This is a genomic window from Mesorhizobium sp. LNHC232B00, from assembly GCF_000502435.1.
GTDB classification, from domain to species: Bacteria; Pseudomonadota; Alphaproteobacteria; order Rhizobiales; family Rhizobiaceae; genus Mesorhizobium; species Mesorhizobium opportunistum.
Window position 1 is genome coordinate 1 of the sequence record NZ_AYWP01000025.1, and the last position, 57,671, is coordinate 57,671.

Sequence of the window (57,671 nt, forward strand, 5' to 3'; positions counted from 1 at the left end):
TGGTGCGGGCGTCTTCGAACAAGCCTGAGCTCGTCGTGGTCGTCGAAAGCCCGGTGTCGGCGCAGCGTCGCCGACAGATGTTCGAGGCCATCGACGCCGTTCTGCGCCGCAGCCCCGAAGTCGGCGCCTACAACCAGACTTTCTGAGAGGCGGGGTCTTGCCATTCGGTCTGAAGGCAGACTGGACTGGGTCAACGACGAGAAGCCTATCCGAGAGGTGATCGTTTCGGTCTCGAGATCAATCGTGCCGCATCCGGCCCCATTACGCTCCCGTTTTTGCCCGAACTGGATAATCCGGTCGGCCGCCAAGAATTCCGTTACATGACGGAACGGTTCCCTCTGGCAGGGCGGCACTGCGCGCGAGACCGGTCGGCATCGGCCGCGCAAACTGGGATCTTCCGTGCACAAAACCGCTGTCCCTGTACATCATAGGTTAATGACACATAGTTCGACGCGCCGAACAACGTCGGATCAGCGGGCATGGAACGAGCTCCGCTGCTTGGGAGCGACCATCGCAATCTCGCGCACCAATGCAGGTGGTGCGCTGTGCAGACCTGGCCAGATGATCGGATGTCCATCCCACCCTTCAATCAGCTATTGTGTGGGCTGGCCTCAAGCTCCCCAACGTGCAGACCGCATATGGCGGCGTCTGACATTCTCTCCAAGGCGTTCATGATTAGCGGAACCTAATTTCTCACCATAGCTTGTCCCTGATGGACAACCATTCAGAGAAACTGGTGCCTAGCCCTCCACCGAAGTGGCAGAACCGGAGGGGGATAATGATCTCGGCTGCAGTCCTTGTGCTCGCGGTCTGTAGCCTAGGCGCCTGGTGGATCTTTGGATGAGCACACGCGGCATCAGTTTTCTGCACAAATGGATCACTAATGAGGTCCCCGAGACAGCGCCTCCCGATGCAGTGTTTATCGCTGAATTCACACACAAGCTCTTCGCCGACGCGAAAGCAGTCGGCATCAAGAGGATAGAAATCGACGAAGATGTTGAAAGCCTTTACCGGGTATTCGTCGAAGCCATTGCACAATTGGGCGGCGGGGCGCCAGAGTAGGCGCCCGGCGAGGTATCGGGCGTCCCGATAGGCCCAGCGTCCTTCGCGGGCCGCGGACCCCGGCGCCTGTACGAACTGTCGAGAGGTGCCGTGCTTTTGCGTCGCAAGCCATGCCATTCGGCGCTATTCGGTCCAACAGCGAACGTCAATTGCCCATGAGTTGATGTGATGGTCGAGCTCCGCTTGAAGCAGATCGCGCACTCGAACAGCGCTGGTGGTTGGCAACGCAGCGCTTCGATCTATCCGTCTGGGAAACGTTCCACAATGTGAATCCTTCGTGCTGTTGCCGCAATACTACAGCGCTGACGGCTCGCGTTGACTAAGTTGGTCCCGTGCAGGGTTCCTGGGTAGGGCGGACCATCCGGGAAGGGGCGCACACTCGAGGGAAGATAGCCCGTCGACTTCAGTGTCGGCGGGTTTTTCTTTTGCAACATCGACCAGGACGCCGGTCGGGTGGAGGGTCGCTCGTTCGCCGGGGAGCGTCGGGCCGGTTTGGTCTGTACTTGTGTGGGTCGTCGGAGTGCCTGGCTACCTCCGGCATTCACCAATCCGGCATTCGCAACTGGCGAGACAATATTCGAGACATGCAAGGATATTCTGCTGGCGATAGTAGGGTCGATCGCTTTCGGACAGACAGGATCGAGGCCGTTTATGTCGGTTTCGGCTCGAGCTCGCCATCCATTCTCCCGCGGCTCGCACACCCATAAGGATAATTGCGCGATCGCTAATATGCTTTTAATTTAAGCAGCGCGGGGAACATCCCAACCATTCCCGCCGTGGCCGGTGTGGATCACCCCTAGCGCCCAACTGCACCGGCCATTCCCCTACCGCTGGGCAGCACCCTTATCGGCAAGCCGATCCAGCAGCTAGCCAGAGGGGCAAAGTCGCACGAGATTGGACTGAATTGCGATCACTGTCGGATTCAGAAAGCTGGCGCAGATCCAGCCTGATCGGCCGCTCGGCCTCCCGGACGGAAGGCTCAGAGCTTGCTTCATTGCCTGCTGCATCGCCGATCACACTATCGTGCAGGCCGCATTAGCCAAGTCCGTTCGCCTCCTGCAATCTGGGTGTTCTAGCCGACATCGGCGCGAAGAGCACTTGCGCCTTCGTAAAACGTTCTCCTGTCAGAGATGCGGTGAAGGCTCCACGATCATGAAGAGAACGGACGGATCAAGTTCGAATGACGATGCTCCACCGGGCGCACCAGCATCCTTGCCCTATGATCGGACCACCGTCGAACGTTTCCAGAAGAGTTTTCCCCGGCCCGCTGGAGCCGTCGGATGCGGTGGCGAGCCCGTCCATCGCAACGTTCTTGGATCCCAGTACGCTGACTTTCCAGACGACCCTGACTATGTCTGGGGTCGGTGGCGTCCCGCCGCCCTCGGTGAGCTCATCAAGACCTGGCCTTCGCGAACCAAGACGGAGATTGGTGACGCGCTTTGGTGGCAGCCAACTCTTGATGACCTCGGGGTCGCACGAAGGGCGGCGCGTGGGTTGGAAAGACGGCGCCGTCGAGGATGACCCTATTTGCCACCGTTCAGGGTCTTCTCGATCTGCCCCACCGACGCAATGACATCATCAAAGCTGGGCGCGGCGCCGAAAATCATCGCGGTCGTGTTGGCGTAGTCGCGCGCAAGCGCATCGACCATCTTGGTCGCGGGCTCGATCGCAAAGGTTCCGGCACTGCCGAGGCAAGAAAGTGTGCTTTCTCAAGCGGCTGGGCATTGGGTCTGCGGCGCAGTATGCCTTGGAAGAACATGGCGTCCGCTGATGGCCGCCGAATCCAGGCTCGTCAACGCAGTCTTGGCCCATAACGCCAGTCTCGCTGTAGTCGCAGCCCCTTGAATGATCCGAGGCGGCCCGGCGCCTGTGGGTTTTGGGATGTGAACAGGAACCGGGCCTAACCGTCGGGCTGTTTGTGAGCACGGCGCCGTCGGCTCGATCATTTATGCGCCAATGCTAATATACCTCAAAGCTATCCGAATGAAGTATGAGAACAGCAATAGGGCGCAAGCAAAGGCGGATAAAGCTGTCACTTCGGTTGTCCATCACCGCCGTCATTCGCAATGAACGGCGCCAATTAGGTCTCGGAAAACTGCAGACCAGAAACGGAAATCAGCCGACCGACCGTCATAATGAGCTTCCAAAGCACAGTGGCCACCGCGGTCTGGCTCCGGGCCATACAGTTCGATAGCGGCCTTACTGCAGCGTTAGGATCGAGAAATCTGAGATCGTCAGCGCAGCGCCCTTGTCTGTCTGAAACATCAAACAATCCTTCCCATGGGCGCCTTCGACACCACACCCTCGACGCTATCGCGCAACCTGAAGCTGGCGGAGGCGTCGGCTAGCCATTCCGTGGAGGCGGTGATGGCCATGACGCACAGCCGTAGTCGGCCCGTCACTGCTTCCACGTGGCGGGCCACGGTCTGATGAATTTTATGGGGAACATTTCGGCAAAATTCAAATTGAAGGGTCTTCTGGTAGGAGGCCAAACTGTCCCAGCGAAGCGTCGACAAAGACCGATTGGAGCGCGCCGACCGCGAGGCAAAACTTGCTAACGCCGCCGAGAAGGAGGCACGAGATACAAAAACTGCGCGACTTCGTAAACAACGCCTTGCTGCCGAAGCTAAGGGTTCCAAAGCTTTGAAGAAACGTCGATCCAGGGGGCTAGACTAGATCGTTGGCGGTAAGGCACATCGCCAGGTCAGTTAAGGTCGGCCTTGGGTGAACCCCGGGTTAGGGTGGTTGCCGGCCCGTCTTTAGTTCGTATCTGGATTCCATGGGGCTTTACGTTGCGCTCTCGGTCCAGCTCGTCAGCTTTGGCCGCTGCTCCTCGGGGATATCGGTGTCTGGCTTCAGAAAACGGCGGATGTAGTGGCGCAGGGTCTCTGCCCAAGCAGGAGAAAGACCAGCGTCGAGTTCTACTCATGGCCGCCAAAAAGCCCGTCACCTCGCGGAAACGAGCTTTCTGACTGGACGAAGGCAGGAGAGTGTCACACCGGCTTGCGGCTGCTTCGCACTTCCGTCCCGGCTGTTCTATTTAGCGTCGGGCGATCAGCAGGCAAAGTTGGCGCAAGTCGCGATCGTAGGTCCCTTGACTGCCCAGCACGTCCGCACAGCGTTTCTTCATTCGCGCCAGTTGCGCATCCGACAGGTCGGCTACGACGCTGACCAGTCTACGATTGCTGGGATTGGTGAGATCGCTCGGCGCCTCAGCCCGGATTGCGGTTGCCTATGCACAAAGTGGGATGCCAGATTCGGTTTTGGACAGGTTTGAAGCCATCGACCTCTGCCAAATGGCTTCTCAACCGGCGTGGGATTCCGCCGTCGACTAAAGCAGCCCAGTTTCCGGTCAGCCGTAAATCTGCTTCGGAACCGTCTCGCCCCTATCCAAAGCAGGCAGCGGGAAAGGTTTGACCTGTCCTCCAGTCTTGTCCAGATACTGCATCAACGCCGTCACCAGGTGGTAGAAGATGCTCGCAGGGACCTCCGTCGCCAGTGACCTTCCGCGCTCGTCAATGCGGTCGACCCACAAGCCAAGCGGTGCCGGATCAATATGCCATCGGAAGAGGCGGGCGACACGAGCTTCGATCTCGGGTTTCAGATCCGGTCCGCCAATGCCGTCCAGGGCGACGGCCGCCTTGATGGCCTCGCATTGCGGCCAACTGCGGGAGAGCCGGTCGAGGGGCAATCCCTGCCGCGATACCGCTGCATAGGCCAGACCCGTGGCCCGATTCAATCCGCTGGCGACCGCCGACGAGTAGAGTTTCCTTGCGTAGGCCGCCAAGTCTTTCTGCCCGCTCGCGCGGGCGAAATCGACGAGGAGGGAGGCCCATTCGAAATGGTGCCCCGGTTCGGTCCACTGTCCCTTGTCACCCGGCAATGGCAGCCAATCGACGTCGAAATGTTCCCCAAGCGTCCAGCTTTCCTGGTCGAAGAAATGGCACCGGAAGAGATCGATGACGCGTGCCGCTCGACGCAGATATGCACGGTCGCCGGTGACGTCGTGCCAGGCAAGGAAGGATTCTAGCATATGCATGTGCGGGTTCGAGAACCGCACCCCCTTCCAGCCCGGGGTCTCGAAGAAACCGTTCAGGCTGTCGTCTTCAAGATGGGCGTCGATGAATTGGAATGTCTCCTGGGCAAGCCGCAGGGCTTCCTGATGGCCGCATCGATGAGCATGGGCAAGCGCCAGGAGCACGCAGGAATGGTCGTACACGTCCTCGACCCGGTCAGCCACGCTGCCGTCCGCATTCAGCGTGCGCACCCAACCCCCGCGGTCGGTCCGGCCGTATTTCGCGATGAAGTCGATACCATGGTCGATCAGCTTGTCGGCAGGTCCGTCCCAGCCGCGTTCCTTGGCCACCGCGAAAGCGTAGATCTGGCGAGCCATCGTGCGCATGCGCTTGGGTTTGCCCAGTGGCCTTGCATCGAAACCAAGAGCCTCGTGGAAGCCACCGTGCACATCGTCGACACCTGCGGTGGACCACAGCGGCAGCGTCTCCTCGAAGAGCCAGTGCTCGACGCGCTTGCGCCATGAGCCGGAAACAATGACCTGGTCTTCCGACGCCGTGAACTTGGTCTCGAGGCGTCCGCTCTTCTCCAACTGTTCGACGACTTTCTTCACGTTCTGGCTGTGGCTGACTGGAGCGACGAATACCGCGTCCGGCGTCGCCACCACCGCCACATCCTTCATCCCGATGACGGTCAGCAGCCTGCCCAGGCTTCTGAGGTAGGAACTGCCGCAATCCATGGCGACGACGTCGCCCATGACGACGTTGCCGTCGCGGTCCGTCGGGCTGGCTTCGAGCAGCGATTGCCACGATCCGAGGTCGTTCCAGCGGAAGGAGGCCGTAACCATCGCGATGCCGCGGGCGCGCTCCATGATTGCGTAGTCGATCGATGTCGAAGGGACAGCCGAGTAGAAGCCCTGGGGCAGGTAGATGCCTGAGACGTCAGTCCGGGCGGTCTTGTAGGCCCGTTCCACGCTTTCCCAGATGTCGGGTCGCAGGTCGAGGAATGCTTGCCGCATCGTGTTGGCCTGAAACAGAAAGATGCCGGCATTCCAGTAGAATCTTCCCGAAGACACATATTGGCCGGCTGTCTCAGCATCGGGTTTTTCGACAAAACGCGAAACGGCGGCAACCCCGCCACGGTTCACCGAAACCTCGATGTAACCGTACCCGGTTTCGGGATGTGTCGGCTTGATGCCGAACACTACAATGCTTCCTGACTCGGCGGCAGGCGTGCCCGCCTCGACGGTTTCCCAGAATTGCGCTTCGGTTGATATCTGATGATCGGACGGGACCATCAGCACAAGCGCGTCGTCGCCATGCTCGCAGATCGTCTGCAAGGTGGCGATGGCGACCGCGGCGGCGGTATTGCGAGCTACGGGCTCGAAAATCGGCTTGCCGCCCTGGAGGCCGAGCGGACCGATGTCAGAGATAACGCGATCGGCGTGTCGTTCGGCAGCGATCAGGTAGATCGGCGTTTCAGCATATGGCCGCGCCTTGAGGCGTCGGACGGTCTTGGCAAGCATGGAGCCGTCGCCCGAAAGGTCGTGGAATTGCTTGGGATTGTCTTCGCGTGAGAGCGGCCATAGCCGAGAGCCGACGCCCCCGCTCATGATAAAACTTACGATCCGGCCAGGCATGGTCCAGTTCCTCTCAGAATGTCTGATTGTAGACCCCGACTTCTGGATTGCGGCGCGGCACAGCATCGAGAGCCTCGAACATCTCGCGACCTCGGTCCGACGAGATGGGGTTTTTCACCACGACGACAATTTCCGGTTTGTCCGACGAGGCCCCGGCCAGGCCCCACGTGCCGTCCTGGGCAACCACACGCACTCCATTCACTGTGACGAGATTGGGCAGCACCTGCGGTGCCGTTGCCGCAGGCAGCCACCACCCTCAGCTTTCGGCCGACGGTCTTTCCGGCAGTCAGGTCTTCGATATATCTCTCGCGAAATCCGGGCCCGAATTCATAGTTCCGCCCGCCGATGAGATCGAGATCGCCGTCCAGCACAAGCGCCTTCAAAGCTGTCATCTCCTCCGACCGAACGTCAGGGGCCTTTGCGCCCCCATCTTCACTGCGGTCCAGCCGTTCTCGTTGTGGGAGGCCGTCACCATGGCCACCGACGGAAAGTCGAGTGCGATCCGGGCGAAGTAGGCTGTGGGAGGAAGGGCCAAACCGATGTCCTTGACGCGCGCGCTGGCCGTTATCAGGCCGGAGACCAGTGCCGTCGCAATGGCCATGGAATAACTGCGGAAGCCGTGTCCGGTGACGATGTCCGGGCCGACACCCATTCGGCGGATCAAGGTGCCGAGCCGACGCCGATCGCCTGCACGCCCATCAGGTTGAGTTCGGGTTCTTTGTCCGAGCCTGGATGCCCGAACCACCAGCGCGCGTCGTATTCCCGCAAGCCAGTGGCTTGGATGAGAGCACTGATTTCGAAGATGAAATGTGTTTGGAGTGGCTTGGCCGACTATGTTCACGGTCGCGGTTTCCGCTCTGCAATTGCGCGGAACAGTCGTAGCACGCCGCGGAGGTGGGCCCCTTGGCGAATTGGGGGTAGCCCTAACGTCCTGCTTCGGACCACTCATCCAATAGGAACACGCCCTGCGCTCTCGAGTTGACAACGGGAGGACGAAGGTTCGTCGGCTGGAAGCCGGCTTTTACCGCTCTCGTAGCGCTTCCTGCTTATATTTCGCCAGCGGCGAAAGAAAATAGCCGATGATACTGCGCGTACCAGTCTTGATCTCGACCGTCACCGCCATGCCGGGACCGAGCTTGACGAGTTTGTCATCAACCTGCATGTCCGTACGGTCAAGTGAAACGCGTGCGGCATATTCCAGTTCCTGACCTCTCGGCTCACTTTCGCTCTGCGATACGCCCGACGCGGGGTCATTCGATGCGCTCGGTTGCCTGTTGCGGGTTATGGCGTCCGATGACACGCTGAGCACTTCTCCATGAAGTAGCCCGTAGCGGGTGAAATTGAATGTATCGACCTTGATTTCAGTCTTCTGTCCCGGATGGACAAAACCGATATCTCGGTTGGAGAGCATGGCCTCGATCTCGAGATGACTCCCACTCGGAACCACCACGGCCAGTGCCTGAGCAGGCGTCACCACGCCCCCCACCGTATGAACGGCGAGTTGTTGCACGACGCCATCGACCGGCGCGGTCAATTGTTGGAGCTTTGTGAGCCGCTCCGCCTTGATCACCTCCTGCTCAGCGCTCGCAGCCCTCTGCTGGGCTTTGGCGAGTGCGTCATAGGTCGCGCGCCGATACTCCGCAGCGGTCCTTTCCCTCGTTTCCTTTAGCAGTGCGATGGCCGCATCGGCTTCGCGCAGGCGGCCCTGCTCAAGTTTGAGATCCTGCTGAAGGCCGACCAGCTCCTGATACTCGGAGAGATAGACGACCTTCGAAGAAAGTGCCTCGTCGAGGAGCTTCTTGCGAATGTCGACTCGCTCCTCAAGAACCGGTATCGTCGCCTGGAGCTTCGCTCCGCTTGCCAAGGTGGTCGATCGTTCCGCTTCCTTCTGATTTCGCTGGCGATCGATCTCGGCGAGTTTGGCGTCCTGTTCGGCAAGCTGACTGATCAGAAACTGACGATGCATCTCGATCTCCGCGGCGCTCGCCCTGTGCGGTGGCTGGAAAGCAGCAAGCGGGTCCTCCGCGAGCGCCGCGCGCAGCCGCGCGACGTCGAGTTCGGCCGAAAGGAGTTCGCTTTTCTGGCGCTCCTGGTCGGCTTCGGTCATGGTCGGATCAAGCTCGATCAGAACCTCGCCAGCCTTCACGCTCTGCCCATCGCGTACGTTGATAGCGCGCACAACGCCCGCTTCGAACGGCTGGAGCACCTTGGTGCGCCCGTCTGGCACGATCTTGCCCGTCGCGGTTGCCACGACATCGACGGTGCCCAGCGACGCCCACACCAGCGCGAAGCAGAAGACCGCGACGATACTCGCCGCGATCGCGCGCCCGATCGGCGACGGCGGCGTTTCGGTGATTTCGAGCGCCGCCGGCAGGAACGCAATTTCGTGCTCGCGGCGCCGAAGCTGGGCTCTGGGAAACTCGACGACATTTCGATTAGCGGACTTCATGGATGCCGGCTTGTAGATAGTGGAGGTTTGCGTAACGCCCGTTCGAGCGGATTAGGTCATCATGGGTACCGTCCTCGACGATACGGCCATGCTCGATCGTTATGATCCGGTTCGCGTGGCGCACGGTCGAGAGCCGATGAGCGATGACGAAGACGGTTCGGCCGGCAGAAATTCGTTTCATGTTCTGCTGAATGGCGCGCTCGCTTTCATAGTCCAGAGCGCTGGTCGCTTCATCGAGGATGAGGATGCGCGGATCGGTAATGAGTGCGCGAGCGATTGCGACGCGTTGGCGCTGCCCACCGGAAAGACTGCTGCCGCGTTCGCCCACGATGGTGTCATAGCCCTCAGGCAGCTCCAGGATGAAATCGTGAGCGCCGGCGAGCGATGCCGCCGCAATGACGCGCTCCATGGGCATAGCCGGATCGGCGAGGGCGATGTTCTCGCGAATGGAGCGATTGAAGAGCACGTTATCCTGCAAGACAACGCCAATCTGGCGTCGAAGCCAGGTTAGATCGACCATTGCTAGGTCGACGCCATCGACCAGCACCCGCCCACTCTCCGGCACATAGAGCCGCTGTATCAGCTTGGCGACGGTGCTCTTGCCTGAGCCCGAGGAGCCCACGATGCCGATGACCTGACCGGGCTCGACGCTGAACGACACGTCGTGCAGTACCTCGGGGCCATCGATGCGGTAGCGGAAAGTCGCATGCTCGAACGTCACCCGCCCGCGGATCGTCGGCAGTGCGGCTCGGCCAGGATTGAAGCTTGGCTCGGGAATGGTGTTGAGTATGTCGCCGAGACGGTCGATCGACAGGCGGGCTTGATGGAAATCCTGCCAGATCTGCGCAAGCCGAAGCACCGGCGTGCTGACGCGCGCAGCCAGCATGTTGAATGCGACGAGCCCGCCGACGCTCAGCTCGCCGCCGATCACGAGCCTGGCACCGAAATAGAGGGTTGCGGCGACGACCAGCTTGTTGATCATCTGCACCGCTTGGCTCGCCGTATTGTTCAGGCTGAGCACGCGGAAGCTTGCGGTGACATAGGCTGCGAGCTGCTCCTCCCAGCGGCGCTGCATCTGCGGCTCGACCGCCATGGCCTTCAGCGTCTCGACGCCCGTGACCGTCTCGACCAGGAAAGCTTGGTTCTCCGAGCCGCGATCGAACTTCTCATCAAGGCGCCGGCGAAACAGCGGTGCAGCTCCCGCGGAAATGCAGATGTAGAATGGGAACGACGCCAGAACGATCAGAGTCAAGAACGTCGAGTAATAGAACATCACCGCAAGGAAAACGAAGGTGAAGACGAGATCGATGACAAGCGTGAGCGCCGAGCTCGTCAGGAACTGGCGGATATTCTCGAGCTCGCGGACGCGTGCGACAGAATCCCCGACGCGGCGTGTCTGGAAATATGCGATCGGCAACGCCATCAAGTGACGAAACAGCCGGGCGCCGAGCTCGACGTCGATGCGGTTCGTCGTATGCGCGAACAGATAGACACGCAGCGTGCCGAGAATAGCTTCGAAAACGGTCAGCGCGACGAGACCAGTGACCAGAACGTCGAGCGTGCTCATGCTTCGATGCACAAGCACCTTGTCGATGACCACTTGGAAGAACAGCGGTGTGATGACGGCAAATATCTGAAGGAAGAACGATGCGATCAGCACCTCGCCGAGAAGATAGCGATACTTGTGGACCGCGCCGAGAAACCAGCTGATATCGAATCGGCGAGAGAGATCCGTCAGGGCCGCGCGCCGTGTCATCAGGATGATGTCGCCGTCCCAGATGGCCTCGAGTTCCTCCTGCGTCAATGCATAGGGTTGCGGTGACGATGGGCGCTGAACGATGAGTTTGTCGTCGAGGATTTTGCCAAGGATCAGGAATCCACCGTCCCGTAGCACGGCGATCCCCGGCAGCGGAGTAACCGCGAGCCGATCCCAGTTCGTCCTCTGTACCTTAGCCTTGAGCCCGAAATCCTTTGCACAGCGCAGGATTTCGGTGACACCTGCCCGCGCCGCGCCCATCCGGTGGCGAATTTGGCCCGGATCGGCCGCGATACCATGGCAATGTAGCAATATCGCCAGGGCAAGTAGGCCTGAGTCGTCATTCTCAGAATCGTTGCTTGCCGCCTGAGGCGGCGGATCGCGTCGATCGGCGACCCGCGCACGCATCAATGTATCGCGAGCGCGCATCAAGGCATTGCCTGCACCTTGCGCTAGGTCACGCCCGCGGGCACCGATTTTGACGAATGCATGAACGATCCGATTTGCAACAGTCGGTCCAACCAAGATCAAACGGCCATCCCAGATTGCTTCGAATTCAGCGCGCGCGATCTGCTTCGGACGGGACCAGGTTGGATCAAGCACAATCGCTGCCTTGTCGTTGACCTTTCCAAGGAGCAGAAACCCGCCATTCCGCAGCGACGCGATGCCGGGGAGCCGGACATTCCCAAGTCGCGTCCAGTTTGTCTTGCGCGAGCCGACCTTCAGCCCGAGCCCACGGGCGCAGCGAATCATCGCACGGACGCCGATCGCATCGCCGCCACCGCAGCGATCGCGGATCTGATCGGGCTTAGCGTCTACGCCATGAAGGCGCAGGAACAGAGCCAGGGCTCGAACTTCAAGGTCTGCGGCGTTGGCATTCTCGTTTTGCATCGCCATTCTGGCTTAACCCTTCGCGGATACACGTCCGCGTTCCATGTTCCTTCTCAGCTTTCGCGAACGCGACGGTGTCGCACCAGGCGCTGAAGCCCTGGAGGCGATCAATGGTGCGGTCTGGTCAGGTACAAGTCCTGATTCCAGTTGGCTCCATTCGACAAGGACGCCACGATCTGACCGTGATCGGCCCGCCCGGAGTGACCGGCCAGGCACTGGTTCAGCAGCGCAAAACTGTGGCTTGCCAGGGACGCTGTGGCCGTGCCGGTCGCATGCCGATGATCCGCCGTGGTGGCCGCAGGCCGAGGATCCGTTATGGTCATGGTCTGCGGCGAGGCTGTCGCGACGGCGCCGGTGGCCGGGTCCTTCGCTGTTGCCGTCAACTTGAGTGTCGCCACCGGCTGGTCCCAGCCCCCGTAGTTCGATTGCAGCGTCAATCCGCTGTCGACCTGCGCGGCTGTCAAGGTGATGTTGCCGCCCCTGAACGTCTTGCCATCGAGTTTGTCGGTGATCGTCTCGTACCTCGGCAAGCCCGTTATGTTCACGGTCACGACATCGTTGGGGTCGGTCGTTGTCACCTCGACCCCCAGGTCGACCGTACCGCCTCCCCCGTTCACCTTGAGCGTGGAATCCGCGATGGTGAGTACCGGCGCGATCGATGACGGGGTAGTAGGGGTAATCGGGTTAGTTGGGGCAGTTGGGGCAGTTGGGATGGTTGGGGCTGTCGATGACGTCGCGACCTGGAGACCGGAGAAGGTCTTCACCGCGCCCGCAAGATTCGCAGCGACACCGCTTGCGTCCTTAATGCTCGCACCGTTCGGCAGATTGACGCCGGCGATGCCGAGCGCCGAGATATCGGTGTCCGTCGACGCGACCGTTGTGCGGAAGTTGAGCGCGCTCGTTCCGGAGCCGCCCACATAGGTGGCGGTCGCGCCATTGTTGAGCGATAGTGTCGGCGTGCCCGACACCGCCACGGCCTCGTTGAAGCCGAGTGTCAGCGTGACCGTGTCTCCGACGTGCTCGGTGCCGGTTCCTGGCGAGGCTGTGGCCTGCGTTACCGCCGGCAAGACCGGATCGATCTGGAGGCCGGAGAACGTCTTCATCGCGCCCGAGAGGTTCGCCGCAACACCGGATGCATCCTTGATGCTGGCGCCGCTCGGAAGATTGACCCCGGTAACAGCGAGTGCCGAGGTATCCTTGTCGGTCGAAGCGACCGTGGTGCGGAAGGTGAGCGCGCTGGTGCCCGACCCGCTGACATAGCTGGCCGTTCCGCCATCATTGAGCGACAGTGCTGGCGTGCCCGTGACGGTTACGGCTTTGTTGAAGGCGACCGTCATCGTGATGGCATCGCCGGCATGCTCGATTCCCGTTCCCGGTGAAGCGGTGACCTGCGTCACCGCTGGCTGGATCGTTGGCGCAGGCGGGGTCTGGGTCGATGAGGATGCCGAGGGAGTGACGTTGGCGCCCGTGACGGTCTCGCCGCTGCCCGCCTTCTGATAGAGCTGAACCTCATCGACGAGCATCTGCATCGACGAAGGGGTCGAGCCACCCAGAGACGTATGCCATCCGCTCGCGTTCGAATTGGCGACTCCCATATTCATCATCAATTGCATCGGTTCATCCGGGATCGCGACCTGTGCGCTGGTCACTTGCGCCATCTGTTTGCCGTCCAGATACCAGGTGATCGATTCACCGGGGATCCAGTTGATGCCGTAAGTATGTAAGCCGGCCGTGAGGTCGATGCCGCTGTCGATGGTGTTGCCGACCCACCCTGATGGCCCATGCAGGTGCCAGGAGAAATTCTGGTCTGCCGGCCCCGAACCGGTAAATCCACCCTCTTGAATATCGAGCTCGAAATTGTCGCCGCTGCTGCCCGCGCCGGCGCCGGGCATCAGCCAGAGCCCTGGCCATGCGCCATCGCCGCTCGGCGCCTTCATGCTGATCTGAAGGTAGCCCCCGTTGAACTCGAAGTCGCCGTAGCTGCTGACGGCGCCGGACACGATCGGGAATGTTTGGGTCACTCCCCCCTGATTGACGCCGCTGATGGGCTGCTTGATCGCCGTGAGATCCAAGGTCCCGTTGCTCACGGAGACTTGGCTCGGCATATCGTAGTCGGCGTTGTATGGGCCGCCCGGCGTACTTCCTCCTGACCCATTGGTATTCCAGGGGTAGCCGTTGGCGGCATTGCTGGTGATGTAGGTATGCCAATCGCTGTCGAGAGCCGTACCGGAGAAGTTTTCCTCGTAGACGAGGTCGCTAGAGGTAAAGCCTGCGGGTGCGGAAAGAGTCATTCAGGGATCCTCATTGGCGTTGAAAACAGGGAATTCCACTGCCGGCATCGAAGGCGCGCGACATGTCGCATGCCCGCAACTGGGCACCGCGAACGGATTTCAAGGTTGGCGGAGATTTGGAAGTCCTCGCCCCGGGCATGATTGTCGAGCGAGCCTAACGTCGCACTTGCCATCGGTGGCGAGTGTTGTCGACGGGCTCTTCGGACCGAGCCGCGGCCGAATTTAGGTTGAGCGCATCTCTCCCGGCGGACGATCCGCCGAGCTTGCTGTCTAGTATAGGCACGGTAGTTCCTTAGTTATTGCGTTTTCTTGTTTTTCATTTCACCCGCGCCCCTAAGTAAAACACAGGCATTTCCGCTCATTTACTTATTCGCCCGCACCGTCTTGTCCCTACTGAATTGATCATTCGAGGACGATGTACGAAACCCAGCCGGACCCTACCACGGTTTGCGGCGAGAATGAGGCTTGGTTAACGCTTATCAACACTTTCCTAATATAAATTATTAACACATTCTAATATGGAAAGTGATCGAATAGACGTCCCGAAACTCCCTTCCGGACGTCCCAAAACCCCGGCCGTCGGCTGAAATGTCGTGCGGCTTGGACGCCCGCTGGTTCGAGCGGGTCGTTCGTGTATGCGGCCGAGGTGACTTCCGCTATTGCGTGGCAGACGGGCGTCGAGTCTACTGGGATGCCGGCTAATGTGGCGTTGCGCGTCAATGGCCTTGGTTGAGGTCGCCTTGCGCCGTTGACGACGTTCCTGCGGCGCCGGCGCCATGGCGGCGATGTCGGCATCATTCACGTTCAATGATCGAAGGTATAAGGCTGGCTCCGTTATCGAGCGCAGCGATCATATTTTCAAGATCTGAATAGCGCAAAGATGGGCAACCGTGTCCAATGGCCAAATGCGATCGCTTAAGCGGCTTGTTCAAATGGCAGGAACGTGGCGCAACGGCACGAGGGTGCTTCGTCGCCGCGGGACGGCCCCGCGGTTTGTCAATTTTGAGCCGCGCGACCAGTCGCCAAAGCTCCACCTCGTGGCCGTCGGCAAACCGCCTGGCGTGCTCTTTCGCCGTACTGTCGTCGATACAGGCAAGGCTGACCCCGCCCATGCACTGGCCGCGTTCGTCCAGAACGTAGAACAGATAGTGCGGCATCGCTTGTTCTCGATCAGGATGGCCAGCCCGTTTCGGCGCTGGTTCGATTTGGATTGAGCTCGCCAGCAGCGCTGCGCCGTTGCGCCCGACCGCTCCACTCTTGTGTGGTTGCAAAACAAAGTGTCTGCATAACGACATGCCCGAACATGGAATGTATATCTTCCGACAGTTGCATGTCATTCACATTGACCCAAACCACGTGTTGGGCGATCTGCATGAGCGTTCCCCCGCCATATCCACAAAGACCTAGCGTAACTGCGCCATGATCGTTGGCGTATCGAACGGCGCGCAACACATTTTCCGAGTTTCCGCTTCCCGATATCGCAATGACCAAGTCGCCCTCGTTCAGGATGTTCTTCAGCTGCTCGACGAACACATCCTGGAAAGAAACATCGTTGGCATACGCGAATGTAAGTCCCACATTGTCGACCAGCGTGCGGCCACGAAACGGGCGCTTGGTGGAGAGATAGATGCTCTTGTTCCAGTCCGTAATGAAATGGAGCGCAGTGAGTGAACTGCCACCATTTCCAAGTGTGATTATCTGCTTGCCGTCCTCCTGTGCTTGCGCGACCAAGGCCACTGCGTTGTCAAAGCTTTGGTAGTCCAATGAAGCCAGGACGACCTCAAGTCTCTTGAAATAAGCTTGAGCACTCCCGTCAAGATGATCCATTGGGCGGGCTCCGATGTCTGTTGGTTGAGTACTACCGCCAAAATGTTTCATTGGATGGACTCCGATGTCGGTTGATAATGAACGATGCGGCTCCCTGCGAAATCGAACTTCACGGGGAAGTGCTTTAGCTCACCGAGGGCCGCTTTGATTGCTTCGTGACGATCGAGAGGCGCGAAGAACATGAGAAAACCTCCCGCACCTGCTCCGAGTAACTTGCCGCCCCTTGCACCCGCCCGCATCGCAGTTTGGTACCAGTGGTCGATAGCATCGTTCGTGATGTCTTCGGAGAGGCCCTTTTTTAAGAGCCAGTTCTCGTGAAGGATTTCGCCGAAGGCGTTGAGGTTACATCGATGAAGCTCATCACGAAGCTGATACGTGAGCTCGACCATCCGGCTGAGCGCTTTCCGCTTGTCCGGTGCTCTTGTGATGCCTTCCGACTGTCGGACGAGAATGTCTGAAGCACTGCGCGTAATGCCGGTGTAGAAGATGAGAACTTGCTTCTCAATTGAAGCGATGAAATCACGTGGACATATAAGCGGAGATACCGAAACACTGTCATCAGAGTGGAACTCGATAAGGTTTAACCCTCCGAAGGCAGCAGCGTATTGATCTTGCCTTCCAATGGGTGCGCCACAAAGCTCGATCTCAATGCGACAACTGTCAGCGCCGAGCTTTGCCTTCGAGACATACTGCCCCCGAAACGCGCTCAGCGCGTGCAGAAGGCCAACAGTAAAGGCGCTCGAGGACCCAAGTCCTGTTCCCTTCGATGGAATATCGGCAATGGTTGTTATCTCGACGCCTCCGCAGATCCCGAGATATCCCATCGTCGCCTTGACAATCGGATGCTGGATATCCTCAACACTATCCACTTCTTCCGTTTTGGAGTAAGCGATTCGAGTGCCGTTATCGAACTTGCGGTTCACATTGACGTAGACGTACTTGTCGATGGCAACGCTCAGGACGGCGCCGCCCTCCTGCCGGTAGAAGGCAGGAAGATCGCTGCCTCCTCCGACAAAGCTCACTCGAAGCGGCGTCTGACTGATAATCATCCGACTGCCTCAATCAGCTCGATCGCCCGCAATTGAATGCAATGTTCAGCACGCGCCCGAGATGCCAGCACGATCGGTGCCTCATCCTCCTGGCGCGAACTGTAGATACTGGCGGCAGCCTCCCGGTCCACACCTCGCCGCGAGTATTCGCGCGTTACTCGGAACCTCCTCAGTTCCTCATCGATATCAACGAAGAATGTGTGTGCACGCCCGTGCAGAACCATATCGGATAGCGAAAGAGCGACGGCTCCTTCCACGACTAGGACGGTTTCTGGAGAAATGGTGATCTTTTCCGCTCTTGGATGTGATACGCGGCCCAGCTTCTCGTAATAGGGCAGATCGTGCGTCTCTGGAGAACGAACTCCCACCAGGCGGCTTAGAACCTTCCTGATCTCGTTCATATCGTAGCGACCCATCACCGTTGGTTCGCGATCGGCGACGGACCGTATCCAGCGATCAATAGCAATTACTTGCGCATCAAAGCCGCGGCCGCGAAGAACCTCCGCGATTGCGCTGGAAAGAACACTCTTTCCGCTGCGGGAGAGCCCTCCCACGAAACAAACATCCCCCGGCTTCACATGCGCGGTGAGATCCGATGCTGTGTCTATCAAGATCGGATGAACAGTGAGAATGAGCTTGGCAGCCTCGGACAAGTCCGTGACGGTGTAGTCGGGCATGACAGGATACTTGCTGTCCAAGCCGCCGGCGCCCGTCTCGACCAAGATCGATCTGATGCCAGACCGTTTTGCGAGAGCGACGTCCGAGGAAGAATCGCCGATGATCCAGGACTGACTGCGATCGACATTGAATGCCTCGACCGCCTCATCGACCAACCCGGTAGCAGGCTTGCGGCAATTGCAGCGAACCTTCAGTGCTTCTACCTCACCGATAAAGCCGCGATCTGGATGGTGCGGGCAGAAATAGATGGCGTCAACAAAAGCTCCGCAGCGGCCAAGCTCAGTCTCCATCTTGTTATGGATCGTCCGCAGGTCTTGTAAGGAGCAATCGCCTCTCGCCACAACGGGTTGGTTAGTGACGACGATAGTCCGGTATTCCGCCCGGTTGAAACAGGCGATCGCGTCGGCGGCCCCCCCAATCAGTTCGAAGCGTTCGGGACGATCGATATGTCCATAGTCAACATTGATGCACCCATCCCTGTCCAAAAATACTGCTTTCTGTGAAGAGGCGAGTGAAGCTCGAGCAATGCGGCCCGATGCAAAGTCGGCGCAAACCTTGTCAAATCTCGCAGGGGTTCCCGCGTCCTTTATATACTCAGGGCTGCTATAGCTTCTAATTTCCGCGCCGGCGCGAAGCATTTCAGGAAAGAGGTCCTTGCCAAAGTCAAGCGGCGTTGCCGTGGCACGCCACGCCAACAAAGCTTGTCTTCGAACGTAATAGAGGGCCGCGCTGACTTTGTTGGAATAAAAGATACCAGGGTCATGCGGATACGGATGGAATGCGGTAACGATGCCATCTTCGGACGTTTCTATCAGATCGGAATCATGCGGGTGATCATTGGGATGGGTGAAAATTGTCGCCGCTGCTGCTTTGTGTTTTTCATGGAAGCACTTAAAGCGGGTGAGATCGACGTCGAGCATCGTGTCGCCATAGATCGTAAGGAAGTCGTCGTCGAGCAGATCCAAAACGGATAGTACTGCTCCAGCAGTCCCGCGAGGCGCCCCGTCATCCACACAAAGAATCTCAATCCCCCAATTCTCACGCTGCTTGCAAAATTCCACAATTTGCTCGGCCGCGTGGTTGACCAGGATCAAGACCTTCTCAATCCCGTGTTGCTTGGCGAGGACGATTTGATGCTCAAGAAGTGGCTTGCCACCAATGTTGGCTAGCGACTTAGGCAAATCGCCTATCCGGCTCCTGAGCCGCGTCCCCCGACCACCTGCAAGTACAACGGCCTGCATCACGGGTGTCCTTCCTGATGCACGATTTCCACGACCGCTTTTCGAACAGCGTCGGCCGAACCAAGCTGGGGCCGCCAGCCGAGCGCACGAAGTTTTGCTGTATCGTAGGAAAATCGGGGAACGTCCCCCGTCCAACCGCGATCTTCAACGCCGTATTCGATCCCGGCGCCCGGTGCGACAGTCTCTACAGTCGTTTCTGCTATGAAGCTAACGGTTACCCCTTTGTCCTCGGGACCGATATTGTAGCAACCAAGCCGCTCGGATGCGTTTGCACGCAAGTAGACAATCGCATCAATCAATTCATTGACGTGAAGATATGCCTTCCGTTGCCGGCCCGATCCCAAAACATTCAGCTTGTTTGGTGAAACCCTTAGCTTTCTCACGAAATCCAGAATGACACCATGTGTTGCCGGAACACCGATCACGTTCGGGAAGCGAAAGATCAAGGCGCGGGCCAACCAGTTCTCGACGGCAGCGCTGATCAGCGCTTCCGATGCGAGCTTCATGGCACCGTAGTTGGAAATGGGCAGCAGCGGCCCGACATCCTCTCCAATCGGAGCCTCCCCCAAGTCCCCGTACACGGCGGAGCTGGAAGCGAAAGCAAGGAACGGAACCCCTGCCTCCTTCATTGCATCCAACAGGTTGAACGTCGATAGAAAGGTATCGCGCAGATCAACAGAGGCATCGGCGATTCCTGCAGGAATGTCCGAATTGGCAGCCATGTGCCAAACCTCGGCAATCGGAATGCGACTGTGACATTTCATAAAGCGGCTTCTCACCGCACCCGCGTCTGAGAGTTCCACTTTCTCAAAGACGAACCTCTCATTCGTGAGAAGCCCTTTCAGGTTTTCCCGAGAACCACGCGACAGGTTGTCGAAGCCGAAGACCGGATACCCACGATCAACAAAGATCCTTGCAAGCCTGCTTCCTACGAAGCCCGCAACTCCCGATATGAAGATGGCGTGCGGATCACCCAATCGGATTGTCCCTTCCTCATGTGCTCAGGGTTTTGCGCCAAAAGTCTTCCGGATTCTGCAATGACTTCCGTTTGCAAGCCTTCGCCGCTGGAGAGCCGTGAATTCGACCGGGTTGGGCGTTAAGCTGCGCCTGTCGCCAAGCTCATGCGTGAATCATCGCATGGTTTTCTCCGATCCGCGATCGTTCCTCAGGGGTACCCCATTTTGCTATCCGGATTGAGTCGCGCCTCGCTCGCCTGCACGGTGACGCCAGCGACATCCCAAGAACGGTCAATGCACTCTGCAGTTTGTTCACGCACGTCGGCCGCAGAATTTCGCCAGTTGCGCCTCCGGCGCATCGAGCCGGTCTTCGACTAACCCAATGTCCCACACGAGGGTCGATCGCCGTCCAGCGAGAAGCTCCGGAACTCGATTCCGAGCTGCTTGAGCCGCTCTGCACCGGGAACTTCTGGTGCCGGGTGCACGAGCCCGAGGATGGAGTCGGATCGGAAGGGGAGGGGGACATGCAGGGCCTCGGCTGCCGTGAGGACGCCGCTCACAAGCTGCCAGGGCACTGCGACGGCGTGCAGTGTTCTGCCTTGTGATGCGGCGATCTCTTTCATGAGCCGTCGGAACGGTACCGGTTCGGGGTTGGCCAGTCCTACCGGTTCCGGCAGGGGCATGTCCGTCTCGGCAATACGCACTATGGCGGCTGCCATGTCGGCCTCATGCACTGTGAACTGATGGGAGCGCGCTCCAATGAGAGGTGTGATCGGCAGGTTAGTGAGTTTGCGGAGCGCGCCTGCCATCCCGCCCCAACCGGGACCGTACACCAGTCCGAGGCGGGCGGAGACACCTCCCAGACTGGTGGCGGTGCGCTCGCAGGCCAGCTTCGCCTGACCGTAAAGCTGTCGGGTTCCCTCATAAGCGGACATCGATGAGATGAAAATAACCCGGCGAACCCCTGCGTCGGCGGCATTGCGCAGGAGGTGCTGCGAGCCGGACACATTGGCACCCCACACATCGCCGGCGCTGACGAGAGTCAGGTCCCATGCACCGTGGATGAGCACATCCAGGTCGCTGATCGTGCTGCCCGACGGCGGGCGCCTGATCTCATAGGGGCGCCACTCGGCGACACCGGCCATTGCGGCGGCAGATCCGGAGGTCAGCCGGTTCGGACGGACGAACGCGATGACCTCATGGCCTTCTTCGGCGAAGATGGCGCGCAGGATGGTCCCGACATATCCGTTGGCTCCGGTGATGCCGACCCGCATTTGAACGCTCACCTCGCCAGCTGCATCGCTTCCCGGGCGATGCGATGCGAATTGGCCATCACAGTCAGGGTAAAGGTAGTAGCTGGAACATTTGGGAAAACCGACCCGTCGATGAGATGGACCCGGTCCCACCGCGCCAGCCGCCCGAGCCGGTCAGTCGTCACGCTCCCAGAATGCGGCTCACTGGCGTGAGGAAAGCTGCCGCCAAAGTGGTAGCTCTTGGCCCCGCCCGACCACAGCATCTGCAGCGTGACCGGCCACAAATCAAGGTAGGGTGACGCCCTGCGGATCCGCTTTATTACGTCAGGCAGCATCGGAGGCACGTGTTTGCCCCTGACCTTGGCCTCGCTGAAGCCCTCTGAAGTGAGGGTGATCTGGGGTAGCTCATCATGAACCGCGGACATCTGAGCGCTCACCCGGACCTTTGGTGAGGCCCAGGACGGCAAGTAGCCTAGGCCAATGGTCAACCGACTCAGGAGCCGATCCGTCGCGAAGGCGGCGGCGCGATGTTGGAGGAAGCCGGGAAGCGCATCGTAATATGCCTGGTTGAAGGGATAGAAGTGAATCTGTGAGACATCGAAGCCTTCGTCGTCCCGGCCGATGACCATGGTGAACTGGTTGAGTGTGAACTCGCGCCTTGCACGTGGATCCGGGGTCGGCCTCATGGATATCATTGGAAGAACAAACTGAGCCGATTCCGAAAGATGCACCGGCTGGTTCGATCCGAGCGAGCCTAGAATCAGCCGGGTGGTCCCGATTGCTCCGCAGCCCACGAAGACACGGTCGGCTGTGAATCGATGGATCCGGCCGCTGGATAGCTCCCGGGCCTGCACGACGGCCGTGTCGCCCTCCTGGTCGACCCGCACCGCGAGCAGCCCGCTGTGGTAGTCGATCCTTCCGCTGCGCCTGAAACGATCGAAGCTGTGCGAGGCCGAAAAGATTATCGACCGCGGGCAACCAGTCATGCATAGGCCGCAGGGTTGGCATTCCGGCGCTGAGAAGGCGAGCCGGGCGCGGCCTATCGTTATTCCAGTGGAGCGCACTCGATCGCGGTGCCGTTCGTAGTTGGCCAGGACCATCTGCGTGCGCGGCGCCAGCGGCGGAAGCGGGTCCGGGGATCCGATGAGCGGGAACCACTCCTCGAGATCGTCGGACTCTCCAGCGAAAGGAATGTGACGCAGGATTGTCCTATAGTGCTCTTCCATATCCGAGAAAGCGAGCGGCCATCCCTTGAACGTGGCGGCGCTAAAGGGCATAATCTGGGCCCCCCAGACGTTGCTGAAGCCCCCGTAGGCGCTTGATATGACAGCTGGGTTGACTCTGCCCTCGGCGTGGACGCCGTCGAGCTGGCCCTTGTTGGCAAACGGGAAATCGGATCCGTAGCTTCTCTTTTCGGGCAGCGAATCGGGCTGGGTCCGCTTGGGCTGCAGGCTGACGCGGCGGACGTCCTCCTCATCCCAGTTGTCGACACGCAGCTTGGACAGCCTGGAGATAACCTTCCGCGTCTCCTCCTCCAGCACGGTGCCCGGATCGAACACGGTTATCTTCTCGTTTGGGTTCTCGGACAGCGCCAACACGGCGGCGGCCGCAGCAGGACCCGAACCAATGATTATCGAAGACGGCATCTACTTCTCAGGCCCACCGCCCTGCGCGGCCGTGTCCAGTATCTGCTTGGTGGGCTGTTGGCACCGCCGGCGCAAGCGTCGCACCAGCTCGATCCGGCCGGCGAGGTGGCCTGCCGCGGCCAGCCCCACGCCAGCGATTATTGCCGCGGTCCGGGCCAGTCCGTGGGCGTCACCCTTGGCAGCCTGCAAAATCTCGCGCGGTACGCCCTTTGTCAGCGTGTACCAGACGAAGCGGGTCTCTGCACCCAATGTGGCGGCATCCCCCATCTGGGCAAAGGCCTCGACCTTTCCCTTATTGACGAAGAAGCAGCGGCGCCAGAAGTACTTCCAGGTCGTCCGTGAGGCGGGTACAAAGTGGCGGACGGTCGCCGCCGGTTCGTAGATGACCGCTTCACTGCCCTCGATGTGCGCCACGCGGTGGCACATGTCCATGTCGTCGTGACGGTCGGAATGGAACCCTCCCACCCGCTCGAGCAGGGTCCGCCGCACCGACATGTTTGCTCCTATGAGGTGTGCCAAAGGGCCTCGGCTGGTTGGAAGGCCGTCATAAGCACATCCGAACACCCAGTCGAACTGCACGGGGAACCAGGCCGGGCGGCCAATCTCGAAAACCGGTATGGGACGTCCGCCGACGGCGCCGATGCGCTCATCCTGGTACGGTTCGGTCAGTATATCGAGCCAGTCCTTGTCCGCAGCCGCATCGTCGTCCAGGAACGCCAGGATCTCTCCGGCGGCCGCCTCGGCTGCCGTGTTTCGGGCCGCGCCCAGGTGCCCGTCAAACTTGTTCTGGATCACCCGTGTCGGAGGGGTGGATGCGGCGGAGTCAGCCCAATAGGCGGCACAACGGCGGAACAGGGGCTGGTCGACGCATACGATGATCTCGCAGGGTTGCAAGGTCTGCTTCTGCGCCGAGGCCACCGACTGGACCAACAGCTCCCATCTGTCCTCAGTGTAGGCACAGATAAGCACTGAGATCGTGGGGCGGCGCGGAATCTGCCTCTGTTCGCTGCTGACGTCATCCTCGAGCTGCACCGTTTTCGATCCAGGCGGCGCGGTTGTGCCAACGACAGAGGCTTTAGTCATGGCACCCGCCCGCTGGTTTCCGGGCCCAGGCTGGTTTCGCGTGTCTGCCTCGCACGTGCCGTGGCGGCTTTGAGGATGTTCCAGAGCGCACCGCCGTCATCGTGGATATCGAATTGGTCGTGTTCGTCGGCGGGATAGCGTCCGCTGTCCTGCAGCGACACCAATCGCCACACCATCCAGCCGGCGCAGTTGCCATCACGCGTCACCGAGTCGAGCCACATGGCGTAAGCTTCAGGTGCGTTCTGATTGGAGCGGGCATGGCCGAATTCCTCCAGGAGAACCGGCTTTTTGGCGCGGGCCGCCAGCTGGCAGAACTCGGGGATCATGTTGTTGAATTGCTGGATCGTAAGATCGTAGAAGATCGGGTAGCCGTGCCAGGTCCCGAAATCGAGGGTCGGGATGGTCAAATCGGCTAGCTTCGGATCGAAAATGTTGGCATTCCCCGAGCTGACAAGGTGATTGGAATCGAGGGACTTCACGTAGGCCGACATTTCTGCAGTCCAGCTCAACCGCAAGGCCAATGGCTGCGCGTTGCCTTCGTTGATCAACTCCCAAGCCATGATGGTCGGGTCGTCCCGGTAGGCAAGTCCGGTGAGCGGGTTGACGCGCTCCACGACGTGGCGGACCCAAGTCCGGTAGTCCTGCTTCGTGCGAGGGTCGGTGAAGAAAAACGCGGACTCGTCGCTGCTTCCATACCAGGATCGCATCTGCTGGGCGCCGCCCGTGAAACCCCAGAAGTCCACGACAGCGATGATCAGCTTCAGGTGTCGCTTGCCGGCCTCGGCGATAAGGAAATCGACCTTCTGCATGCCGTTGGCGCCGTCATTGATCGCCATCCTGTTTTGACTTGGATCCCAGTAGAGCAGGTACGTGCCCTCGACCGCGAGATTGCTGGCTTCGCCTTCAAGCCGCCAATCCCAGATCGTAGAGACGCTTCCATCGATCGACCCGATCACCGGCTGAAGAAAGGTGCGGACCACATTAGCGCCCATCGCCACCGCGTCATCGAGAACGCGGGTGACCTCAACCTGTGAACCATAGGTTAGATAGTGGTTGTTTACGCCGGTTACGAAGAAAGGCTTGCCGTCCAACGTGAAATTCGTTCCGGAAGTCTTGATGAAAGACATCGCCGATGGCTTGTCCACGGTGCTCGCGATTGCCGCAACGGACACGAACGCGAACGCGAACGCAAATGCACGCAGCCACGCATTGCGCAGCCCGTATTTCGCCCCGTATTTCGCCCATTGCCAGTCGATCATCATCCCCTGCATGTGGCTCTGGCCCGGCGCCGAGTGCAATCGCCCCTAAGGATTACCTCCTCTGGCCTCGCACAGACCGGCGTCGATCGGGCATAGTGGTGCTTGGCTGGGTGGTTCTCGTCAAAGCTCCCGTCTTCTTGAAATTCGACGTGAGAACAACAATGCGCATTTGCTTGAGTCTCGATCCGTCGCGGCTGCTGCGCTGGCATCTATGGCTGGCAGAGGCGCTCGCTGAAGTGCCCGGCAACGAGGTCTCCTGCGTTTTCGCGGCTGGCTGCCGTCCGCTGCCGTTGATCTTCCGTCTGCTGCTCGAACTCGAACGACTGGTCTATGGCTTTAGCGGGAAGGGCGCCATCGATCCCGTAGAGGCGGCGCTGCGGTGCCTGCCGCCGCCTCCGGCCGGCCAAGCGGATGTGGTGATCGATTTGAGCGGGTCGGAATCGCTCCCGGCGGCGCGGCGCGTGCTCACCCCGGTCTTCAATGGCGCACCCGGCGAGATCGGTGTCGTGGCGGCCTGGGTGCATCATCAGGATCTTCTCGTCGACCTGCATGACACGGCGCGCCCGTTGCGACCGTGGACGGCGCGCCCGACCAGTGCAGACCGACAAGTGTTGGCGTTGAGGCTCGACAGCGCCCTTTCCTGCGCTGTGCCGCTGATTCTCAAGGCCTTGTGCGAGGAAACCAGTTCAGCTGCGTCCGCTAGCCCCGGTCCACGGACGGAACTACCTTCGTTTGGTGCGCTTTCGGCGCTCGCAAGGGCGACCGGCACGGTTGCATCGAAGGTGATCGGGCGTTTGGACGAATTGGCGAGGGGCGGCAGGATGTGGGGGATTGGCTGGCGCTTCGACGAATCGGCGAGCCTGCTGGACAAAGGCGAAGCAGCCTTCCGCGTGTTCACCGGAAATACCGACAGCTACCTTGCCGACCCGTTCCCATTCCGGCACCAGGGGCAGGATTTCATCTTTGTCGAGCAGTACCTCTACTCGAAGAACCGGGGGTGCATTGCGGTCGTGCCAGTGAACCGGGACGGGACAGCCGGCGAATGCCGGATCGTTGTGGAGGAACCGCATCACCTCTCGTACCCGTTCGTGTTCAAGCAGAATGGTCAGATCTGGATGATCCCTGAATCGGGAGCGGCCCGGAATGTCTGCCTCTACAGGGCAGTCGAGTTCCCTTACCGGTGGACACGGGAGGCATGCCTCATGGAAGGCATCGAGGGCTACGATACCACGCCGCTCTGGCATGAGGGCGGCTTTTGGTTTTTCGTCAGCCCAAGGCTGTGGAGGTCCACGTCCTGGGATGCCTTGAGCCTCTACCATGCCGAGAGCCTGACCGGGTCTTGGACGCCCCATCCCGCCAACCCGGTCCTGCTCGATGCCAAGCTCAGTCGGCCCGCAGGCGCCGTCATCCGACACGGCGGACGCACGCTACGCCCGGTCCAAGACTGCGCGCGCGGCTATGGCGGCGCGGTGACGTTCTGCCAGATCGAAGCGCTGAGCGAGTTGAAGTTTGCCCAGACCCCGATCGGTCGCATCTGGTCCGGAGCGTTGGGATGTCACACCTACAACCGCCGGTCCGGCCTGGAGGTGATCGACCTGTTCGGGCATATCCGGGGTTTGCGAGAGGTCACGACCTCCTATCGGTTGCTGGAGCCCGACGCGCCGCTCTCGGGGCTGAGTGGGGTCGCGGAGCCGCTTGGGCAGCCCCTCTCCTGGCCGGTCTCACCGAGTTAGCTATCCGCACAGGTACCCCGCCTGCAAAGAGCCGGGCGGGCTCGAGCCTGCCAACACAGCTGCTGAAGGTGACCGCCGCCGCTGCCGTACGATCTGCGCTGGTGGCATGAGCTGAAAACAACCTCAAAGGATACCCCGAAAGAGTTAGTCTTCTATTGTCTTTTCCCTAACCATCCATCGTCCTTCCATTTCGGTTCTTCACCGGTAATGGTCGTGCAACAACAAAACTTTAGGGACCGGCCACAAGCGCGCTTCAAGGGCCGGCCACAAGCGTACCAATCTTCGTGCATCTCATCTTCGTTTCATTTTGGCCCGGAGTCCGCAAATGGTTGGAGTACACCCGTGGATGTGGCGTTTATTGGAATTGGTCCCTACGACTTGTGGCCAGCAGCGCATTTGCGTGCGCGCGATGGGGAGCACCGGACGTTTGGGAAGCTCATCGGTCATGGAAGGACAACATGATCCCCGGTATGCCAGTCCCGGCCTGCATTGCATGCGCACTGCCGCAAACAGCTTCGGTCTAGCATGTCAAGTCGTCTACGGGGCCTATTACCTGGCCCGACACCGGCAGTCCGGGCGCACTTTCAGCCCGCTCCTTAGGTCCCATCACTCGACCTCACGGCGCTGCCATGAATGAGCGTCTCCCCAGCAATCTCGCCCACGTCGGTGCCGTATCGCCGCCCGACCCGATTGATATTGCACTGCAGCGAGCACTGACTCTGCCCCGAGTAAGCTTTATCGTCCCAACGCTCAATGAAGCCGAGAACCTTCCTTGGCTTCTGCCGCGCATCCCCAAATGGGCGCATGAGATTATTGTCGTGGATGGTCGTTCGACTGACGACACGGTCGCGGTCGCGCGCCGCCTGCGCGCGGACGTGAAGGTTGTCATGGAACCCCGGCTGGGCAAGGGCGCTGCACTGCAAGCGGGATTCCGGGCCGCGACGGGCGACATCATCGTCATGCTGGACGCTGACGGCTCCATGGTCCCGGAGCAGGCGATTGTCTTTGTCAGTGCTCTGATGGCCGGCGCGGATCTCGTCAAGGGTTCACGCTTTATTCAGGGCGCCGGTACCGACGACATGTCGCTGTTCCGGATGTTCGGCAACAGGGGGCTGACCCTGTTCGTGCGGCTGCTCTATGGCGGCTGGTTCTCCGATCTATGCTACGGATACATAGCCTTCTGGACCAAGCACGTCGGCACGCTGAATTGCGACTGCGATGGCTTCGAGATAGAGACCCTCATCAACGTACGGGCATTGAAGAATCACCTCAACATCGTCGAGGTGGCGAGCTTCGAGGCTCCGCGCATCAGTGGAGTGAGCCATCTGCGCGCCATCCCCGACGGCTGGCGCGTCCTCAAGACCATCCTGCGTGAAAGGGTACACCAACAGCACAGGCGAGGCGCGACAGCCTGTGGTGACGGCGGGTAAGCCTGATGCGAATCCTGATGGTTGCCGCTCGCTGCTACCCCTTCATGGGCGGCACTGAAACCCACATCCAGGAGGTCGGTCCCCGCTTGGTCGCGCGTGGCCACGCAGTCGACGTGCTCACTACCGATCCTTCGGGGGAACTGCCGGTTGAGGAGGAGGTGCTCGGCATGCGTGTGCGGCGCGTGCCGGCCTGGCCAAGGGAACTGGACCTCTATGTGGCACCCGGCATTTATAGCGCGATCCGGCGCGGCGCTTGGGATCTTGTCCACTTCCAGGGTTACAGCAGTTTCGTGGTGCCGATCGGACTGCTTGCGGTCATCCGCGGGCACCTGCCGTTCGTCCTGACCTTCCACAGCGGCGGGCATTCCTCCTGGCTGCGCAACGCCATGCGCAGCACCCAGCATGCGCTGCTCCGGCCGCTGGTAGCCCGGGCCGCGCGGCTGATCGGCGTCTCTGAATTCGAAGCCGATTTCTTCAGCGCGAGAATGGGCGTGCCGCGGGAGCGGTTTGTCGTTATCCCCAACGGCGCCGCGATGCCGGCTCCAAGCCCCGGCATCAAGGTCGATCCGCACCTGATCGTCTCGAGCGGCCGGCTGGAGCGCTACAAGGGCCATCATCGGGCGATCGCGGCCTTGCCCGAACTGATCCGCAGGATACCGGACGTGCGGCTGCACATCGTCGGTACAGGGCCCTACGAGAGAGAATTGCGGCGCTTGGTCGCGACGCTCGGTCTGGAGGAGCGGGTCACTATCGCAGCCATCCCAGGATTGGAGCGGCAGAAAATGGCAGACTTGCTGGCGAGTGCCGGGCTGTTCGTGCTGTTCAGCGAGTACGAAGCCCATCCGGTTGCGGTGATGGAAGCCCTGTCGCTGCGCCGTCCGGTCCTCGTCAGCGACACGTCCGGTCTGCGGGAGCTGGCCGCGAATGGCCTGTGCCGGGCGATTTCGTGCAAGGCCGGTTCGGAGGAACTGGCCGCTGCCATGGCCGAGGAACTGGAGGCCCGTCGGGAGGTGCCGGATTTGGCGTTGCCCGACTGGGATGCCTGCGCGCAAAAGGTGGGCGACGTCTATTGCGATGTCCTGAGCAGCCGTTCCCCGGTCCGATTGACTCCCGGCGGCGTGATCTCGTGGCCTCCTGCGACGGGGGCATGAGGCTGATGATTTCGGCTCATTTCACCGTGGGAGCTAGGATAAACCCGATCAGGGCCGGGATACGCCTCATCTCGGCCGTTATCGGCCCCGACCTTCGCGGCGGCAGCGCAGATCCCCCGCCGCAACTGGCCAACTCCGGATGGATCGCGAGTCTGTGCATGACTGTCGCCGCGGCTCTGCTCCTGGTCGTGGCCGGGCACGCGGCCGGGCGCCGGGGCTATGACGTGGCGCCGCTGCTCTTCTGGTCCGGTGTTGTCCTCCTCGTGGTTCCGACCAGCCTTCGCATCGCCTGGCCGACGACAGCCCGCGGCGAGCGCCTGTGCCTTCTGTTCCTGCTTGCCGAAGCCCTGTTCTACTGCAAGAGGGTCTATTCCCCGACAAGCTTCAGCGGTTACGACGAGTTCTTGCACTGGATTGCAGCCCAAGATCTCATCACGGCTCGCCGGCTGTTCCTGTCCAACCCGCTATTCCCGATCGGCCCAAAGTATCCCGCCCTGGAAATCCTGACGACGGCGATCGTCGATCTTACGGGACTGCCCTTGGTTGTGGCGGGGACGCTCTTGTTGGCCGTCCTCAAGGGCACCTTCATCAGTGCCCTGTTTCTGTTGCTCGAGAGCATCGCCGGATCGCCGCGCATCTCGGCCATCGCCTGTCTCGTCTATATGGGCTGCTCGACCTTCTTCCTGTTCGACTCGAGTTTCGCCTACGAGAGCGCCGGCATCATGCTGTGCGTGCTGACCTTCGCGGTCGAAGCCGCCTCCAGGGACCTCGTCGGGCGACCGAGGCTGAAGTCGCTTGGGCTGATTGCCTTGCTGTTGGCAAGCCTCGCGGTCACGCATCATCTTTCGGCCGCCTTTGCCGCCATCTATTTCGCGGCGCTGGCGGGACTCGAGGCGCTGCGCCGGCACGACCCCCTGCGGATTGGGGCCGCGGTCGTCGTGGGCCTCACGGCGAGCCTGGCCATAGGTCTGCCGTTCCTGTGGGCGGAGGCCCGTGGGGTCCCTCTCGCAGCCTATTTCGGCCCGGTGATCCAGGCCGGCATCGACACCTTGCTCGCGAAGATCCTGGGCGCGGCCACCCCAGTGTCGGAACACCTCGGAGCGCCGGACAAGGCCCTCTACATGCAAATGACCACCTTGCTGGCGCTCCTGCTGCTGGCACTTGGCCTGGCAACGGGATTCTTTCGATCACTGGCTATGGCTGCGCCGAGTGACGAGCGGTCCGGTTGGCGTGCGATTCAGGCCATTCTCAAACGCCGCTGGCGCGACAGCCGCCTCGTGCTCCTCACCTTGCTAGCCTTCGGGCTTCCACTCTCGGTGGCCTTCCGACTGACCAGCGCTGGATGGGAAATCGGCAACCGCATGGGAACGTTCGTGTTCATCGGCGTCGGGCTGGTGGTCGCGGTGAGCATCGTCCACTTCTGGCAGGGGCGCACGCCGCGCGGGTGGCGCCGCATCGTTCCGGCCGTCGCTCTGGCGATCATCGTCGTGGGCGGCGTCGCGAGCGCTACGATCAATCCCATCCATGGGCGCTACAAGGTCGGCGCTGATCAGGACTCGATCGAGCCCATGGGAATCGAAACGGCACGCTGGACCAAGGAGTGGCTCGGTGCAGGAAACCGCTTCACCAGCGACCGTATCAACCGCCTTTTGCTTGCGAGCTACGGCCGGCAGGACGTCAGGGTCAGGATCAAAGAGGGCGTCGATGCCGCGCGTATATTCGAGGGCGAGACATTGGGGTCTGAAGAGTTTTGGGCCTTGGCGGGAAGCGACATTGATTTCCTGCTGGTGGACCTGCGCCTGACCACGGCGCCGCCCGTACTCGGCTTTTACTTTCAGCCGTGGCAACGGCAGAAGGGACTGCCGCTTTCGAGCGCAGCCCTGCTTAAGTTCAATGATATCCCGGGCGTCGCCCGCATCTACGACAACGGCTCGATTGTGATCTACGACGTGAGGGGATTGCATGGGAACTCCTAGCAAGCGGGACCTTCTGGCCGCCTGTTTGTGGGCCGTGGCCACGGTGGCGGCCGTTGCGGTCAGCGACAGCGTGTTCCTCCGTACCCTTTTTGGCGCGCCCATGGTGTTCCTGGTCTCGGGCCACTCGATCGTGCGGGCCATTGGCGTCCGGACCACCTCAGTGCTGCAACACCTCACCTACGCGGTCGGAGCAAGCTTCGGAGCCACGATTGCCGGGGGCTTTGCCCTGAATGCCATAGGCTCCCTTACACCGCTCGGCTGGGCGGTCTGGTGCTGCGTGGTGACGGCCGCCGCGGCGCTGGTGGCCGCCATCCGACGCGACACTCCCGACCTGCCAGCCTGGCCGGCTCTGGTGCCGCTGCGGCTTTGGCAGGGGGCCGCGGTGATGCTGGCGATGCTTGTGGCGACCAGTGCCTATGCGCTGGCCGTCCGGGACGAAGCGCACCACCGGGAATTCAAATACACGGAGTTGTGGTTGTTGCCATGGGCCAGTGGCGGGGCCGGCCGGATCACCGTCGGCATCAGGAGCGCCGAGACCCAGCCTCAGCGGTTCGACCTGGAAATCACTCTTGATGGGCAACCGTTCGCCGTATTCCGATCGGTCGCCGTCGCGCCGGGCGACACCTGGACGCAAGAAATCCCGGTGCCCACCTTGGCAACTCGCCAGACAGCCGAGGCGCGGCTCTATCGACCAGAGGATAACCGGCTCTATCGCAGGGTTTCGACGCTGGTGCCGCGCATCTGAAATGAGGTTCGATCATGCGCATCCTGCTGCTATCGCAGTTCTACCCTCCGGTGATCGGGGGAGAGGAGCGGCACGTCCGCAATCTCGGCGCAGCGCTCGCGCAGCGGGGTCACCATGTCAGCGTCGGGACCATGATGCATCCCGGATCGCCCGAAACCGAGCTGGACGGCCCGGTCCCCGTGCATCGCCTGCGCGGCACGCTCCAGCGCCTGTCGGGCCTCCACACCGATCCCGAGCGTCGCCATGCACCGCCTTTCCCGGATCCCGAACTGGTGCTTGCCCTGAAGCGGCTGGTAGACCGGGAGGAGCCGGACATCGTTCACGCCCATAACTGGATTTACGCGTCCTTCCTGCCGCTCAAAGGTCTGGGGGGGGCACGCCTCGTGGTTACGCTCCACGATTATGGTCTTGTCTGCGCCAAAAAGAACTTCATGCACTTGGGCACCCATCTCTGCAGTGGGGCAGCACCGGCCAAGTGCCTGCCCTGCGCCACAGGCCACTACGGCGCCGTGAAGGCAGCCGCGACTAGCTTGGGCAACTGGGCGTCGAGCTTCGCCGCTCGGCGCGTGGTGGACCGGTTTATCGCGGTGAGCCACGCGGTGGCCCGTCACACCGGACTCACCCAAGGCCGCGCCCCTTACGACGTCATCCCCAACTTCGTGCCCGACGATGTCGAAGTGCTGGGCCCCGAAGATGCCTGCCTGCGCGGGCTCCCCGGGAACGAATTCATCCTGTTCGTCGGGGACTTGACGCGTCTTAAGGGCATTGACGTTCTCCTGCAGGCCTATGCCAGCCTGGAGGGTGCGCCGCAACTAGTCCTGGTCGGGCGCCGGGTCGCCGATACGCCAACCGAATTTCCGCCGAACGTTCGAGTCTTTAACATGTGGCCGCATTCCGCCATAATGCATGCATGGCGGCGCTGTCTGTTCGGCGTGCTGCCGTCGGTGGGGCCAGAAGCCTGCGCGACAGTGATCATGGAAGCGATGGCGTCCGGCAAGGCGGTCGTTGCAACCGACATCGGCGGGATGCCGGATATCGTCGATCATGGCGAAACAGGCCTTCTCGTGCCGAGCGGTGACGCGCACGCCCTCGCCAACGCAATGCAGACACTTCTGGAGGACCGCGCCTTACTCGCCCGCCTGGAGGCGACAAGCCTGGCCAGGGTCGAGCGCCTCAAGGCCGGAGCGGTCGTGACCCGGATCGAGCAGGTCTACCGGGACGTCCTGCGCCCAGCCGCCGCCAGGTCCGCAGTGCCGGCGCAGCAAGGTTCGGGACAGCAACCGTGTCGGTAGACCGCGCCGGAACGGCCATTGTTCGCATACGCCGAGAGCTTCGCAAAAGTTCCGCGCTCGTGATGAATTCCGGCGCTCTAGCAATCGGAACGACTGCAGCGGCCGGTCTTGGGTTTGTCTATTGGTGGCTCGCGGCGCGGCTGTTTCCGCCCGAGGTGATCGGCAACACCGCTGCGCTACTGTCCGTGATGGGACTTATCGGCACGCTGGGAGAGGCGGGGCTCGGGACCATGCTGGTCGGCGAGATCGTCCGGAATCCTGGCAAGGAGCGCGGCCTGGTGGCCGCAGCAGCGTGCGTCGGGGTGCTCCTGGCGGTCGTCCTCGCCTTGTTGTTCGTCCTCGGGCACGCGTACTTCTATACCCCGACCGCGCTGATCGGCGGCTGGTTCGAGGGTATTGCGTTCGTCCTCGGCTGCGGTCTGACGGTTCTCGCCATCGTGGCCGACCAGGCATTCCTGGGCAACCTGCGCAGCGCCGGCAGGATGGTTCGGCTAGTGCTGTTCGGTACGTTGAAGCTGATGCTGATCGCCGCCGCCGCGGCTGGCGGCTACACCTCCCATGCCGCGCTTCTTCTGAGCTGGGCGGCCGGCCTGCTGGCATCCCTCGTCGGCGTGGACCTGTTGACGCGGGGCGGTGCGCGTAAACTCGTTGGGCCTCCGGACTTCCAGCTGCTCCAAACGCTCCGCAAGAAGGTCTTCGACCACTACGCGCTCGACGTGGCCTTGCAGGCTCCGGGCATCATCATGCCCTACCTCGTGCTAGTTCTCCTATCGCCGGCCATCAATGCTGCCTTCGTATGCTTATGGATGTTGGTCTCCATGGCCTCGTTGATTCCCGCGGCCATGGCCACGGTCCTGTTCCCCGTAGTGAGAGCGAGCCCGAAACAATCCAGACACGACATTCTTTTATCGGTGATGGCGTCATTGCTCTTCTCGCTGGTCTGCGCCGTCTTCATCTTCACCTATTCGCAGACAGTCCTTGCCGTCTTCAATCCTGCCTATCCTGAGATCGCCGGTTCGAGCCTGCGCTTCCTCGGCTTCAGCCTGTTGGGATCAACGCTTAAATTTCATGCCTGCACGCTGGCGCGGTTGGGCGACAGGATGCGCAAGGCATCTCGCTGGTTCGCGCTTGGCGGATTGCTGGAGCTGTGCCTGGTGATCGCGGGAGCGAAAATTGGTGGACTTCAAGGCCTGGTCCTGGGCTGGACGCTCGCCGTCAGCATCGAGGGTGCGTGTGCGGCACTGATCCTGGCCTTCGCGACGAACCTGGATTCTGCCGCCGGCCCTGTGCACGAAGAACCGCGGGCGCCGCCGCTCCAGACTGATCTCGTCGATGGCCGCCAGGATGATTCTTGAGCTGGCGTTTGCAGGCGACTCGTGATGTGGCGGCATTGGGCTCACGACATCGACGCGACCACCTCCAGCATCACCTCCGTTGCGCCGCCGGCGATGGACAGGATGCGGGCGTCACGCGTTATCCGCTCGATCGGACTCTCGCGCATGACGCCCATGGCGCCGTGGTACTGCACGCACGCATAGACAACCTCATTGACCAGTTCGCCGCAAATGGCCTTCAACATCGAGATCTCGCGCATGCAATCTTGGTCCGCCGCCATGCGCCAAGCGGTGGCATAGAGAAACTGGCGGCTTGCCTCCACCTTCGCTGAAAGCATCGCGAGACGTTGACGGATCGCTTGCAAGTCCCAAAGGGCGCCCCCGAATGCGCGGCGAGCTTTCACCCAGGCGAGGGTCATATCGATCGCCGCCTCGGCCGTCCCTATCGCCATGGCCGCGAGGACAAGGCGCTCGTTCTGGAAGTTGCGCATGATGGAGTAAAAGCCCTGTCCCTCCGCGCCGAGCACGCTCTCGGCGGGGATACGGCAACCGTCGAAGACGAGCTCCGCGGTATCGGAGGAGCGCCAGCCGTGCTTGTCCAACTCGCGGGCGACGCTGAAGCCCGGCGTGCCCTTCTCGACCAGGAACATCGTGATTCCGTTGCTTCCTGCCGAGGGATCGGTCTTGGCGGCGACGCAGTAGAGATCTGCGTGGACGCCATTCGTGATGTAGAGCTTTGTGCCGTTGAGCACGTAAGAGTCGCCCTCTCGGGTCGCGCGCATATGGATGGCCTTCACGTCCGATCCGGCATCCGGCTCCGTGATGGCGACCGCGGTGATCACCTCGCCGCTGACAATGCCCGGCATCCAGCGGGCCCGCTGGGCTTTGGTCCCGTCGTGAAAGACATACATGGAAGCCATGTCGCTATGGACCAGCATCGCATCGGCGGCGCCGCCATAGGTCGAGCGCCCGAGCTCCTCGGCGAAGACCGTCGATGCAACCGCATCCATCTCGGCACCACCATACTCGGCCGGGTAGCGGATGCCGAAGAAGCCGAGTTCGCCCATGCGGCGCAGGACCGGACGGGGAACGAACCCGTCCTCTTCCCAGCGATCCGCACAGGGCTTGATCTCCTCCTCGACGAACCGGCGGACCTGGTCCCGCAGGAGTTCATACTCCCCCGTTGTCCACGGCAGCCCCGATCCTCGCGACGGTACCCAAGCGTTGTCCATCATCTTCATCCGCCCCAAGGCCATTCGGAGGGCCGTTCGAAAGCTAGAGTTCGATTTCCTCTCTCGGTCCCTCGAGTGAAGGGGCTCTGGAATCGGCCACCCAGCGCATTGCGTCTATCACTTCCGCCAGTCCGGCCACTGTCGGGCGCTCGAAGAGATTGCGAAGCTGCACGTCGACGCCGAAGGTCTTTCGCATTTTTGACACCGCCCGCATCACCAACAGCGACTGCCCGCCCAGGCCAAAGAAGTTGTCGTCCCGGCCGATCGACTCGACCTGGAGGAGATCGCACCACAGCGCGGCCACCATCTTCTCGGTCTCCGTCGAGGGAGCGGCGAAGTCTTGTGCAGGCTGGATGTTTTCCGCCGTCGGTTCGGGAAGCGAGGTGCGGTCGATCTTCCCGTTGGACGTGAGCGGCATCCGTTCGAGGCGAACATAGTGTGTGGGGATCATGGACTCCATGAGTTCTTCGGCAAGATGGGCGCGCAGGGCCGCCACAGTCACAGGTTTCGACGAGACATAGTAGGCCACAAGTCGTGCGATGCCGTCTTCGACCTCTGGCGGTTCGACATGGCCGAGTTGTGTCGCCGATTTCACGACCGAGGTGGCGATGGCAGCGACAGCGCATTCCTGAACGTCCGAGTGCTTCAGAAGCCGCGCTTCGATCTCGCCCAGTTCGACACGCGCGCCACCAACCTTCACCTGATGATCGGCGCGGCCGAGAAAGTCCAGGCGCCCTTCCGCATTCCAGCGGGCGAGATCGCCGGTCTTGTACAGCCGCAGCTGCGAAAACCGATCTCGGGGATCGGGGGCCGTAAGGAACCGTTCGTCAGTGAGGTCAGGGCGATTGAAATAGCCCCTCGCCAAGCCGTCGCCGGCAATGAACATCTCACCGACAATGCCGGGGGAGGTGGGCTGATGTGCCTTGCTGAGGACGTAGATGCCCGCATTGGCGGCCGGAACGCCGATCGGCACCGATGAGCTTTGGTCCCGGTCGATGTCGAAACGGTGTATCATGCAGCCCACCGTGGCCTCGGTTGGTCCGTACTCGTTGTAGATCTCGACAGGATGGGGGATGGCTTTCGTGATATCGCGAGCCAATTCGGTCTTGAAGTCCTCGCCACCCACGATGAACTTGCGCAGCCTTGTGGTCCCAAGATTGCGGTCGCGGATCATCGCGAGATGCGCCGGCGTCAGCTTCATAATATCGACGGCATTGTCGTCGATGACCTTGAGAACCACCATGCTCTGGATTCCGGGATCACCAAGATAGACCACGATGCGGCCACCGGTGATGAGTGGCGTGAAGAGCGTCGTCACGGTCAGGTCGAAGGCGAGGGATGAGAAAAGGGGCCATGCGAGACGTTCGCCGGAACTGTACACCCGAGCGGCCCACCAGATGTAATTCACCAGGTTCCGGTGCTCGATCACGACGCCCTTGGGCGTGCCGGTCGAGCCGGAGGTGAAGATGATATAGGCGGCGCCGTGCGGAGTGGCAGCCGACGGTCGGGCCGAGACCGGCTGAGCCGAGATCGACCCGAAATCGGCGTCGAGCACGAAAATGTCGGCAAGGTCCGGGGAAATGACGGACCGCAAGCGCGTCTGAGTGATCGCCACCGGCGCCCGCCCGTCGGTCCCGTTGGCAATGTCCTTCAGGATTGTTGCGAGACGCCCCTTCGGTGTTGCCGCATCCACCGGCACATAGGCCGCGCCCGACTTCAGGACGCCTAAGATCGCGACGACGACTTCAATGGAGTGCTCCATGAACACAACGGCAATCCGGCCCCGCCCCACGCCGGTCGAGCTCAGATGCGTAGCCATTTGGTTGGAGCGTTCGTTGAGCTGCTGGTACGTCAGCGTTGCGTCGCCGAAGCGGATCGCTTCGGCATCAGGATTACGCATCGCCTGGTCGAGGAAGAGATCGATGATCGTCCTGTCCGACGGGTAGGGCGCTGCTGTGGCGTTGTACTCGACGACCAGCGCCTGATGATCGGCATCTTTCAGCAGAGGAAGCGCTCCGCCTTCCACCGCGATAGGTAGGACTTCATTCATGAGATGCGCTCCCGATAGCAGATCGTTCAGCTTTTTGGGTTGCTTGGCGATAAAGCTCTGCGATGGCAGGTGCGTCCGGTTCCTCCAGCATAAGGGTATCGTTGCAGTCCTCGGGCCCGAAATAGAATTCGGCATGGGGCACCACTCGAAGCCAGCGGTGCGGTGCTGCACCCGATCGCATCCAGGCCTTGTTCGGAAGGAATATGCATACTCGACCCGAATACGGAGTGGGAATGTACCGCCGCAAAGCCGTGATCGCCGCGGATTTGAGCCGAGCTCTGCTCGCCAGCACCGGATCTGACGTGACAGGCTCTTTGCTTCTGCGAATGGGGGTCACGATGGCGCGCTTGCCGAGATTCCGCAGGCGACTGCCGAAATGTCGGAGACGGGCACCGAATGTCGGCATTTTCGCCATCTCTCGCAGGAGTGACTCGGCGCTACGGCTAGCATTGAAATACAGCAGACGCGGCAATTTGCTAAAGGTGGTGGGGTGAAGAGGGCCAAACAGCGCTACGCATGGGATCTCCGCTCCGCGTCCACACAGGATTTTGGCCAGCTCGAAAGCGGTTGCAGCACCGGAGCAGTAACCGGCGATGATGTATGGACCAGTGGGCTGATATTCGACGATCTGGCGGGCGAAGTACTTGGCGATATCTTCGACGCGGTCCATCGGCTCGCTCTGCCCATCGAAGCCAGGCGGCTGGAGTGCGTAAAACGGTTGATCGCCGCCCAGGTGCTTCGACAGGTCCGAGAATGAGAAGGGGGCGCCGATATGCCCGGGTACGGCATAAATGGGCGTGCGTGTTCCACGAGACTGCAGGGGAATGATTGCAGGCTGTTGCCGAGCCGCCGCCGTGGCCATGTTCAGAAAGGCGATGATTTCGCCCTTCCGGTTCCGCAACTGGTCGGAAGACTCCGCCGTCAGTGTGCCAGCTGGGGCGTTGCACCGCAGCCGATCGCCCTCTACCCAGACCTTTATGTCCTTAACCGCGAGGTTTGCGAGAAGCTCCGGGATATGCATCACGTTTGCCGACACAGGGCCTCCCGAACCACTTCCTTCATGATTCACGACCCGCATCCCAACTCCCTCAGCACGACTGTTTCACCATGAAACTCGTCATCCGTACGCCCGGACATGTGAGTGGAGCGCTGCCCGTTGTGGAGCGCTGCCCCGTTAATGAACTTGCGTGCCCTCGTTTATTCACAGTGCATCGTAAGCGAATGATGGCATCGCGGGCACTTCAATTCCGGACTACCAATTCCGGACTACCACCGTCCCGATGTACCCAGGTTTCGGTACGAACCTACGGACAGCCCAATCCCCTTCATCCCAGGAAGAGGGCTGTCCTAAGCCGCACCCCAGGGCCTTGGAGATAGCCTCCAGCCGGGTCCAGCGCCGGAGGAAGCCCTCCAGCCGGTCTTCGGGACCAAGGGCGGTGTAGGCCCCATACTCGGAGGCGGAAAAGCAGAGCGCTGCGATCTCGTCCGCTTCGGGCACAGGGCGAACTGCCTCGATGTCCACCCCGACCTCCTGCCTGGTCGAGAGGGCGACGACCGCGACATCTCCGGATCGTGAGACGCTGAAGCACAGATCGCGAGCACCCATGCAGTGCGAGAGGTGTGGTTTGCCTCGGTGCCCATATTCTAGTTCGACCTCGGATGGCGAGATTCCCAGTTTGGAAGCGAGGACCTGACGCAGTCGCCCACGTGTAGCGACAAAGCGCCGGCGGTCCCGCTCCAGTCTCAACCCCTCGGCGCGCCGCCGTTCCTCTTCGTTGAGGCAAACACCTATCTCGCGGACGACGTTCGGCTCCACATCGAGCATGAATGCCAGGATCTCTAAACCATCATTCTCGAGAACCGGCATTATGGTCTCGGGTCTCAGCTCGATTTTACCCAAGACGTTTGGAGGGGGCGGTGCCGGCTCCACAAGAAGCTGACTGACGCCGATTAATCGATGTTCCGGCCGAACCGAGACAGCATGAGAATTCCAGCTCGCGCCCACGCCATGACGATCGTTCCCGCCCGCGTCAGAAAATTCGATAAAGTCGAGCTCAGGGTAGCAGTCAGGAGTCATACGTGGATGCCGATCGCTGGGAGCGCTCATGCGCACAAGTGCAATTCTTTCAAATGAACGGCAGCGCCATTCATGCGGCTTTCCCCGATGAAACAATCACGCAGGGGCGAAAGCAAGGAGCGCCTGGTGGATATTTTGGTGTATGGATGGGCTACGTCAAAACACCCAGGCATACCGCTGCTCGCAAGGGGTATGCCCGGAGGCGAAACTGCCAAATGTCTCTTGCCGGACTGACAGTGAACTGGCGCTCCAGGGATCTCTTTACTGGGAGGCGTATCGGTGGACCAAAAGTACTCGCGCGTCGGGCAGAAGGGGCCGAAATGCCCTTCTTCAACGACCTAAAATGATGGCTCCAGCGGTAGGAGTCGAACCTACAAGCCTGTCGGCGCCGCATCAACAGTGCGGTGCGTCTACCAATTCCGCCACGCTGAAACATAGACTAGAGAGCCCGCCGCGCTGTGCTTCAAACAGCGCTCGTCCGGTGGGCGATATAGAGTGAAGATGGACCCTCCTTCTTTGGTTGGCGCTTCAAGCCATGGCCTCTTTCATGTTCGCAGCAATGGTCCCTAGCACCCGCTTGGCACCGCGCAACTTTGCCTCGATGCGGCGCTCTGGACCGTCTCTGCCTATAGCGATCCACTTCATGGGATTCTCCGCATTGGCCAGGTGCGACTTGTGCCCCGAGAAGCCTGCCAGAAAATCGTAGCTGCACTCCCCGCGTCCGATGCTGTCCTCGATAGCCAGAACATGGCTGATAAGCCCAGGCTTAAGCCGGCCGTCGCGCTCAAAGAGAAAGCCGCTTTGGTAGTTGTAAACACGGCCGTCATGCACGAAATTGTACAAGACCCCAATTGTCTGGTCCCCAGCCAACGTCCGCGAGATGCGCACGGTCCCAGTGGGAACTCCGAGTGCAATGAGGTCTTCGTGAAATCGGCGGAAGCTCGGATTGGCAAAGGCGCCCTTGCGTCCCCACCGCGCCTGATGAAGCTCGGCCAGCAAATCAAACGCGGCGAGCGCCTCCAAAGTGCCTTCCATGGTCTGGAACGCAATGGGGCCGCGTTCAGTATATAACCGCATGGCGCGGCTTACCGCCTGCCGAGTATTGCGGCCCAATGTGGCGCGGAAATTTCCGCCTTTCCGGCGGACTTCTGCGAAATCGATCCACCGCGCCGTATCGTCCGCTCTCACATCGGTAAGGAGCCCGGCCCGGCCCGCAGTGCGGCAAGCGGCCAGCTCAAAGTCCGGATCGATTCCGGAGAGCACCAGCTGGTCAGAGTAGCGCAAGTGCTGCGCTAAGGCCTCGAGGCATGCCACCCTGGTGGCATCGGCCAGGGATCGCTCCGCAAGAATGTTGTTGTACTCGATAAACAATCGATCGAAACGAACATCGCCGGTTTCATTGAGTAGCCAACGCGCCCGCGCATGTGGCCCGAAGCTCCAGGTGCTCCGCCGGCAAATAATCGCCAACCCAACGATTCTGCTTGACGTCCGGGCGACCAGAATATGTGGTTGAGCGCCCCCCGGCAGATGCCGCAGCCAAGTTCCGATCCAGAGCCAGGACAGGTAGAATGAGTGAGTTGCTCGGGCTTCGAGCTCCTTCCAAATGGCTTCAAGTCTCGCGATGTCCGGCAAGGCCTCCACGGTCACATCGATAACAGCATCCTGGGGCATGGCGTGTCCTACAGAAGCCGCACGTTAGGGTTGTGCACCGATGACTGAGACATCGCGAACTCCTGTCCTTGTTGCGCGCTGCTGGTCAGCCATGGAGCGCCCGGGGGTTTGCCCTGTTTGTAGAAGTTTCGTATCGCCGGCGCGGGAAGTGAAGACCCTATTCCTGACTACCCACGGCGGGCAGTCCAAGCCACACTTCGAACTCGGCGGAGACGGATATGCCCGTTCGTGAAACGGTTCAAGCTGTGGGCGAGTGATCGTTGCGGCTCCCACGTCGGCCCGACGAGTTCATTCACGCAGACCGTGCCGTGCAGAACAGTTTCCTTGCGGCCATCAATTCGGACCGATTGGCTGCTCCGCCACCTCGCTGCCAGGTCCTGCATCGTTGAGAGTGGACCCGGCCGGCGAGCTCTCGCCGGTCAGGGACGAGGTCGAGACCGGCGAACCGCCCAGCGCGTCTGGCTCGCCTTCGGCCACGATTATGTTGACGAGGTCGCCCGGCTGCAACAGGGTCATCCCGGGGGACTCGATGCTGACCGGCCCCGCTGCCGATTGCCGCACGATTTGGTAGGTTACGCTGTTCGCGTTCACAGCCTGGGCGCGGTTCATCGGCAACGTGTCCAGGACGCCTTCGCTGGCGTTCAAGTCGCGCGTGTTGGCTGCGATCTGGGTCTCAGTGGACTCGATCTCAACCTCCAGATCGTTCCTGAGGTCGGCCTGGGTCTGCAACGCCTCAGCCTCCAGCGAAGCAAGGCGCTGCTTGGCCATCGCGTACTGGTTGAGGGCATCCTGCCGACGCTGTTGTGCGTCGGACAACTCGCTCCGGACCTGATCCATCACCGTCATGCTGAGAACGTTGCGATTCACGAGCGTGCGCATGCTGTTGACGCGATCCTCGCGCAGCTTGACGAGCTCGTCGAGCGAGTCCATGTGCCCATACGCGGCAACATCTTGCCTGGCCGCTTCCAGTGCACGCAAGATCGTGCGCTCGCGATCCTTGCGGGTCGTGGCGACGGCCTTGCGCCGGTCGCTCTGCTCGCTGACGAGGTTGGCGGCTTCAGTCGCGCCGGCGAACTCCAGCAACTGGCGCGGGATCTTGGGCGCCGTGCCGTCGCGCTCGGCTTTCAGCACCGCCACGCGGGCGAGCAACTTCGAAATTGCATCGATCGCCCCGCCCCGCCTCTGGGTTTCACGCACGGCTTCAATTTTCTGCCACGGCTCGCCCGGGCTCCGGTCGAGGCCGCCGGCCAGCGCGATGGCGTGCAGGATCGTCATGCCGGGCGCGTACTTGAACGAACCCGAATTCTTGACTGGCCCCAGTACGTAAATGGGCGGGCGCTCCAGCGACAGGATGTTGACCAGTCCTTTGCGGCCCAGCAGTTGTTCGAAGGTAGCCGCCAGGTCGGCCTGTACCTGTTGCGCCGACCGGTTGGCGACCGGAATGGAGCCAAGCAAGGGCATGGAAATCGTGCCGTCCTCTTGGACAGTATACTCGCCGCTCAGTTCCGGACGCTGCACGATACCGCGTAGGGCCGAGGCTGAGGACGCGCCCCCCCATTTGTCTTCTTCGATGTCGACGCGCTCGTAGAACACGACCTTGAGGCGGTCGCCGACGCCGAACTGGCTTCCGGTTGGCAGGTCTGGCGCCGTACTGAGGAGGCGCTGGGCACTGGTGGGAACGGGAGGGACAGCGTTGCGTTCGACCAACGCCACGGCCGACGCATCCGGTCCTGTGCTGAGGGTTTTTGGGCGCTCGGTACTGGTGGGGACGGCAGGGGCGGCGCTCCCCAACGTTACGGCCGACGCACCCGGTCCCAACACGATCGCGCTGGGTTCGGCCGTGGCTCGAACCGGTTGATCTTGCCAGCTGTCGATAGCAGCAGACACCTTTTGCACCACGGCTGCGGAGACATCGTCGACCTTCTGCACCACGGCCCCGGAAACATCCTCGACCTTCTGCACCACGGCCCCGGAAACATCCTCGACCTTCTGCGCCGCGGCTCCGGAGGCATCGTTGACCTTCTGCGCCACGGCTCTGGAAACAGCCCCGATGACCTTCCAGTTGATGGGCTCCCAGTTTCTGACCGCGCCCCCTCCCAGGGCGGCGACTCCGGAGAGTCCAAAGACCAGCAGGACGGCCTTTGTCCCCCTGCGGCCGCCGGCCTGTGACGAGGGAGTGACGGGCAAGGAATTGTACTCTGTAGCCATGGCGTGTAGCTTTCACCTTCTGGTGACCATGCCTCCCAAACTGGTCGAGCATGGGTTGACGGAGCAAGACTCTCCTCATCGTGGCCCTTCACCGCCTGCGGCACAACTATCCCTTTGTGGGCACTCCCTATGGATGAAGCACTGACTTGGACGAGCTCGTCCAATGTGCTGCGCTGCAGAAGAACCTCTTTGACGGCAAGGCCATCCAACGCAACGAAGAGCCGCCTAACGACGCAACTGGCACGCGGGAGCGGCATCGCGGGAAACGCGGGAAACCAAGCCCCGGCAACCCTCACTGCCGCGCGTCCAACGCCACGATGGCGGCGCCGTGGCGCCCGCATCATGCCTCCCCAAGGCCACGGGCTTGTGAAACCCGAGTCTCGATGCTGCCCTACGCCTAAGGGCGGTATTTTGGCTTAGGGTTTTCCTAGCGTAACGTTAACGTTAATGCGGTTGGCGCGCCGAGCGCCTTACCGGGCGGGCTGGGGAGCTACGATGACAAAACAATCCTTTGTAACGGTTCTCGTCGGGCCGAGCGAGTTACTCCGAGAGGGCCTTAGTCGAATCTTGGATACAGCAAAGTTTCGTATTCTTTTTTCTGCGGCTTGTGTTCACGATCTTCTGCAGAAGCCGGTACCCCAGCACCGGCCCATCTTACTCATAATGGATGTCGGCGGTACTGATGCAGATGCTGAATTCGCACAGATTGCTCACTTTAAGGCAATTTGTGCGAACAGTCATGTTGTTGTGCTAGCCGATCACTGTCGATCGAGCGATATAGTTTCTGCTTTTCGTGCGGGGGCTGACGCGTATTTGACAAAAGCCGCTCCTTCCGACACGTTCATCAAAGCACTCGAATTGGTTATGCTTGGACAGATGGTGTTGCCTGTGGAACCTTCGGCGTTTATTCAAGATATAAGGCCTGATCTTAAATATGATGCGGTACCCGATGATTTGACAAGCGCGGCTGCTAAAATCGAGAATATGGAGAGGGGCCTATCGATTTTGTCAAACAGGGAAAAATGTATTCTGCGTTGTTTGGTCGAAGGGGAGTCCAACAAAACCATCGCGCGCGAGATTAGAATCGCCGAAGCGACGGTGAAGGTACACGTCAAGGCGATCCTTCGAAAGATTCGGGTTCGCAACCGTACGCAGGCTGCAGTTTGGGCGATGAACCATGGTGTGCTCACTCTCGCGTCTGGCCCGTCAGGGAACGAAAAGATGACAGGTCCNGCAGTTTGGGCGATGAACCATGGTGTGCTCACTCTCGCGTCTGGCCCGTCAGGGAACGAAAAGATGACAGGTCCGCAAGATCTATTTGAAGGACAGAAGGGGTACCCCTTTCTCGCGAACGCTCATCCGATGTGACCGCTTTATCGGGAGCTGATGAATTCACGCCCAATACCAGGCTCCGCGATTAGGGTATTTATCAAGGAGGCAAAGCAAAGTTTGCTTCCTGGATTTTGGCTCCCCGAATCGAAACGGTCGAGGGCGGAGAAATTCGACCAACTGGATGCAGTCCTGCTCGGACCGGCGAGGAAGCCAACTCCACGAAGGGCAGATGGTTCCCGACACAGGCTTCGGGTTGCTGAGCGGGCAGCACAAGAGTTTGGATACGATTGAGTATGCTATGAACTGGGTGGGCAGATACACCTTCCCCGGCCCAGCCCCCCGCTGATATCTGACCTCAACTAGTCGTGCGTCAGGATCCCTTTGAACGACAAAAGGGCCGACGGGAACGACAGCAATAGCCCCCAAAATTGCGCCACTTGCTTGCTCCCGTTGACCTGAGACCCTGAAGCTCCTCCAGTTTTTGGTAGAGTCCGCCCCGCTCAAGGAGACGGACGAATGAAGCGTTCACGGTTCACGGAAGAACAAGTCATCGCGATTTTGAAGGGAGCAGGAGGCGGGAATGAAGACCGCCGATGTCTGCCGCAAACACGGGATCTCGGAAGCGACTTTTTACAAATACAAGGCCAAGTTCGGTGGCATGGACGTTTCCGACGCCCGCAAGCTGAAGGCTTTGGAGGAGGAGAACGCCAAGCTGAAGAAGCTGCTGGCCGAGCAGATGCTGGACAATGCCATCCTGAAGGATGTCGCTGCAAAAAAATGGTGACGCCCGATGCCAAGCGATGCGCTGTGGCCCACGCCTGCGAGCGGCATGGGGTGAGCCAGCGTCGGGCGTGCAAAGCTCTTTTCGTCGATCGCTCGAGCGTTCGCTACACAAGCATCCGGCCGGATGATGCCGTCGTTCGAGCCGCGATGAAGACGGTGGCAGCCGAACGACGCCGCTTCGGCTATCGGCGCATCCACATCATGCTTGAACGGCAAGGGATCGTGATGAACCAGAAGAAGCTGCGGCGGCTTTACAGGGAGGAGAAGCTGCAGGTCCGCAAGCGTGGCGGCCGCAAGCGGGCCTTGGGAACGAGAAGGCCGATGATCGCGCCGGGCCGGATGAACGAGCGCTGGAGCCTGGATTTCGTCAGCGACGCCTTCACAGATGGTCGAGGGTTCAGGGTTTTGGCCGTCGTCGACGACTTCACGCGGGAATGCCTGGCACTGGTCGCGGATACGTCGCTGTCGGGCGCCCGCGTCGTCCGGGAACTGGACGCCATCATCGCTCGCCGCGGCAGGTCTCGCACGATCGTCTCGGACAACGGCACCGAGCTGACGTCGATGGCGGTCCTCAAATGGTGCCAGGAGAGCGGCGTCGAATGGCATTACATCGCGCCCGGCAAGCCGATGCAGAACGGATTCGTGGAGAGTTTCAACGGCCGATTTCGCGATGAATGTTTGAACGAAACGCTGTTCTCCACTCTCACGCAAGCGCGGGCAGCAATCGAACTATGGAAGTAGGACTACAACCGCAACAGACCACACTCAGCCTTGGGTAACATCACGCCCATCGAATTCGCCATGAAAATGGCGCTGGAAAAACAGGCCGCATAAGGCCAGAAATGAAGCGCCGGACTCTCCATTGAAATGGAGGGAACAAGGGTCTCAGGTCACCATTTGTCGGCGCTGGCTAATCACCGTCGAGGGCTGCAAGGCAAAAATTGTTCTTTCTCCGTCACCCGATATTCGCCGCGAGGTTGTGGACTGGAACGGGTGTCCGGCCGAGTGATGATCCAACTGCGATCTCGGCCACCACTTCTGCATCGGCAGCAAAGACAATGGCGACATGAGCGCTCTCCCTTCATAACAACCGGTGTTTAAGGGCAGGGGGCAGGGACGGCATCTCGCCGGTGCGAATCGTCAGAGAAGGTGGTCATCGATGTGTCCCGTCCCGAGGCCTCACAGGTTCCAACCCGGGCGTCTTCGCACTACAACGCCATGCAGGCCCGATGCAGGGAACGACGCAAACAATCCAGCAGGGCCTCGCGGCTGTTGAGGGTGGACGCGCGTGACGAGCGCGCTCGACCATTCTGTCCTGTAGGGCGTACCCGGCCGCTGGAGCCGATCGCCAACTTGGTGGTGACGATACCTGGCTGATCGTCGATGATACCACCCTGCCCAGAAAAGGGCGCCACTCGGTCGGCGTCGCACCGCAATATACGTCGGCGCTTGGTAAGAACGCCAACTGCCAGACGCTTGGTGTCGCTGACGCTGGCGTCGGGCGTGGGCGGCCTGTAGGCATTCGCTAGCAATGTCCAGGTTCACGTGATAGGCGCCAAAGTTCACTGTCGCCAGATCACCATCGATGTGAGTGACGTTCGCCGATAAGTTCGATCGGCTGGCCCGTCTTCAGTTGGGACGTCCGGTCGATGATCGAATGCGGGAAGCCGTAAGAGGGGATCGAGACGCTTACGCGGTCTTCGGTGACGCGCCGTCGTACGGTCGCCACGATTGCCACCTCATCGCCTATGTTGATGCCGCCCTTAGCCGTGCCGATTCAAACTCGGAGCAGGCGAGTTTGTTTCGCAAGGAGATGCTAAAGTGTGATCGTCCCCGCGTGGAACATACCTCCACCTTCGCAGTTATTGGCGTTCATATTTGCTCAGTGGGGAAATCATGAAGCGAGACTTTGCATACCTGTGCGCTTGGGCGAGTGCACGGGGCATTAAAATCGATCAGCGTTCAAAAACGGTATGGATCGCAGCTGGTGGCTATCGAGGTCGCGATCTGGAAGTTAAGGCGCGGTCGCCCGCTGTTGCACTCTCACTATGGATTGAGGCTACTCAGTACAGAGGAACAATATAGGACTCTTCGTCATTCGGTTTGGCCTCAGCAGCATCTTCCTGGTCGGCGGCTCCAAGGCCGACCGACCGTCATTGTGCGCATCCAAAGCACAGTAGGCCACGGCGGTCGTCTGCGCTTCCGGCAGTGGTGAAACGAGGCCATGAGGAATGCCTTGCGGACATAACGCGCTCCTCTGTCAGGCCGCTCCTCCAAGCCAAACGGCCTCCACGTCCGTTTCGATGAGGAAATGCCTCGGTCGGCCCGATACCAATACGAAGGCGTACGTCCTCTTCGATTTCATCCGGCGGCTGCTAATTTGCAGCGGCGGTGTAGGCAGCCTGAATGTCGTCCGGTAGGCTTGGTCGGGATCGGCCATGGTAGCTTCGGGCTCTTCCGGAATGGAAGGCAATGCTGGCGTTCCCAGAGCTGCGATTTGGCGAAAATGGTCGGTCCGAGATAGCGGTCGCCGAAGCTGAGCGCGCCGCACGTGCCGCCAAGATGGCCAGATTGAAGTCGCTTCGTACTCAGTCTTTATTGGCGGAAGCTGATTTACAGGTTTTTTGTACCGAGGAGATCGATTGCTCGCTGATTCTCGCGGCTCTGAGAGAACCGCGGGGAGTGTGCACGGGAATTTAACAAGGCTTTGTTGAAAGAGCGCAAGAAAATGGCCAGGCATCGTCACTGACTGGCACAGCAGGCGTTGTTTCGATATCAAAGATCATCGGCCGCCATCGACCCGCCAGAGCGTTGCTTGCTTGGGTGCTAGCGTCGTTCTGCGCAGTTGCTGAAGAATTCCTGGCCATTCATACGCTGCATCTTGCCGTCATCAACGGGCAAGCGCATGTTGCGCGGCCACTTGGTCCCAAAGAGAGCTCTCATGCCGTATCGCGGACAAGACGTCGCTCGTTAAGCAGGCGTTAGAGTCGCGCTGGAGGCCGAGTTCCGGATGAACGCGGGCGGCCGCTGGTTAACAAGGTGTTGCTAATATGCAGCACCGACGAGTTCTTTGACCCCACCCCGACTTGAACCGCTTCCTATGGCATTACGTTGACGCCAAGATGAGAACGAAAACGCGAGGCGGCGAAGATGGACAAGCGACAAAACATTATCGTTGAGACGTGTTGTCTCATTGCCGTTCCGGCTTCAATGGTTCTCACGATTTTAATAGCTCAGATGATCCTTGGCTGAACCAAAAGCGCCAGGTTTCGACCTGGTGAAATTGGTGATCGGTGGTCGCTTCGGCCCGGAACCTAACGTCCGGTCCGCCTACTCGAGGCACCAAAGCCGGGCAAGCGCTGATTAGCAAACTGCTCGCCCGCAGACACGACGCTGTTGTTCGGCCCAGCAGCCTGTCGGACTGCTCGAACTGAATGCGAGACCGGACGGTTCAATTGGCCACGAATAGGTTCTTCGCCAAGCGACTTCGTAAGCACGGTCGGCGAGGAGGATCGCATCGGGTTGGAGGGCGTCGAGCATGGCGAGAGCGAGCTTGCCGTCATGCGCCTGTCCGGCCGTCAGGACGAGATCGATTGGCCGCCCTTCGGCATCGACAAGCGCATGGATCTTGGTGGTGAGCCCGCCGCGGGTACGTCCCATGCAACCATCGTCATCGCCCCCTTTTTTGCCACGGCCGCGTGCTGGTGAAAGCGGACACAGGAGGAGTCGATCATGATGATCTCGCCGTCAAAAGCCTTGGAAACCGCCGCCAGCAGCCGATAACAGACCCCGGCTTTGCGCCAGCGCACGAACCGGTTGTAGCATATCGTATATCCGACGCTGCGCCATGACTTCGGCGCAGAGTGCCGGTTGGCGCGCTTGCTGTCGTAACGAACCTGTGCAGCGCTGCTCGTCCCTTTAAGTTCGGTACGACCAGCATAATTCACCGGTCGCACCTGGTTTCGCGCAAATGCCGGTGGGTTGCCAAATTCGCGGCGGTCGGTCATCTCCATGTCTATACCATGCTCCCCGCCTTCTCGGCCATAAACGCGCGCCATTGCCGAAAGACTTGCGGGCTGTGTCGGATCGCATGGTAACGATGGCATGGGCATGAACATGCGGCCGCCGTCCGCCCTGCCACACCTCCCTGGTGTCATCGACTGGATCATGCAGTGCGAACACATACCGATGCCTCCCGAACTGCTCTCCCAGGAAATCGCGCACCGCGGCCTGGAACGCCATTCGATCCGTGCCGGAGCGGGCCGAACCGACAAGATGCATGACGTCCCTGCTCTTGCGGCTGTGCAGCTCTCGCCGCCAGTTCTTTTTGAACGAGATCACCGGCTTTTTCGAAGTCTCCGATGATGCGGCCCATCTCATCACGAACGTCACCGCGCGGTACGCGCTCGACCAGCTTGCGTACCCGCGCCGCCGCAAATTCCACGCCGTTGCCATGGCCACTGAATCGGAATCGGACTTCAGCTTCGCGAGCGACCTGGGAATTCACGACTCTCTCCTGGACGATCGCCGAAGCCTTTGCGTCAGCGGTCAGGCGCTCACCGCTCGGGTCGCGCAACACGACGACGCCCCGGACTTCTAGCTCGCCGGGTTTTTGTCTCCTGGACAGCGAGGACAAAGCGCCGCTCGCCCAATCCTGCTCTCAGTATAGCTCGAGCAACTCCGTAGCAGCCGAGCGCCTAACAGCGAAGAAGCAACCTTGCGCTCGACCGCCACACGCTCGCCGCCTCGTCTGAAGTAGGTCTTCACCTTTAAAACAGCTACGGCATGTCTTCGCTGTTTGGGCCATGCATGTTGGAGCCGTGCATGAAGGACTGGACTTCGTCCAGATCGATCTTGCCATCACCATTCTCGTCGATGTTGCCGAAGATCCTGCCTACCGCGCCTTCAACCTCGTTCTGGGACAATGATCCGTCGCCATCCATGTCCAACAGCCCAAACACCAGTCGCATGCCGGCCCCGCGCATGATCTGATGATGCCTTTGTCCAGCCATTCTTTGTCCGCGCGCTCGATCACCGTGGCTCCTCCACCCGTCGCCCTGACGGTCGGCTTCATCGGCCAGATCAGCACCCTTGTTCCGGCCGTCCTGGTCCATGTAGCGATCTTCCTCGTCGCGGTAACCTTGCTCAGAATCGCGATCCTGCTGCATTCTCTCCCGGACCGCTTGCTCAACCATCTGGCGGATCATTTCGCGTGTTGGTCCGTCCGCTTGTTGGTTCGCATCCGGCAACTGCCCGCCGACCGGCTGTTCGGTCGCCGGAGTGGGTGCAGGTGTCGAGGGGACCGGTGTTCCGCTTGTCTGGGCCAACGCGGGGAAGGTGAGAGCTATGAAAGCGGCCGCGGCCGTCGTCCTGTGTGAATATCTCATGGCGTGCTCCATCCATCGCTCGTGTTTTCTTGGAAGGCCAAACTGGAGCTCGATCTGATTGTTCCCTGTTCGGCCGAGATACCTCGATGCTGCGCTCGCGCTCTTCCGGCGAAGCGTTCTCGATCTCCAGGCGAAGCTTCATTTCGGCCCGAGCGGTCGGTTGCCAAAGACCAGCTATCCTGGCGGTAACGCGCTTTCGCTCCTCCGAACGGCAGGGGAGGGGTCTTTCGCCCTGCAGGTCTGATGGTTTGGTGACAATCGCATCTCGCATCGCCAGTCTAATCTCGGTAGTTCAGATCCTCCTCGCGGAATGAAAGCAGCCCTCAAAGGCTCCGAACATCGCTGCTCACGACCACGCGCGAAAGGTGGTGCAGGAACAGCGCTCACAAAGCAGCCAGGCGGGTAGGGAGCTAAGGCGCAGCGGGCGAGCGCGGTAGCAGACCCTCAGCGATGGATGCTGCAACGGCGGCAACAACCACAATCAGGGGGGTCTACCCACAGTTTTCGGCCACTGCCTCGAGCCGCAACCGTCACGGAGTACGCAATAACTCCCGCAAGCGGAGTGGCAGGTGCGGCGAGGCATGCAATTCCCTGCAGCTTTGTTCCCATCGCCGGAGATATTCCGCGATGGCGATGCCCGTGCGGCCGGGCCAGCGGTTGAGTGCGCCCAGCGCCTCGACACTATCAGGCGCGCGCTCGTACTCCATGAGAATGGCCAAGGACATCGCCTGTCCGTAAGGGACAAGCGCGGTGGCTTCTATCTCGCTGCGATGGTCGGCGAACCACGCCGCGGCGTTGCGAGTGAGCCCCTGGTTGTCGGCGAGCGTGGCATAGCCACGGATGATGTTCTCGCGATACTCAGCAATGGCATCGCCGAAAGCGTTGTCGCCGGCGAAGGGCGGGGTCTGCTTCCAGTCCTTCGCCAGGCGTCCCAGGGCACGCAGCGAAAACGCCTCGACCATCGCCTCCTCGAGCCACTGGCAGGGCGCCGCCGGCTTGGCATCTGCCTGCCAGCTGTTGGCCAAGACGTGGCCGAGTTCGTGCCCGAACTGATAGGCGAGCTTTGACCAATCCCTCTCGCCGATATCCACAATGATCCATGCCGTGCTGCTGCCGTCAAAGTGCAGCCAGATCGCCGGCGGTTCTGAGGTGTGCTCATCAATGCGCAGCCGCGCCGGCTGGCGATCGGAGACGAGGGTGACACCATCCAGGCAGGCATGCCGCATCCGCTCGATGACCTGGTCGATTGAGTGTGGCAGCATGTCGCCCCAGTCACCGGCGAGCTCAACGGGAGCGGATAGGAGCGTAGTAGGGGTGGTCGATGAAACTCGCTGCCGCATGGGAACCTGGCTCCTATCCAAGCCAAACCAACGCGCCGGTCCCGCTATGGTTGCCCCCGCGGTCGCAAGGCTGAGTGCTATCGTCATAAAGTCTCGTCGCCGCACTTCATCCCCCTGAGAACGCCGCAACACCGGCTAGCTAGCGGGAAGGGCATCCCAAGACGGGAGGAGCCGAAAGAACTTAGCTCCGCATTAGGTTGCGCCAACCAGAATGGGTTACGACCATGCTTCTAGCCGAAACATGCTTTATCAAATACACTCTTGGTCTTGAAGACTTGATCGCTTTTGCGCATCGGAAATAGACCCCATAACTTATCCAAACCGAAAGAGGCCTTAGCTCTTCTGCTTCTCCAACCATCCGGTCGTAATTCTCTGCCAAAACCCTATTGACGCGATCTAGACCCGTGCAAACGACCAATCCGGTGGGCGGGCAGTCGATGTAAGAAACATGCAATTCAGGCCGATACTTCGTCAGCAAAGGTACAATCTTCCAAACGTCACCGGTCCAAAAGCCGCCAATTTCCTTCGGTTCAGAGTCATCCCCCGCGTAACGTGTTCTCTGCGCCATCCGCTCATTCAAAGGCAAACAATCATGTAGAACGAACATCGATCGCTTGTTCGCTAATTGTTCAGCATTGATAAAATCGCGCAACAAAACTTCGACTAGGTGAAGTCCATCTAAGAACGCCAGATCGATTCCTTCCGGAACCACGCGATTAACAGCTGTCAAGTCAGAAAAAAACTCATCTGAGGTGCCCTGATAAAAGTGCGTATTTCTCCTACGCATCAGTACGTTAGCCGATTCCAAGAACGGGTGAACGCACACCGCACTGTATCGCCCTGATTGACTCACCTCCATTATTTCCGATCTCTAAATAAAGCTTGGCATCAAGAGCTTGTGCCGCCTCTTTGAGCCACCTCGTATAGTGAATGCCAGTGTGTGCAAAGACATTTGGCGGTCTTGAGGTCACCTCCGCCGCGCTCAAATTCGACGCTAGGCCGTAAACTCATTACCAGCGGGCGTTTGGAACGCCGCCCAGCGCAGTTGACGGAGGAAGGCTGTAAACTGATCGGGTGCGGCGTCAGCCGGCACGAGCCGATTCCATTGTCGGCGGGCGACTGCGGTGTCGATGTAGCGAAACTCGATTAGGCCGGAAAGCAGCGGCGAAATGCGAAGATAGGGTCCGGAATACGGAGATACATCGGTTTGTTGGACGCATAGATCGTGCATAGAGGTCCAGCCGAACAAGGCGGGCTTGAGCGGCCCTTCGGCGATCAGAATAGCAACTCGCTCTACTCCAGCAACCGCTGCGCGGAACGCATCATCCCCGATGCCTTGCTTTTGATGGAACGTCGCGACGATGTTGACCCAGGGCTCGCTCACGGACGGAGTCTGCGATGGGAGGTTAGTCCTGTCAAACAGTTGCGATTTTCTCTTTCGCAAGCCTCGAATATCTGATTCAGCGTCGGCATGAGCCGATATGATCTGACTGACTTCGAGTGGCGCGCGATCCAACCGCATCTGCCCAACAAGGTGCGCGGCGTGCCGCGTGTTGACGATCGGCGCGTCCTGAACGGCATCTTCTGGGTGCTGCGTTCAGGTGCGCGCTGGGCTGACTTGCCTGCACGGTATGGTCCGCCCACGACGATCTACAATCGCTTCAACCGTTGGCGCAAAGCAGGCGTGTGGGATCGTCTCATGGATGTTATCACCAAGGCTCATGACGGCCGGGTGCAGATGATCGACACCTCCGTTGTTCGCGTCCATCAACAGGGCGCGACAGCAAAAAGGGGGATCGAGATCATTGTCTCGGCCGCTCCAGAGGCGGTCTAACAACCAAGATTCACGCGCTTGTCGATGCCGAAGGCAGGCCGATCCGGTTGATGCTCACGGCAGGCCAGAAGAGCGACATCGCATCGGCACCGGACATGATCGCCGACTTGCCCGAAGGCGCCATGCTGTTGGCCGACAAAGGCTACGATGCCAACGCACTGCGTATCGCCGTCACCGAGCGCAAGGCATGGGCCAATATCCCACCAAAGGCCAACCGCAAGGAGTCTATCTGCTTCAGCCCCTTCCTCTACAAGGCGCGCAACCTCGTAGAACGCTTCTTCAACAAGGCCAAGCAGTTTCGCCGCATAGCCACACGCTATGACAAGCTCGCTGAGAACTACCTCGCAGCCCTTAAGCTCGTTGCCATCCGCATCTGGCTACGCAGTAATGAGTCTACGACCTAAAACCAATTCCGGAAAAACTGCAGTGAACCATGGCATCCACCAAAAATACTCTTCAAGGCTTACAAGCTCCGAAGGAAACGCCTGCATGCACCAATCTGCGCTCCGTGGCACCCGAGACTCGTATTCGCCGTAGCGATCCCCTCACAGGTCGTAAACAATCCGGAAGAAGGGCAAGGTTGTCTCAATTACGGTGTTGGCGAAACTTTCGACAGGCCTACCAGACCATTGTCTGAAAGTCTCAAGACCAGAGCCGGCGATCAACTGTATGCCGCTCTCCGGTCTTTCATGCCGTTTGCACCACGGTGCTATCCATCCGTCCCGAAATTCGTTGACATAGTCGCAGGCCCGGCTTGAGATCAAAAAAGCATCAGCCTCAATATGAACGATCTTTTGAAAACTATTTGCTTCAGCGTAACGCGAAACGGAGAAGAAAGACCTGACCCAGCCCGGAAAATCCGAAATATCCCGTCGGCCAAGGCGGCGCTTGAAATGATAGAGTACCAAAGGTGCGTCGCAACGCAGGTCATCTCCCTCGTTAATTATCGTAAGGTCGGGCCATTCGGGAAGAATGCTGGATCCGTCATCCACAAGGAGGATTTGATCAACCCGAATCCCCAGGCGGCGTACAGCCTCCACCCAGATTCGATAACGGATATTCCACGTGTAAGTTTGATCGCCCTCTGCCGGTACAAAGGCCGTGCAAAATACAATTGTCCTTTCCGGATCAGGAACTCTCATCAGCCCCGCTTTCGCGTTCTTTCAAAGTAGCGTCCTGGAGCCGCTCTAGAATGGCGCGGAAATCATGGCGCTGAAGGTGTTGATTGAGGCCGTACCGATTTGCGACCTCTTGTTTGTTCGAACCAGATAGAAAGAATTCGGCCACCGGTCTGCCCCACTTCTCGACAAAGTGACGGCGATATGTGGCGTCGGCAGACCGCGTTTCCTCAGAGGGTTCTCCACTTCGCCAAGTTGACTTTCCCATGAAATGAAGAAGGTAAGATCGGCGTGAATGTAACACCTCCACCCCGGCTCTGAGTGCACGAAGTCGGTAGTCAACGTCCTCGCCACCCCCGCGTCCGAATCCCTCGTCAAAATATCCGACTGCTCTCGAGACCTTCCAGGGAATGTAGACACAAAAGAAGCTCATTAATATGCTGGCGTCGTAGTCAGGCGTATTGACAAGTTCTCGCTGGTGAATACGAGCTATTTCTTCGAGATCCTCCTCGCGATCAGCGTACTCGTCAAGATCCATGGCGATTTTAAGATCCAGTAGTCCTGATCGATACTGGACATTCTGATTACAATAAGGGATTACGATGTTATCCCTGCTGCGCTCGCCAGCCAAAAGAAAGTCAAGCCAGTTATTAGTATATACTATATCGTTGTTCATCAGGATTAGGTCGTCCTTGACTATTTGAGAAACGCCGATGGAGAAATTGGCGTTCTCGGCAAAGCTTCTTGGTCTCTCATTTCGGATTACAATGGATCCGGGAAGATCCCCCAGCGATCCATCATTGTCTATTATCACGATCCTATCACTAGATCGAAAATTGGTCTTCTTGATCAAAGACTCGAGGGATGGCAGCGTGAAGGCGCGCGACTTGTGAGTAGAAATCATCACGAAAATCATTGATTAGCCTTCGGCACGATCGGGCTCGGCATCAGGAGACACTCTCATTTTCTTGTGCAGCGAGCGACGGTTTTGCGCCCGCGATCAGTCAAATGTTCGATGAGCCGCGTCCACTCTTTTACACGCGCGTTCCAATCAAAAAACAGCTCGCAGTAATTCTGCTGTGTTAGAGACATTTCTGGAGCATCGAACCATGGGTTTTCAACCTCTTTGGCCATGGCTGAGGCGAATAGCGCGGCATGCTCAACCACGTCGGAGCTCCATGGATATACGTGGGCGAAGCCGGATGTCGTTTCCGGCAAGGCACCAAGGGCGGGTACTATCACGCGGCACCCTGCGGCCATTGCATCGATGACGGCAAGGCAAGACGTTTCTTCGAACGTGCTGGGGTAGGCTAAGAAATGAATGTCACGAAGAGCAGATTTGAGTTCTGGATTGGGGGCAATTCCATGATAGGTCACACCATCGAGTGCTTGGGCACGGGCGAACAATGGCTGATACTTCGAATCGTCGTGATGATACAGTCTCATGGATGACCATATGTGAAGCTCCGCCCTGTTTATCTGCAGTTGTTCCCATGCATCTAGAAGCACGGAAAGTCCTCGGAAGGGTGTGCTGGTATATGCGAACCGTAGCGGGTCGCCTTTCGTCCAAATACGCCGTTGGCGCGCGACTGTCGTTGCGTTGTGCAGAACTACACATCTGCTTGGTGTGATACCAAACTCGGTTTGGTATCTTTCGCGCTGCCAGTGCGATACAAACGCAAAACATGTCACCCGCTGGACAAGTGCGGGGTTGCGGCACCACTGAACGGCATTCTGATTAACATCGTGATGCATCCACATCACGAGTGGCTTTTCCTCCGACAGCTTGTCGGGGAACAAGTTGATATTGAGCTCAATCCGCGCAAGCATGTCTGGAATGCGCTCCTTGAGGCCCGCTATCATCAATTCTGTCCCCGCGGCTGG

Annotated in this window: 39 protein-coding genes, 1 tRNA gene and 5 pseudogenes (1 of these 45 running past the window's edge); 14 read left to right on the forward strand and 31 right to left on the reverse strand. The window is 60.1% G+C overall.

Features of this window, described 5'->3' with window-relative positions:
* The first annotated feature begins 840 nt into the window (after positions 1 to 840).
* A complete protein-coding gene (locus tag X743_RS1000000171145; protein WP_084555607.1) occupies positions 841 to 1,062 on the forward strand; it encodes a DUF768 domain-containing protein in 222 nt (73 codons plus the stop codon).
* A 1,523-nt stretch (positions 1,063 to 2,585) separates the two neighbouring features.
* On the opposite strand, the gene X743_RS1000000174015 is transcribed toward X743_RS1000000171145, so the two are convergent.
* The 15 genes and pseudogenes from X743_RS1000000174015 to X743_RS145030 all read right to left on the reverse strand — a co-directional run bounded on the left by X743_RS1000000174015 (position 2,586) and on the right by X743_RS145030 (position 25,094).
* A complete protein-coding gene (locus X743_RS1000000174015; RefSeq protein WP_023767916.1) occupies positions 2,586 to 2,711 on the reverse strand; it encodes a hypothetical protein in 126 nt (41 codons plus the stop codon).
* Between the two features lie 1,703 nt (positions 2,712 to 4,414).
* Positions 4,415 to 6,715 carry an AGE family epimerase/isomerase gene (locus tag X743_RS145080; RefSeq protein ID WP_023767919.1) on the reverse strand — a complete coding sequence of 767 codons (2,301 nt, stop codon included), beginning with the start codon at positions 6,713 to 6,715 and terminating at the stop codon, positions 4,415 to 4,417.
* A gap of 13 nt (positions 6,716 to 6,728) precedes the next feature.
* Positions 6,729 to 7,519 (reverse strand): annotated as a pseudogene (locus tag X743_RS1000000171160) (hypothetical protein).
* Between the two features lie 217 nt (positions 7,520 to 7,736).
* On the reverse strand, positions 7,737 to 9,164 hold the full coding sequence (locus X743_RS145075; protein WP_023767923.1) for an HlyD family type I secretion periplasmic adaptor subunit: 1,428 nt from the start codon (positions 9,162 to 9,164) through the stop codon (positions 7,737 to 7,739).
* On the reverse strand, positions 9,151 to 11,811 hold the full coding sequence (locus X743_RS145070) for a type I secretion system permease/ATPase (protein WP_156934508.1): 2,661 nt from the start codon (positions 11,809 to 11,811) through the stop codon (positions 9,151 to 9,153). The genes X743_RS145075 and X743_RS145070 overlap by 14 nt, the downstream gene beginning before the upstream one ends.
* Before the next feature lie 107 nt (positions 11,812 to 11,918).
* The gene (locus X743_RS1000000169965) at positions 11,919 to 14,102 is read right to left on the reverse strand and encodes a glycoside hydrolase family 16 protein (RefSeq protein WP_023767925.1); all 2,184 of its coding nucleotides are present in this window, start codon (positions 14,100 to 14,102) and stop codon (positions 11,919 to 11,921) included.
* 794 nt (positions 14,103 to 14,896) lie between these two features.
* The gene (locus tag X743_RS145065) at positions 14,897 to 15,259 is read right to left on the reverse strand and encodes a hypothetical protein (protein ID WP_023767926.1); all 363 of its coding nucleotides are present in this window, start codon (positions 15,257 to 15,259) and stop codon (positions 14,897 to 14,899) included.
* Positions 15,260 to 15,272: 13 nt separating this feature from the next.
* A complete protein-coding gene (locus tag X743_RS145060; RefSeq protein WP_023767927.1) occupies positions 15,273 to 15,929 on the reverse strand; it encodes an SIS domain-containing protein in 657 nt (218 codons plus the stop codon).
* Between the two features lie 47 nt (positions 15,930 to 15,976).
* Positions 15,977 to 16,978: a GHMP kinase gene (locus tag X743_RS145055; protein ID WP_023767928.1), complete on the reverse strand. Its 1,002-nt coding sequence runs from the start codon at positions 16,976 to 16,978 to the stop codon at positions 15,977 to 15,979.
* On the reverse strand, positions 16,975 to 18,897 hold the full coding sequence (locus X743_RS0136805; RefSeq protein WP_023767929.1) for an HAD-IIIA family hydrolase: 1,923 nt from the start codon (positions 18,895 to 18,897) through the stop codon (positions 16,975 to 16,977). The genes X743_RS145055 and X743_RS0136805 overlap by 4 nt, the downstream gene beginning before the upstream one ends.
* Complete coding sequence (locus X743_RS145050; protein WP_198028490.1) at positions 18,897 to 19,874, reverse strand: NAD-dependent epimerase/dehydratase family protein; 978 nt, start codon at positions 19,872 to 19,874, stop codon at positions 18,897 to 18,899. The genes X743_RS0136805 and X743_RS145050 overlap by 1 nt, the downstream gene beginning before the upstream one ends.
* 353 nt (positions 19,875 to 20,227) lie before the next feature.
* Positions 20,228 to 21,127, reverse strand: a complete 900-nt coding sequence (locus tag X743_RS145045; RefSeq protein ID WP_023767931.1) for an NAD(P)-dependent oxidoreductase — start codon at positions 21,125 to 21,127, stop codon at positions 20,228 to 20,230.
* A gap of 8 nt (positions 21,128 to 21,135) precedes the next feature.
* Entirely contained in the window at positions 21,136 to 22,752 is a 1,617-nt protein-coding gene (locus X743_RS145040; protein ID WP_023767932.1) for a GMC family oxidoreductase, read from the reverse strand.
* Positions 22,753 to 23,835, reverse strand: coding sequence for a glycosyltransferase (locus X743_RS145035; RefSeq protein ID WP_084555608.1), 1,083 nt, complete (start codon positions 23,833 to 23,835; stop codon positions 22,753 to 22,755).
* Positions 23,832 to 25,094, reverse strand: coding sequence for a cellulase family glycosylhydrolase (locus X743_RS145030; RefSeq protein ID WP_051508606.1), 1,263 nt, complete (start codon positions 25,092 to 25,094; stop codon positions 23,832 to 23,834). The genes X743_RS145035 and X743_RS145030 overlap by 4 nt, the downstream gene beginning before the upstream one ends.
* A 137-nt stretch (positions 25,095 to 25,231) precedes the next feature.
* Here X743_RS145030 and X743_RS145025 point away from each other — a divergent pair, with 137 nt between their 5' ends.
* The 7 genes from X743_RS145025 to X743_RS145000 all read left to right on the forward strand — a co-directional run bounded on the left by X743_RS145025 (position 25,232) and on the right by X743_RS145000 (position 34,776).
* Entirely contained in the window at positions 25,232 to 26,827 is a 1,596-nt protein-coding gene (locus X743_RS145025) for a hypothetical protein (RefSeq protein WP_156934498.1), read from the forward strand.
* A gap of 629 nt (positions 26,828 to 27,456) precedes the next feature.
* A complete protein-coding gene (locus tag X743_RS145020) occupies positions 27,457 to 28,257 on the forward strand; it encodes a glycosyltransferase family 2 protein (RefSeq protein WP_023767936.1) in 801 nt (266 codons plus the stop codon).
* Between the two features lie 5 nt (positions 28,258 to 28,262).
* Positions 28,263 to 29,408: a glycosyltransferase family 4 protein gene (locus X743_RS145015; protein WP_023767937.1), complete on the forward strand. Its 1,146-nt coding sequence runs from the start codon at positions 28,263 to 28,265 to the stop codon at positions 29,406 to 29,408.
* Entirely contained in the window at positions 29,405 to 31,384 is a 1,980-nt protein-coding gene (locus tag X743_RS145010; protein ID WP_051508599.1) for a hypothetical protein, read from the forward strand. The genes X743_RS145015 and X743_RS145010 overlap by 4 nt, the downstream gene beginning before the upstream one ends.
* Positions 31,371 to 32,129, forward strand: coding sequence for a hypothetical protein (locus X743_RS145005; RefSeq protein ID WP_156934499.1), 759 nt, complete (start codon positions 31,371 to 31,373; stop codon positions 32,127 to 32,129). Before X743_RS145010 ends, X743_RS145005 begins: the two co-directional genes overlap by 14 nt.
* Positions 32,130 to 32,143: 14 nt before the next feature.
* Complete coding sequence (locus X743_RS0136810; RefSeq protein ID WP_051508600.1) at positions 32,144 to 33,421, forward strand: glycosyltransferase family 4 protein; 1,278 nt, start codon at positions 32,144 to 32,146, stop codon at positions 33,419 to 33,421.
* The gene (locus X743_RS145000; RefSeq protein ID WP_156934500.1) at positions 33,412 to 34,776 is read left to right on the forward strand and encodes an oligosaccharide flippase family protein; all 1,365 of its coding nucleotides are present in this window, start codon (positions 33,412 to 33,414) and stop codon (positions 34,774 to 34,776) included. Before X743_RS0136810 ends, X743_RS145000 begins: the two co-directional genes overlap by 10 nt.
* A 41-nt stretch (positions 34,777 to 34,817) precedes the next feature.
* Here the strand turns inward: X743_RS145000 and X743_RS144995 are convergent, their stop codons facing one another.
* From X743_RS144995 to X743_RS0136815, 4 genes are all read right to left on the reverse strand, one after another.
* Complete coding sequence (locus X743_RS144995; protein WP_084555611.1) at positions 34,818 to 35,996, reverse strand: acyl-CoA dehydrogenase family protein; 1,179 nt, start codon at positions 35,994 to 35,996, stop codon at positions 34,818 to 34,820.
* 34 nt (positions 35,997 to 36,030) lie between these two features.
* Complete coding sequence (locus X743_RS144990) at positions 36,031 to 38,037, reverse strand: non-ribosomal peptide synthetase (protein ID WP_023767943.1); 2,007 nt, start codon at positions 38,035 to 38,037, stop codon at positions 36,031 to 36,033.
* Positions 38,030 to 39,115 (reverse strand): thioesterase domain-containing protein, encoded by a 1,086-nt coding sequence (locus X743_RS144985; protein WP_051508601.1) that lies wholly within the window; start codon positions 39,113 to 39,115, stop codon positions 38,030 to 38,032. Before X743_RS144985 ends, X743_RS144990 begins: the two co-directional genes overlap by 8 nt.
* Positions 39,116 to 39,289: 174 nt before the next feature.
* Complete coding sequence (locus X743_RS0136815) at positions 39,290 to 39,904, reverse strand: 4'-phosphopantetheinyl transferase superfamily protein (RefSeq protein WP_031258282.1); 615 nt, start codon at positions 39,902 to 39,904, stop codon at positions 39,290 to 39,292.
* 212 nt (positions 39,905 to 40,116) lie between these two features.
* Between X743_RS0136815 and X743_RS1000000172350 the strand changes: the two genes are divergently transcribed.
* Positions 40,117 to 40,461: a hypothetical protein gene (locus tag X743_RS1000000172350; RefSeq protein ID WP_156934501.1), complete on the forward strand. Its 345-nt coding sequence runs from the start codon at positions 40,117 to 40,119 to the stop codon at positions 40,459 to 40,461.
* Here X743_RS1000000172350 and X743_RS144980 read toward each other — a convergent pair.
* The 3 genes from X743_RS144980 to X743_RS144970 form a co-directional block, all read right to left on the reverse strand.
* Positions 40,462 to 40,546 (reverse strand) — tRNA-Asn (locus X743_RS144980). It lies immediately after the preceding gene.
* Between the two features lie 96 nt (positions 40,547 to 40,642).
* The gene (locus X743_RS144975) at positions 40,643 to 41,785 is read right to left on the reverse strand and encodes a GNAT family N-acetyltransferase (RefSeq protein ID WP_084555609.1); all 1,143 of its coding nucleotides are present in this window, start codon (positions 41,783 to 41,785) and stop codon (positions 40,643 to 40,645) included.
* A gap of 333 nt (positions 41,786 to 42,118) precedes the next feature.
* Positions 42,119 to 43,972, reverse strand: a complete 1,854-nt coding sequence (locus X743_RS144970; RefSeq protein ID WP_198028491.1) for a polysaccharide biosynthesis/export family protein — start codon at positions 43,970 to 43,972, stop codon at positions 42,119 to 42,121.
* A gap of 516 nt (positions 43,973 to 44,488) precedes the next feature.
* Between X743_RS144970 and X743_RS1000000171165 the strand changes: the two genes are divergently transcribed.
* The 3 genes and pseudogenes from X743_RS1000000171165 to X743_RS1000000171170 form a co-directional block, all read left to right on the forward strand.
* Positions 44,489 to 45,361 (forward strand): response regulator transcription factor, encoded by an 873-nt coding sequence (locus X743_RS1000000171165; protein ID WP_023767948.1) that lies wholly within the window; start codon positions 44,489 to 44,491, stop codon positions 45,359 to 45,361.
* Positions 45,362 to 45,841: 480 nt separating this feature from the next.
* Positions 45,842 to 46,942 (forward strand): annotated as a pseudogene (locus tag X743_RS01000000169370) (IS3 family transposase).
* A 506-nt stretch (positions 46,943 to 47,448) separates the two neighbouring features.
* Positions 47,449 to 47,586, forward strand: a pseudogene (locus X743_RS1000000171170) (transposase); the annotation flags it as partial.
* Between the two features lie 98 nt (positions 47,587 to 47,684).
* Here X743_RS1000000171170 and X743_RS1000000171175 read toward each other — a convergent pair.
* Positions 47,685 to 47,837 carry a hypothetical protein gene (locus X743_RS1000000171175; RefSeq protein WP_245264299.1) on the reverse strand — a complete coding sequence of 51 codons (153 nt, stop codon included), beginning with the start codon at positions 47,835 to 47,837 and terminating at the stop codon, positions 47,685 to 47,687.
* 1,757 nt (positions 47,838 to 49,594) lie between these two features.
* Positions 49,595 to 49,938: pseudogene (locus X743_RS1000000171180) on the reverse strand (IS5 family transposase); the annotation flags it as partial.
* Between the two features lie 449 nt (positions 49,939 to 50,387).
* Here X743_RS1000000171180 and X743_RS1000000174155 point away from each other — a divergent pair.
* Positions 50,388 to 50,708: a hypothetical protein gene (locus X743_RS1000000174155; RefSeq protein WP_023767953.1), complete on the forward strand. Its 321-nt coding sequence runs from the start codon at positions 50,388 to 50,390 to the stop codon at positions 50,706 to 50,708.
* A gap of 178 nt (positions 50,709 to 50,886) precedes the next feature.
* Here X743_RS1000000174155 and X743_RS144945 read toward each other — a convergent pair whose 3' ends face one another.
* The 4 genes from X743_RS144945 to X743_RS144940 all read right to left on the reverse strand — a co-directional run bounded on the left by X743_RS144945 (position 50,887) and on the right by X743_RS144940 (position 54,219).
* On the reverse strand, positions 50,887 to 51,315 hold the full coding sequence (locus X743_RS144945; protein ID WP_245264300.1) for an EF-hand domain-containing protein: 429 nt from the start codon (positions 51,313 to 51,315) through the stop codon (positions 50,887 to 50,889).
* Positions 51,316 to 52,025: 710 nt separating this feature from the next.
* Positions 52,026 to 52,757, reverse strand: a complete 732-nt coding sequence (locus tag X743_RS0136835; protein ID WP_245264301.1) for a hypothetical protein — start codon at positions 52,755 to 52,757, stop codon at positions 52,026 to 52,028.
* Between the two features lie 259 nt (positions 52,758 to 53,016).
* On the reverse strand, positions 53,017 to 53,694 hold the full coding sequence (locus X743_RS1000000172355) for a class I SAM-dependent methyltransferase (RefSeq protein ID WP_348625906.1): 678 nt from the start codon (positions 53,692 to 53,694) through the stop codon (positions 53,017 to 53,019).
* 135 nt (positions 53,695 to 53,829) lie between these two features.
* Entirely contained in the window at positions 53,830 to 54,219 is a 390-nt protein-coding gene (locus X743_RS144940) for a hypothetical protein (RefSeq protein WP_023767955.1), read from the reverse strand.
* 87 nt (positions 54,220 to 54,306) lie between these two features.
* Between X743_RS144940 and X743_RS1000000171185 the strand changes: the two are divergent.
* Positions 54,307 to 55,073 (forward strand): annotated as a pseudogene (locus tag X743_RS1000000171185) (IS5 family transposase).
* Positions 55,074 to 55,214: 141 nt separating this feature from the next.
* On the opposite strand, the gene X743_RS144930 reads toward X743_RS1000000171185, so the two are convergent.
* From X743_RS144930 to X743_RS1000000172960, 3 genes are all read right to left on the reverse strand, one after another.
* On the reverse strand, positions 55,215 to 55,811 hold the full coding sequence (locus tag X743_RS144930; RefSeq protein WP_156934504.1) for a hypothetical protein: 597 nt from the start codon (positions 55,809 to 55,811) through the stop codon (positions 55,215 to 55,217).
* A complete protein-coding gene (locus X743_RS144925; RefSeq protein ID WP_156934505.1) occupies positions 55,798 to 56,601 on the reverse strand; it encodes a hypothetical protein in 804 nt (267 codons plus the stop codon). Before X743_RS144925 ends, X743_RS144930 begins: the two co-directional genes overlap by 14 nt.
* Before the next feature lie 146 nt (positions 56,602 to 56,747).
* Positions 56,748 to 57,671 carry the end of a glycosyltransferase gene (locus X743_RS1000000172960; RefSeq protein ID WP_051508604.1) on the reverse strand. 2,184 nt of this gene lie beyond the right edge of the window, so the window shows 924 of its 3,108 coding nt (coding positions 2,185–3,108); its start codon lies off the right edge, out of view; it ends in the stop codon at positions 56,748 to 56,750.

Coding starts and splice junctions, on each gene's coding strand:
- X743_RS1000000171145 (WP_084555607.1), top strand. CDS start 841: ATGAGCACACGCGGCATCAGTTTTCTGCACAAATGGATCACTAATGAG.
- X743_RS1000000174015 (WP_023767916.1), bottom strand. CDS start 2,711: ATGGTCGATGCGCTTGCGCGCGACTACGCCAACACGACCGCGATGATT.
- X743_RS145080 (WP_023767919.1), bottom strand. CDS start 6,715: ATGCCTGGCCGGATCGTAAGTTTTATCATGAGCGGGGGCGTCGGCTCT.
- X743_RS145075 (WP_023767923.1), bottom strand. CDS start 9,164: ATGAAGTCCGCTAATCGAAATGTCGTCGAGTTTCCCAGAGCCCAGCTT.
- X743_RS145070 (WP_156934508.1), bottom strand. CDS start 11,811: ATGCAAAACGAGAATGCCAACGCCGCAGACCTTGAAGTTCGAGCCCTG.
- X743_RS1000000169965 (WP_023767925.1), bottom strand. CDS start 14,102: ATGACTCTTTCCGCACCCGCAGGCTTTACCTCTAGCGACCTCGTCTAC.
- X743_RS145065 (WP_023767926.1), bottom strand. CDS start 15,259: ATGCCGCACTATCTGTTCTACGTTCTGGACGAACGCGGCCAGTGCATG.
- X743_RS145060 (WP_023767927.1), bottom strand. CDS start 15,929: ATGGATCATCTTGACGGGAGTGCTCAAGCTTATTTCAAGAGACTTGAG.
- X743_RS145055 (WP_023767928.1), bottom strand. CDS start 16,978: ATGATTATCAGTCAGACGCCGCTTCGAGTGAGCTTTGTCGGAGGAGGC.
- X743_RS0136805 (WP_023767929.1), bottom strand. CDS start 18,897: ATGCAGGCCGTTGTACTTGCAGGTGGTCGGGGGACGCGGCTCAGGAGC.
- X743_RS145045 (WP_023767931.1), bottom strand. CDS start 21,127: ATGCGGGTCGGCATCACCGGAGCCAACGGATATGTCGGGACCATCCTG.
- X743_RS145040 (WP_023767932.1), bottom strand. CDS start 22,752: ATGCCGTCTTCGATAATCATTGGTTCGGGTCCTGCTGCGGCCGCCGCC.
- X743_RS145035 (WP_084555608.1), bottom strand. CDS start 23,835: ATGACTAAAGCCTCTGTCGTTGGCACAACCGCGCCGCCTGGATCGAAA.
- X743_RS145030 (WP_051508606.1), bottom strand. CDS start 25,094: ATGATCGACTGGCAATGGGCGAAATACGGGGCGAAATACGGGCTGCGC.
- X743_RS145020 (WP_023767936.1), top strand. CDS start 27,457: ATGAATGAGCGTCTCCCCAGCAATCTCGCCCACGTCGGTGCCGTATCG.
- X743_RS145015 (WP_023767937.1), top strand. CDS start 28,263: ATGCGAATCCTGATGGTTGCCGCTCGCTGCTACCCCTTCATGGGCGGC.
- X743_RS145010 (WP_051508599.1), top strand. CDS start 29,405: ATGAGGCTGATGATTTCGGCTCATTTCACCGTGGGAGCTAGGATAAAC.
- X743_RS145005 (WP_156934499.1), top strand. CDS start 31,371: ATGGGAACTCCTAGCAAGCGGGACCTTCTGGCCGCCTGTTTGTGGGCC.
- X743_RS0136810 (WP_051508600.1), top strand. CDS start 32,144: ATGCGCATCCTGCTGCTATCGCAGTTCTACCCTCCGGTGATCGGGGGA.
- X743_RS144995 (WP_084555611.1), bottom strand. CDS start 35,996: ATGAAGATGATGGACAACGCTTGGGTACCGTCGCGAGGATCGGGGCTG.
- X743_RS144990 (WP_023767943.1), bottom strand. CDS start 38,037: ATGAATGAAGTCCTACCTATCGCGGTGGAAGGCGGAGCGCTTCCTCTG.
- X743_RS144985 (WP_051508601.1), bottom strand. CDS start 39,115: ATGCGGGTCGTGAATCATGAAGGAAGTGGTTCGGGAGGCCCTGTGTCG.
- X743_RS0136815 (WP_031258282.1), bottom strand. CDS start 39,904: ATGCCGGTTCTCGAGAATGATGGTTTAGAGATCCTGGCATTCATGCTC.
- X743_RS144975 (WP_084555609.1), bottom strand. CDS start 41,785: ATGCCCCAGGATGCTGTTATCGATGTGACCGTGGAGGCCTTGCCGGAC.
- X743_RS1000000174155 (WP_023767953.1), top strand. CDS start 50,388: ATGACGTCCCTGCTCTTGCGGCTGTGCAGCTCTCGCCGCCAGTTCTTT.
- X743_RS144945 (WP_245264300.1), bottom strand. CDS start 51,315: ATGATCCGCCAGATGGTTGAGCAAGCGGTCCGGGAGAGAATGCAGCAG.
- X743_RS0136835 (WP_245264301.1), bottom strand. CDS start 52,757: ATGCTGCCACACTCAATCGACCAGGTCATCGAGCGGATGCGGCATGCC.
- X743_RS1000000172355 (WP_348625906.1), bottom strand. CDS start 53,694: ATGGAGGTGAGTCAATCAGGGCGATACAGTGCGGTGTGCGTTCACCCG.
- X743_RS144930 (WP_156934504.1), bottom strand. CDS start 55,811: ATGAGAGTTCCTGATCCGGAAAGGACAATTGTATTTTGCACGGCCTTT.